46 protein-coding genes and 1 tRNA gene (2 of these 47 running past the window's edge) are annotated in these 57671 nt (G+C 62.1%); 21 read left to right on the top strand and 26 right to left on the bottom strand.

The features are described 5' to 3' along the window. From GRI69_RS12210 to GRI69_RS12200, 3 genes are all read left to right on the top strand, one after another. Positions 1 to 172, top strand: the 3' portion of a protein-coding gene (locus GRI69_RS12210) for a zinc-finger domain-containing protein (protein ID WP_160728556.1). 89 nt of this gene lie to the left of the window's left edge; only the last 172 of its 261 coding nucleotides appear in the window; its start codon lies beyond the left edge, outside the window; it ends in the stop codon at positions 170 to 172. Between the two features lie 39 nt (positions 173 to 211). Then, positions 212 to 1639 carry a metalloprotease TldD gene (gene tldD, locus GRI69_RS12205; RefSeq protein ID WP_160728555.1) on the top strand — a complete coding sequence of 476 codons (1428 nt, stop codon included), beginning with the start codon at positions 212 to 214 and terminating at the stop codon, positions 1637 to 1639. 72 nt (positions 1640 to 1711) lie between these two features. Continuing rightward, positions 1712 to 2122, top strand: a complete 411-nt coding sequence (locus GRI69_RS12200) for a hypothetical protein (RefSeq protein ID WP_237453090.1) — start codon at positions 1712 to 1714, stop codon at positions 2120 to 2122. A gap of 23 nt (positions 2123 to 2145) precedes the next feature. Here GRI69_RS12200 and GRI69_RS12195 read toward each other — a convergent pair whose 3' ends face one another. The 5 genes from GRI69_RS12195 to GRI69_RS12175 all read right to left on the bottom strand — a co-directional run bounded on the left by GRI69_RS12195 (position 2146) and on the right by GRI69_RS12175 (position 8838). Next, on the bottom strand, positions 2146 to 2931 hold the full coding sequence (locus GRI69_RS12195; protein ID WP_160728554.1) for a hypothetical protein: 786 nt from the start codon (positions 2929 to 2931) through the stop codon (positions 2146 to 2148). 62 nt (positions 2932 to 2993) lie between these two features. Next, positions 2994 to 3650, bottom strand: coding sequence for an endonuclease III domain-containing protein (locus tag GRI69_RS12190; protein WP_237453089.1), 657 nt, complete (start codon positions 3648 to 3650; stop codon positions 2994 to 2996). A gap of 58 nt (positions 3651 to 3708) precedes the next feature. Further along, complete coding sequence (guaA, locus tag GRI69_RS12185; protein WP_160728552.1) at positions 3709 to 5283, bottom strand: glutamine-hydrolyzing GMP synthase; 1575 nt, start codon at positions 5281 to 5283, stop codon at positions 3709 to 3711. 563 nt (positions 5284 to 5846) lie between these two features. Then, positions 5847 to 7409 carry a class I adenylate-forming enzyme family protein gene (locus tag GRI69_RS12180; protein ID WP_160728551.1) on the bottom strand — a complete coding sequence of 521 codons (1563 nt, stop codon included), beginning with the start codon at positions 7407 to 7409 and terminating at the stop codon, positions 5847 to 5849. 43 nt (positions 7410 to 7452) lie between these two features. Further along, complete coding sequence (locus tag GRI69_RS12175) at positions 7453 to 8838, bottom strand: L-serine ammonia-lyase (protein WP_160728550.1); 1386 nt, start codon at positions 8836 to 8838, stop codon at positions 7453 to 7455. A gap of 128 nt (positions 8839 to 8966) precedes the next feature. Here GRI69_RS12175 and gyrB point away from each other — a divergent pair, with 128 nt between their 5' ends. Together gyrB and GRI69_RS12165 are read left to right on the top strand one after the other, a co-directional pair. Beyond that, a complete protein-coding gene (gene gyrB, locus GRI69_RS12170) occupies positions 8967 to 11498 on the top strand; it encodes a DNA topoisomerase (ATP-hydrolyzing) subunit B (RefSeq protein ID WP_160728549.1) in 2532 nt (843 codons plus the stop codon). 22 nt (positions 11499 to 11520) lie between these two features. Further along, on the top strand, positions 11521 to 12588 hold the full coding sequence (locus GRI69_RS12165; protein WP_160728548.1) for an AI-2E family transporter: 1068 nt from the start codon (positions 11521 to 11523) through the stop codon (positions 12586 to 12588). Here the strand turns inward: GRI69_RS12165 and GRI69_RS12160 are convergent. From GRI69_RS12160 to GRI69_RS12145, 4 genes are all read right to left on the bottom strand, one after another. Then, positions 12585 to 13112 carry a hypothetical protein gene (locus tag GRI69_RS12160; RefSeq protein WP_160728547.1) on the bottom strand — a complete coding sequence of 176 codons (528 nt, stop codon included), beginning with the start codon at positions 13110 to 13112 and terminating at the stop codon, positions 12585 to 12587. The two genes, GRI69_RS12165 and GRI69_RS12160, sit on opposite strands and share 4 nt — an antisense overlap. 45 nt (positions 13113 to 13157) lie before the next feature. Next, entirely contained in the window at positions 13158 to 16298 is a 3141-nt protein-coding gene (gene putA / locus GRI69_RS12155; protein ID WP_160728546.1) for a bifunctional proline dehydrogenase/L-glutamate gamma-semialdehyde dehydrogenase PutA, read from the bottom strand. A 99-nt stretch (positions 16299 to 16397) separates the two neighbouring features. Then, the gene (gene glpD, locus GRI69_RS12150; RefSeq protein WP_160728545.1) at positions 16398 to 17885 is read right to left on the bottom strand and encodes a glycerol-3-phosphate dehydrogenase; all 1488 of its coding nucleotides are present in this window, start codon (positions 17883 to 17885) and stop codon (positions 16398 to 16400) included. Next, positions 17882 to 18754: a phosphorylase family protein gene (locus GRI69_RS12145; protein WP_160728544.1), complete on the bottom strand. Its 873-nt coding sequence runs from the start codon at positions 18752 to 18754 to the stop codon at positions 17882 to 17884. The genes glpD and GRI69_RS12145 overlap by 4 nt, the downstream gene beginning before the upstream one ends. A gap of 219 nt (positions 18755 to 18973) precedes the next feature. Between GRI69_RS12145 and GRI69_RS12140 the strand changes: the two genes are divergently transcribed. After that, positions 18974 to 21745: a phosphoenolpyruvate carboxylase gene (locus tag GRI69_RS12140; protein WP_160728543.1), complete on the top strand. Its 2772-nt coding sequence runs from the start codon at positions 18974 to 18976 to the stop codon at positions 21743 to 21745. Positions 21746 to 21748: 3 nt separating this feature from the next. Here the strand turns inward: GRI69_RS12140 and GRI69_RS12135 are convergent, their stop codons facing one another. Continuing rightward, entirely contained in the window at positions 21749 to 23314 is a 1566-nt protein-coding gene (locus tag GRI69_RS12135) for an FAD-binding oxidoreductase (RefSeq protein ID WP_160728542.1), read from the bottom strand. Between the two features lie 172 nt (positions 23315 to 23486). Between GRI69_RS12135 and GRI69_RS12130 the strand changes: the two genes are divergently transcribed. Further along, a complete protein-coding gene (locus GRI69_RS12130; RefSeq protein WP_160728541.1) occupies positions 23487 to 24848 on the top strand; it encodes a patatin-like phospholipase family protein in 1362 nt (453 codons plus the stop codon). 7 nt (positions 24849 to 24855) lie between these two features. On the opposite strand, the gene GRI69_RS12125 is transcribed toward GRI69_RS12130, so the two are convergent. From GRI69_RS12125 to GRI69_RS12110, 4 genes are all read right to left on the bottom strand, one after another. After that, on the bottom strand, positions 24856 to 26211 hold the full coding sequence (locus GRI69_RS12125; protein ID WP_160728540.1) for an NfrA family protein: 1356 nt from the start codon (positions 26209 to 26211) through the stop codon (positions 24856 to 24858). Next, on the bottom strand, positions 26204 to 28309 hold the full coding sequence (locus GRI69_RS12120; RefSeq protein WP_237453088.1) for a glycosyl transferase family protein: 2106 nt from the start codon (positions 28307 to 28309) through the stop codon (positions 26204 to 26206). Before GRI69_RS12120 ends, GRI69_RS12125 begins: the two co-directional genes overlap by 8 nt. Positions 28310 to 28443: 134 nt before the next feature. Further along, a tRNA-Leu gene (locus tag GRI69_RS12115) sits at positions 28444 to 28530 on the bottom strand. Between the two features lie 115 nt (positions 28531 to 28645). Further along, a complete protein-coding gene (locus tag GRI69_RS12110; protein ID WP_160728538.1) occupies positions 28646 to 29551 on the bottom strand; it encodes a zinc-ribbon domain-containing protein in 906 nt (301 codons plus the stop codon). 115 nt (positions 29552 to 29666) lie between these two features. Between GRI69_RS12110 and ftsE the strand changes: the two genes are divergently transcribed. From ftsE to GRI69_RS12090, 4 genes are read left to right on the top strand one after another with little or no spacing between them, the layout of a single operon-like run. Continuing rightward, on the top strand, positions 29667 to 30443 hold the full coding sequence (gene ftsE, locus GRI69_RS12105; RefSeq protein ID WP_160728537.1) for a cell division ATP-binding protein FtsE: 777 nt from the start codon (positions 29667 to 29669) through the stop codon (positions 30441 to 30443). Next, positions 30440 to 31372 carry a cell division protein FtsX gene (locus GRI69_RS12100; protein WP_160728536.1) on the top strand — a complete coding sequence of 311 codons (933 nt, stop codon included), beginning with the start codon at positions 30440 to 30442 and terminating at the stop codon, positions 31370 to 31372. Before ftsE ends, GRI69_RS12100 begins: the two co-directional genes overlap by 4 nt. Next, on the top strand, positions 31369 to 31920 hold the full coding sequence (locus tag GRI69_RS12095; RefSeq protein ID WP_160728535.1) for an ElyC/SanA/YdcF family protein: 552 nt from the start codon (positions 31369 to 31371) through the stop codon (positions 31918 to 31920). The genes GRI69_RS12100 and GRI69_RS12095 overlap by 4 nt, the downstream gene beginning before the upstream one ends. Continuing rightward, positions 31907 to 32584, top strand: a complete 678-nt coding sequence (locus GRI69_RS12090; RefSeq protein ID WP_419957073.1) for a lysophospholipid acyltransferase family protein — start codon at positions 31907 to 31909, stop codon at positions 32582 to 32584. Before GRI69_RS12095 ends, GRI69_RS12090 begins: the two co-directional genes overlap by 14 nt. On the opposite strand, the gene hisC is transcribed toward GRI69_RS12090, so the two are convergent. After that, the gene (hisC, locus tag GRI69_RS12085) at positions 32581 to 33678 is read right to left on the bottom strand and encodes a histidinol-phosphate transaminase (protein ID WP_160728533.1); all 1098 of its coding nucleotides are present in this window, start codon (positions 33676 to 33678) and stop codon (positions 32581 to 32583) included. The genes GRI69_RS12090 and hisC overlap by 4 nt on opposite strands. Positions 33679 to 33747: 69 nt before the next feature. Here hisC and metX point away from each other — a divergent pair, with 69 nt between their 5' ends. Then, positions 33748 to 34839 carry a homoserine O-acetyltransferase MetX gene (gene metX, locus GRI69_RS12080; RefSeq protein ID WP_160728532.1) on the top strand — a complete coding sequence of 364 codons (1092 nt, stop codon included), beginning with the start codon at positions 33748 to 33750 and terminating at the stop codon, positions 34837 to 34839. After that, positions 34836 to 35420 carry a methionine biosynthesis protein MetW gene (metW, locus tag GRI69_RS12075; protein ID WP_160728531.1) on the top strand — a complete coding sequence of 195 codons (585 nt, stop codon included), beginning with the start codon at positions 34836 to 34838 and terminating at the stop codon, positions 35418 to 35420. Before metX ends, metW begins: the two co-directional genes overlap by 4 nt. On the opposite strand, the gene GRI69_RS12070 is transcribed toward metW, so the two are convergent. The 4 genes from GRI69_RS12070 to GRI69_RS12055 form a co-directional block, all read right to left on the bottom strand. Continuing rightward, the gene (locus GRI69_RS12070) at positions 35410 to 36018 is read right to left on the bottom strand and encodes a DUF4126 domain-containing protein (RefSeq protein WP_160728530.1); all 609 of its coding nucleotides are present in this window, start codon (positions 36016 to 36018) and stop codon (positions 35410 to 35412) included. The two genes, metW and GRI69_RS12070, sit on opposite strands and share 11 nt — an antisense overlap. Before the next feature lie 36 nt (positions 36019 to 36054). After that, positions 36055 to 37008 carry a DUF5996 family protein gene (locus tag GRI69_RS12065; RefSeq protein WP_160728529.1) on the bottom strand — a complete coding sequence of 318 codons (954 nt, stop codon included), beginning with the start codon at positions 37006 to 37008 and terminating at the stop codon, positions 36055 to 36057. Between the two features lie 17 nt (positions 37009 to 37025). Next, a complete protein-coding gene (locus GRI69_RS12060) occupies positions 37026 to 38204 on the bottom strand; it encodes an acetyl-CoA C-acyltransferase (protein WP_160728528.1) in 1179 nt (392 codons plus the stop codon). A 61-nt stretch (positions 38205 to 38265) separates the two neighbouring features. After that, on the bottom strand, positions 38266 to 38715 hold the full coding sequence (locus GRI69_RS12055; RefSeq protein WP_160728527.1) for a MaoC family dehydratase: 450 nt from the start codon (positions 38713 to 38715) through the stop codon (positions 38266 to 38268). Between the two features lie 239 nt (positions 38716 to 38954). Between GRI69_RS12055 and GRI69_RS12050 the strand changes: the two genes are divergently transcribed. The 3 genes from GRI69_RS12050 (at position 38955) to GRI69_RS12040 (ending at position 46508) form a co-directional block, all read left to right on the top strand. Next, complete coding sequence (locus GRI69_RS12050; RefSeq protein ID WP_160728526.1) at positions 38955 to 40067, top strand: PspC-like choline-binding domain-containing protein; 1113 nt, start codon at positions 38955 to 38957, stop codon at positions 40065 to 40067. 218 nt (positions 40068 to 40285) lie between these two features. Beyond that, entirely contained in the window at positions 40286 to 44959 is a 4674-nt protein-coding gene (gene gltB / locus GRI69_RS12045) for a glutamate synthase large subunit (RefSeq protein ID WP_160728525.1), read from the top strand. Between the two features lie 112 nt (positions 44960 to 45071). Continuing rightward, positions 45072 to 46508, top strand: a complete 1437-nt coding sequence (locus tag GRI69_RS12040; protein ID WP_160728524.1) for a glutamate synthase subunit beta — start codon at positions 45072 to 45074, stop codon at positions 46506 to 46508. A 12-nt stretch (positions 46509 to 46520) separates the two neighbouring features. Here GRI69_RS12040 and GRI69_RS12035 read toward each other — a convergent pair whose 3' ends face one another. The 3 genes from GRI69_RS12035 to ung form a co-directional block, all read right to left on the bottom strand. After that, complete coding sequence (locus tag GRI69_RS12035) at positions 46521 to 46841, bottom strand: WYL domain-containing protein (protein WP_160728523.1); 321 nt, start codon at positions 46839 to 46841, stop codon at positions 46521 to 46523. Positions 46842 to 46935: 94 nt separating this feature from the next. Beyond that, complete coding sequence (locus tag GRI69_RS12030) at positions 46936 to 48723, bottom strand: acyltransferase family protein (protein ID WP_160728522.1); 1788 nt, start codon at positions 48721 to 48723, stop codon at positions 46936 to 46938. A gap of 96 nt (positions 48724 to 48819) precedes the next feature. After that, on the bottom strand, positions 48820 to 49500 hold the full coding sequence (gene ung, locus GRI69_RS12025; protein ID WP_160728586.1) for a uracil-DNA glycosylase: 681 nt from the start codon (positions 49498 to 49500) through the stop codon (positions 48820 to 48822). A 79-nt stretch (positions 49501 to 49579) separates the two neighbouring features. Here ung and GRI69_RS12020 point away from each other — a divergent pair, with 79 nt between their 5' ends. The 3 genes from GRI69_RS12020 to GRI69_RS12010 are packed head-to-tail and all read left to right on the top strand — an operon-like array spanning position 49580 to position 51445. Then, positions 49580 to 50203 carry a ribonuclease D gene (locus GRI69_RS12020; protein ID WP_160728521.1) on the top strand — a complete coding sequence of 208 codons (624 nt, stop codon included), beginning with the start codon at positions 49580 to 49582 and terminating at the stop codon, positions 50201 to 50203. Positions 50204 to 50222: 19 nt separating this feature from the next. Then, positions 50223 to 50891 carry an LPS export ABC transporter periplasmic protein LptC gene (gene lptC, locus GRI69_RS12015; RefSeq protein WP_160728520.1) on the top strand — a complete coding sequence of 223 codons (669 nt, stop codon included), beginning with the start codon at positions 50223 to 50225 and terminating at the stop codon, positions 50889 to 50891. After that, entirely contained in the window at positions 50891 to 51445 is a 555-nt protein-coding gene (locus GRI69_RS12010; RefSeq protein WP_160728519.1) for an LptA/OstA family protein, read from the top strand. Before lptC ends, GRI69_RS12010 begins: the two co-directional genes overlap by 1 nt. A gap of 6 nt (positions 51446 to 51451) precedes the next feature. On the opposite strand, the gene holA is transcribed toward GRI69_RS12010, so the two are convergent. From holA to GRI69_RS11990, 4 genes are read right to left on the bottom strand one after another with little or no spacing between them, the layout of a single operon-like run. Next, positions 51452 to 52495 carry a DNA polymerase III subunit delta gene (holA, locus tag GRI69_RS12005; protein ID WP_160728518.1) on the bottom strand — a complete coding sequence of 348 codons (1044 nt, stop codon included), beginning with the start codon at positions 52493 to 52495 and terminating at the stop codon, positions 51452 to 51454. After that, a complete protein-coding gene (gene lptE / locus GRI69_RS12000; protein ID WP_160728517.1) occupies positions 52492 to 52977 on the bottom strand; it encodes an LPS assembly lipoprotein LptE in 486 nt (161 codons plus the stop codon). The genes holA and lptE overlap by 4 nt, the downstream gene beginning before the upstream one ends. Next, positions 52977 to 55490 (bottom strand): leucine--tRNA ligase, encoded by a 2514-nt coding sequence (gene leuS / locus GRI69_RS11995; RefSeq protein WP_160728516.1) that lies wholly within the window; start codon positions 55488 to 55490, stop codon positions 52977 to 52979. Before leuS ends, lptE begins: the two co-directional genes overlap by 1 nt. 44 nt (positions 55491 to 55534) lie before the next feature. Next, positions 55535 to 55984 carry a DUF3576 domain-containing protein gene (locus tag GRI69_RS11990; RefSeq protein ID WP_160728515.1) on the bottom strand — a complete coding sequence of 150 codons (450 nt, stop codon included), beginning with the start codon at positions 55982 to 55984 and terminating at the stop codon, positions 55535 to 55537. A 314-nt stretch (positions 55985 to 56298) separates the two neighbouring features. Between GRI69_RS11990 and GRI69_RS11985 the strand changes: the two genes are divergently transcribed. Together GRI69_RS11985 and phbB are read left to right on the top strand one after the other, a co-directional pair. Beyond that, positions 56299 to 57063, top strand: a complete 765-nt coding sequence (locus GRI69_RS11985) for a hypothetical protein (protein ID WP_160728514.1) — start codon at positions 56299 to 56301, stop codon at positions 57061 to 57063. Positions 57064 to 57196: 133 nt separating this feature from the next. After that, positions 57197 to 57671 carry the 5' portion of an acetoacetyl-CoA reductase gene (gene phbB, locus GRI69_RS11980; RefSeq protein ID WP_160728513.1) on the top strand. The gene runs 251 nt beyond the window's last position, so 475 of the gene's 726 nt are visible here — the first part of the coding sequence; it begins with the start codon at positions 57197 to 57199; the stop codon falls past the right edge of the window.

Here is a 57671-nt window from a genome sequence, read left to right as displayed (position 1 = left end):
CAAGCCTGCTGCGCTGGGCCACCCCAAGGTCTATCTCCAGATCGACGAGCATGGCTATGTCGATTGCGGTTATTGCGATCGCCGCTTCGTACTCGAAGGGGGTCCTGCGGACGGGGTCGACCAGTCGCAGCTGATGGACATTTCCGAAGGCGGCGATCCGGGCCACCCCTAGCCCCTCGCCAATCGGTGCGGGCCTCCCTACATGGGGAGCATGACAGAACCGCTGACCGATCCTCTCGCGCTCGTATACGGAAACAAACTCTCGCCGGAAGAGGCGCAGTCGCTGACGCGGCAACTCCTGTCGTCCTGCGACGACGGCGAGCTCTACATGCAGTTCATCGCATCTGAAGCCTTCGGTTTCGATGATGGCAGGCTGAAAACCGCAGATTATTCCCGCGATTCGGGTTTCGGCCTGCGCGGGGTTTCGGGTGAAACCACCGGCTTTGCCCATGCGAACGAGATCAGCGCGGCCGCCATCCGCCGCGCGGGCGAAACGCTGCAATTGCTCGATGCGACCACCAGCCCGCTCGCCGCACCGCCCGAGCGGACCAACCGCCATCTCTACACCGACCTTTGCCCGCTCGACCTCGTCCCGTTCGAGGAGAAGGTCGCCCTGCTGGAAAAGATCGATGCCGTTGCGCGCGCCAGGGATCCCCGCGTCGCGCAGGTTTCAGCCAGCCTGCTGGCGAACTGGAGCGTTGTCGAGATCGTTCGGCCCGACGGGCATATCGCGCGCGACATCCGGCCGCTGGTTCGCCTCAACATCCAGGTCGTCGCCGAACAGAATGGTCGGCGCGAGACAGGGTTTTTCGGTCTTGGTGGGCGCTATCTCTATGACCGGCTGTTCGACGAGGGCGCATGGATGCGCGCGATCGACGAAGCGGTCAGGCAGGCACTGGTAAACCTCGAAAGCGTGGCTGCGCCTGCGGGCGAGAAGACCGTCCTGCTCGGCCCCGGCTGGCCCGGCGTCTTGCTTCACGAGGCGGTCGGCCACGGGCTCGAAGGTGATTTCAACCGCAAGGGTACGAGCGCCTTTTCGGGCCGTCTCGGAGAACGCGTCGCCGCGCCCGGCGTGACCGTGATCGACGACGGCAGCATGGCGGAAAGACGCGGTTCGCTGTCCATCGACGACGAAGGCACGCCGACGCGCGAGACGGTTCTGATCGAGGACGGCATCCTCAAGGGCTATATGCAGGACCGCCTCAACGCGCGGCTGATGGGTGTCGAGGCGACCGGGAACGGCCGCCGCGAAAACTACCAGCATGCGCCCATGCCGCGCATGACCAATACCTTCATGCAGAGCGGCACGGACGATCCCGAGGAATTGCTCAGCCGTGTCGAGGACGGCATCTACGCCACCAGTTTCGGCGGCGGGCAGGTGGACATTACCAGCGGCAAGTTCGTCTTCGCCTGCACCGAGGCTTACAAGGTGGAAAAGGGCAAGGTCGTCGCGCCGATCAAGGGCGCCACCCTGATCGGAGACGGTCCCAGCGTGCTCACCCGCGTCACGGGCATCGGCAACGACATGACACTGGACGAAGGCATCGGGATCTGCGGCAAGGGCGGGCAGAGCGTGCCCGCAGGCGTAGGCCAGCCGACATTGCTGATCGACGGCATCACTATTGGCGGCACGGGATAGCCGCCATTAACGCGAGTCAGCGTGCGTTCAGCGCATGTTTGATATATGTTCCGCCAAGTTAGGAGACTCGTCATGTTCAAACGCCTCGCACTCGCCACCGCCGCTCTCGGAATGCTGGCCGCTCCCGCTGTCCAGGCAGACGAAGCCGCAGAGATGACCCGCGGCGAACAGAAGCTGGCCAAGATGCTCGAAGGTCGAGTGGCCGGTGAGCCGCAGAACTGCATTCGCACCATCGGATCGAGGTCGCTGACCAGCATCGATGATACGGCTCTGGTCTACAGGGATGGCAAGACCGTATGGGTTAACTACACCCGGACCCCGGATGCCATCGATGATGGCGACTATCTCGTCATCAAGAAGTTCAGTGCTACATCGCTGTGCCGTACCGATCAGATACAGACCTACGACCGTGCCGGGGATTTCTTTTCCGGTGTGATCATGCTCGACGACTTCGTTCCCTATCGGATTGTCGAAGAGGGCTGAACGATAGAGCGGGTAGCCAGTTATCAACCCTTTGGCTTGAGTAGCTTTTCGGGTCGGATACGCTGGGCCTCACCGAACAAGCCGTAGGTCTTGTTGACGTAATTCGACACATCGATGATCGAGTCGAGATAGGTCTCGAGTTCGTCGGTCATTTCCTGTTCGACCAGCCGGACATGAGCGCCGGGATTTTCCGTCTCGAAATGGACGTAGAACCACGGATCGCCCCGTTTGAGCACCAGTGGCTTCGAAAGGTCGTACCACTCGAAGGCCCAGGCCAGAGGTCGGGGCCAGATATGGATCGGATACCTGCCGCCCATTGCCACGCCGGGCCGCCTTTCGGGGAACCAGTGGAGATAAGGTTCGGTCTGCACTACCCAGCATGGTTCGTCCGCGACGAACACATAGGGAGCCGTGAATTGCAGGATCGGCCGTTCGGGATCCCGCCATTCGGATTGCGGTTGCAACTGCAACAGATTGGCCCGACCCTGCGGTCTCATACCGGACTGGTCACCATCGGCATCCGTTAGCTGGAGTCGGCCCTGTGCATCGCGTACGAACGCCAAGGTGAGGTCCACGGGACAGGGAATGACGAAGTGTCGCCGGTCGAAATCGATAGCGGCCGGACAGGCCTGAATTGATTTGCCGCTTTTCGACTTGGGATCGGAGCGACTGAACGTCGTCGGCGGACTCCAGATCGCATCGCTTTTTGCGAACCGTACCGTCCAGCCAACGGTGACAGTGCGTTTCTTGCCGCGGCGCTCTGCTTCTGCACCGCCTGCGTCGGCGGCGAAATAGTCATCCCAACTCATTGCTTTCCTTTGCCTGTGTCGATCTGATTCCGCAACGTTGTGCGCGCCTTGAAGCACCCCTTTTAGCTATCACCGACACGCTCGAGGCCTGTACTGCAGAGTGACAGTGCGAGACAGTTCGAGCAATTTGGCGCGGCGGGGCGGCAAAATGTCTGCCCGAGCTTCTTAATAAGCAGGTGATGCTCGTCGAAATCTCCGCCGTTCCATTCACCCGGAATGGCAGGCATGATTGCGTCGAATGCACGATCGGTGCTGGCCTGCGGCGGAACTAGGCCCATGCGTTGCAGAATGCGCCTATGGTGTCCATCCAGCACGATTGCACGGCGGTTCAGGGTCGAGGCATTCATGACCCCCGCTGCAATTTTGCGTCCGACGCCGGGAAGTCGTTCAAGCCAGCGCATTGCCTCCAGCGTTTCCATCTCCGCAAGATGCGAAAGGTCGACCGCATCGCGAAGCTCGATGAGCCGGGCCAGACTGCCTTTGAGACGTTCTGCGGCGATATTGGGGTAAGTCTGGGTGTAGAGTTCGTTCTGCAGTTCCTCCAGCGGAGCATCCGCCACCGGCTCCCACGAGCCATAGCGTTTGAGTAACCGGTCGGTCGCCGCGTTCGAGATTTCTGACTTCGTCCGCGCGCCGATCACACCTTGCACCAGCACCCATTCCGGTCGTCGCCATTCCACCGCCGCGCGCTCGATCCGCCCGAAGCGCTGAACAAGCAAAGCTTGTAAGCGCCGTAAAGTTTCGGAGCGCGGATCGGGTTCCAGAGCTAGTTGCAAATCACTCCCACTCGATGGTGCCAGGCGGCTTCGACGTATAGTCGTAGACGACGCGGTTGATGCCCTTCACCTCGTTGATGATGCGCGTTGCCACGCGGCTGAGGAAGCCGGCATCGAAAGGATAGATGTCGGCGGTCATGCCGTCGGTGCTGGTCACTGCGCGCAGGCCGCAGACGCTGTCATAGGTTCGTCCATCCCCCATCACGCCGACTGTCTTGACTGGAAGCAAGACGGCAAACGCCTGCCAGATCGCGTCGTAGAGCCCGGCGTTGCGGATTTCCTCGAGGTAGATCGCATCGGCCTTGCGCAGGATATCGCAGCGCTCCTTGGTCACTTCGCCCGGGATGCGGATGGCAAGGCCCGGTCCGGGAAAGGGGTGACGGCCGACGAAAATCTCCGGCAGCCCCAGTTCGCGGCCCAGCTCGCGCACCTCATCCTTGAACAGCTCGCGCAAGGGTTCGACCAGTTCCATGTTCATGCGTTCGGGGAGACCGCCGACGTTGTGGTGGCTCTTGATCGTCACGGAAGGGCCGCCGGTGAAGCTGACGCTTTCGATTACGTCGGGATAGAGCGTCCCTTGCGCCAAGAAGTCCGCCCCGCCGATCTTTCGCGCCTCATCCTCGAACAGGTCGATGAAGGCTCCGCCGATGAACTTGCGTTTCTTTTCAGGGTCGGTCTGGCCTGCGAGGCCGGAAAGGAACATCTCCTCCGCATTCACATGGACCAGCGGGATGTTGTAGTGGTCGCGGAACAAGGTGACGACCTGCTCAGCCTCGTTCATCCGCATGAGGCCGTGGTCGACGAATACGCACGTCAGTTGCTCACCGATTGCTTCGTGGATGAGCACCGCGGCCACTGCACTGTCTACCCCGCCGGACAGGCCGCAGATGACCTTCCCGTTGCCCACCTGCGCGCGGATTTCCTCGATCTTGGTCTTGCGGAACTCAGCCATGGTCCAGTCGCCCGCGAGCCCGCAAACGTGACGCACGAAATTGGCGAGCAGCTTGCCGCCGTCCGGAGTGTGGACCACCTCCGGATGGAACTGGGTGCCGTAATAGCGCCGTTCGTCGTCGGCGATCAGCGCAAAGGGCGCACCGGGGCTGGTGGCGACGATACGAAACCCGTCGGCGATGCGGGTGACCTTGTCGCCATGGCTCATCCAGACCTGATGCGTTTCACCGGGCTTCCACAGACCGTCGAAAAGAACGCATTCCTCGGTCACATCGCAGAAGGCGCGTCCGAACTCGCCGCCTTCGCCGGTTTCGTGACCCGGGCGAACTTCGCCGCCGAGCTGCTGAGTCATGACCTGCTGGCCGTAGCAGATACCGAGGATCGGAACCTTGCTTTCGAAGATCACATCCGGCGCACGCGGACTGTCGCGATCGGGAACGCTGGCAGGGCTGCCCGAGAGAATGACCCCCTTTGGCTTGAGGCGATGGAATGCCTCCTCGGCCTGCGTGAAGGGAGCGATTTCCGAATAGACACCTGCCTCGCGCACACGGCGCGCGATGAGCTGGGTGACCTGGCTGCCGAAATCGACGATGAGGATGGAATCGGGAAGGTGGGATGCGTCCATGCGCGGCGGTTAGGACGCGGGCTTGATGCTGTCCAGAGAGCGCAAAATCACGAACGACATAACGATTGCGCAAAACGCAACACTTCCTGACGTTTTCTCACTTTTGTTCACAAGACGGTAACATTATTTCGCAGCCCACACCCGGCGCGGAGATGTCCCTCCTACAGGTCTTCGCCCGGGAACGAGATGGCGGCAGTCCCTTCCCAAGAGTTGCTGTCGTCGCCTTCCTCTCGGCGAGCGAGCCGGTCCACAGTGGTCCACTCGCGGCTCCTAGCGCGAGCGCCGCTTGTCCGAGAGGTGATATGGCAGCGAGTAGAGACGCGGCCGCCCACACATCTCCTCTCCCCCTCCCCCCCGTGTCGGCGCCGCGTCTCGAATTGCACCCCAGCCTTGGCGTAACTTTCGCAAAGTTACGCACTTATTGTCTTGCGCAAGAACAGAAAGAAATAACTCATGGCTTCGATCACCGCGCGCTTCGCCGTACTGATTTTTGCAACGGGCCTCTCGAGCGTAATCCTTTCGCCTGTCTACATCTGACGGCGAAATCTGTTTTCGGGAGAGCCCTAAAAGGCGTCCGTATCCCATAGCCGCGCAGCCTCTTCGCGAAGTTCGCTCTTGAGCAGCTTCCCGATATGGCTGCGCGGCATTTCTGTTTTCGGATGCAGCGCGGACAGTCGCTGCGGCTTGCCCAGCCGGGCATTCACTGCCTCGCGTATGACCACCACGTCCCGAGCACCTTCGGACAGTCTCACGAAACCCACCGGCGTCTCGCCCCACTTTCGCGAAGGAACGCCGATCACGGCAGCTTCCACCACGTCCGGCTCTTCGAGCAGCGCATTCTCAAGATCGACGGGATAGATGTTGAACCCGCCGGAAATGATCATGTCCTTCGCACGCCCGACCAGTTCGACGAAACCGTCTGCGTCGACGCGTCCGATGTCACCCATGCGCTGCCAGATCTCATCGGTGGCCGGGTCGGTCCAATAGCCTTCTTCGGTCTGCTCCGGGCGGTTCTTGTAGCCGCTCATCATGGCCTGGCTGCGTCCGATGAGGTTGCCCGGAGTGCCGACAGGAACTTCGCGGCCATCGTCGTCCAGTACCTTCAACTCGCTTCCGGGCGCGGGTCGGCCCACCGTATGCAGCTTGTCGGGAAACTTGTGGGCTTCGAGGAGACAGACCACGCCGCCCTCGGTCATCGAATAGATTTCGATCAGCGCGCCGGGCATGCGGCGCAGAACCTCGCGCTTCAGATCGGCCGAGAAAGGCGCTGAAGTACAATATTTCAGCTTGAGCGTGGAGAGGTCGAACTCGCCGAACTTCGGCTCATCCATCAGCCGCTGGTACTGCACCGGGACCAGCATGGTGATCGTCGTGCGGTCGGTTTGCACGCTCTCGAGCCAGCGCAGACGATCGAACTTGCCCATCACACGCACCATGCCGCCGGCCAGCAGGGCAGGCAGAAAAGCGACCATGGTGGTATTCGAATAGAGCGGGGTGGATGCGAGGCTGCGAACCTCCAGCCCATTGTCGATCCAGCTCGCCGCGGTCGATGCGAACTGCCGCCAGCGCATTTGGTGAGAATGGACAATGCCCTTGGGCGTACCGGTCGTGCCCGAGGAATATATGATGTTGAAAGGGTCTGCCGGTTGGTGGTCGACTAGCGGCGCGCGGCTACCTAGCGGCGCCATCCAGTCCTCGAGTTCTTCATCCAGAATGACACGGGTGAGACCCGGGAAGCATCCTTCTCCGAGTTCCGCCAATTTCGCGCGATCGATGAAGATATGCCCCGCCCCGGAATCCTCGGCCATGGCGGAAAGCTGTTCGGCACTGGCGCTGGTCGTCAGGGGGGCGGCTACACCGCCAGCGCGAATGGCCGCAAGAAACACGAGCGCATAGCCAATGCTCGAAGCGCCAAGTATCGCGGCCGCCTGTCCGCGCTGGAGCCCGGTCTCTGTCAGTCGCGCCGCGATCCGCTCGACCCGGTCGCCGAATTCCTGCCAGCCCAGTTCGCCATTCTCGTCGACCAGCGCGGGCGCGTGACCCAATCTCGCTGCATTGCCGCTGATGATATCCGGAAAAGACCCGAAGGGCTGCTCTAGCGCGGAACGAAGCGATTTATCTCCCATGTCGCCACCCTATCGGAGCGCGCGACACTGTCGAGTGGCTATCTCAGCACTCGATCACGTTCACCGCGAGCCCGCCCTGGCTGGTTTCCTTGTACTTGTTGCTCATGTCGAGGCCCGTTTGCCGCATGGTCTCGATGACCTGGTCGAGACTGACCAAGGTTTCCGCGCCGGTTCGATGAAGCGCAAGCCGCGCCGCGTTCACCGCCTTGACCGCACCGATGGCATTTCGCTCGATACAGGGCACCTGCACCAGTCCGCCCACCGGATCGCAAGTGAGGCCAAGGTTGTGCTCCATCCCGATTTCGGCTGCCGAGGCGATTTGTACCGGCGATGCGCCCCACAGGGCCGCCAGACCGCCCGCTGCCATCGAACAGGCCACGCCGACTTCACCCTGGCACCCCATTTCGGCCCCGGAGATGCTGGCGCGCTGCTTGTATAGCAGGCCGATTGCGCCCGCCGTGAGCAGGAAGGTCCGGCGACTGTCCCGGCAAGGTTGCTCGTCGGCGGTCTGGCAATAGAAACGAATCACGGAAGGAATGATGCCGGCCGCGCCGTTGGTAGGTGCGGTGACCACACGCCCGCCCGCCGCATTCTCTTCGTTTACGGCCATCGCGAAACAGTTCAGCCAATCGAACAACTGCTCACGTTCGTTCGATTGCGGATTGGCGGACAGCTTGTCCCACAGGTCGGGTGCGCGCCTTTCGACCTTGAGCCCGCCCGGCAGAATGCCGCGCTGCGTCAATCCGCGGTCGATGCATTGATCCATCGCCTTGGCGACACGGTCGATGCCCTCCATGGTCTTCTCGCGTGAGCGGAACGCGTCCTCATTCGCAAGCATGAGCTCGGCGATCGACAGATGAGTCGATTTGCAGGCTGCCAGCAGTTCTGCTGCGGACCCGAAATCATGCGGCACTTGTGTGCCGGTGTTGATGCGGTCGTCCTTCGGTTTGCGCTTCAGCTGCGCTTCGGAAGCTACGAAACCGCCACCGGTGGAGAAATAGGTCCGCTCTGCCAGAACCTTTCCTTCTCCGTCGAACGCCGTCAGTTTCATCCCGTTGGGATGTAGGTCGGGCAAGATATGTCCGGCAAGGTCGATATCGGCTGCAGGATCGAAGGCGATTTCGCGTTTGCCGCCGAGCGCAAGCCGCTTGTCTTGGCGCAGATCGGCCAGCGCCTGCGCAGCCTCGTCCGGGCAAGTCGTGTCGGGAGCGAAACCGATGAGGCCGAGCATCGTGGCATCGACCGTTCCGTGGCCGACCCCGGTAAGCGCGAGAGAACCCTGCAACTCCGCCGCCACCCGCGCCGCTCGCCCGAGCTTCCCGCTCTTTTCGAGCGCGCGGACGAAGGTGCGTGCGATGCGCATCGGCCCGACGGTGTGTGAGGAAGAAGGACCGATCCCGATCCGGAAGATGTCGAGCACTGATAGCATGACTGCGTGATGCGCCTTGCCCGCCCCGAAATCAACCGGTTGCAGGTGAAACCGGTCTTTCGATTGTCTGTGGGTAAATCGGGGCCGAAAACTTTGGATTTCCGCCCTTGCGCGCCTATATGATGGGCATGGACGAGAACATACCAGAACCGGGCGAAAACGCCCCGAAAAAGAACGGTTACGGCGCAGATTCGATCAAGGTGCTGAAGGGCCTCGATGCGGTCCGGAAGCGGCCTGGCATGTACATCGGTGATACCGACGATGGATCGGGCCTGCACCACATGGTGTTCGAAGTGTCCGACAATGCCATCGACGAGGCGCTGGCGGGTCATTGCGACCTCGTGCTGATCGAGCTCAATCCTGACGGATCGGTGAGCGTCGAGGACAACGGCCGCGGCATCCCGGTGGACATGCACAAGGGTGAAGGCGTGTCGGCCGCCGAGGTCATCATGACTCAGCTTCACGCGGGCGGTAAGTTCGAGAATACGAGCGATGACAATGCCTACAAGGTATCGGGCGGCCTCCACGGCGTGGGCGTTTCGGTGGTCAACGCGCTGTCGGAATGGCTCGAACTGGTAATCTGGCGTGACGGCAAGGAACACTGGATGCGCTTCGAGCATGGCGATGCGGTGGAAAGCCTGCGGATCGTGGGCGATGCCCCGCCCGTTGCTTCCAATGGCGATGAGGACGGCCTGAAAAAGGGAACGCGCGTCACCTTCAAGGCATCGGAAGACACGTTCAAGAACGTGATCGAATACGATTTCGAAAAGCTCGAGCACCGCTATCGCGAACTCGCCTTTCTCAATTCCGGCGTGCGCATCCTCCTGCGCGACAAGCGACACGAAGAACCGCTCGAACACGATCTGTTTTACGAGGGCGGCATCGCAGCCTTCGTCAAATATCTCGACCGCAACAAGCAGGCCCTCGTTGCGGAGCCGATCTCGGTCAGCGCGGAGAAGGACGGCATCGGCATCGACGTCGCGCTCGAATGGAACGATTCCTATTACGAGAACGTGCTTTGCTTCACCAACAATATCCCGCAGCGGGATGGGGGTACGCACCTTGCTGCATTCCGTGCCGCATTGACCCGCACTCTCAACAATTACGCGACTTCTTCGGGTCTGATGAAGAAGGAAAAGGTCAGCCTTTCGGGCGAGGATATGCGCGAAGGCCTGACCGCAATCGTGTCGGTGAAGCTACCCGATCCCAAGTTCGGTTCGCAGACCAAGGACAAGCTCGTCTCCTCGGAGGTCCGCCAGCCGCTTGAATCGCTCATGGGCGAAAAGATGAGCGAATGGCTGGAAGAAAATCCCAGCGATGCGAAGCAGATCATCCAGAAGGTGATCGATGCCGCCGCCGCACGCGAAGCGGCCCGCCGCGCGCGCGAGATGAGCCGCAAGGGTGCCATGAGCATCGCCTCGCTGCCCGGGAAACTTTCCGACTGCCGCGAACGCGACGCGACCAAGGCCGAACTCTTTCTGGTCGAGGGTGACTCGGCAGGCGGCTCTGCCAAGAACGGGCGCGACAGCCAGTATCAGGCGATCCTGCCACTGAAGGGCAAGATCCTGAACGTGGAGCGGGCGCGCTTCGACCGGATCATTTCATCCAAGGAAGTGGGCACGCTGATCCAGGCCATGGGCACCGGCCTGCGTGACGAATTCAACCTGGAAAAACTGCGCTACCACAAGATTGTCATCATGACCGACGCCGACGTCGATGGCGCGCATATCCGCACGTTGCTGCTCACCTTCTTCCATCGTCAGATGCCCGAGATCGTGAAGGCCGGTCACCTCTTCATCGCACAGCCGCCACTCTACAAGGTCGTGCGCGGAAAGTCGGAGGTCTATCTGAAAGACCAGCCCGCATTCGACCGCTATCTAATCGAAGCGGGCCTCAATGGCCGAATTCTCGAAACTGCGGGTGGGCCGCGCGCTTCGGGAGAACTGGCCGCACTGGTCCAGGACGCACTGCGGGTTCGCAACCACATGAACTTCGTGCCGCGCAAGTATAATGCACCGATCGTCGAGGCGATGGCTCTGGCCGGTGCGCTCGATCCCGAAGGGGGCGACAGGCAGGCCGCATTGGCGATAGCTGCCGCGCACCTGCAAATGGGCGATACCGAGGCGCGCTGGTCAGCCGAGATCGGGGAGGACGGCCAGGTCCGGTTCCGCCGCGTGTGGCGGGGTGTAACCGACGTTCACGAAATCGAGGGCAAGTTCCTCGACAGCGCCGAGGCGCGCAAGCTGCACCGTGTGGCTCAGGAGAATGCCGATGTCTACACATCTCCCGTTCGCCTGATCCGTGGCAGCGAGGAAGATGCCGAGGACCTGGTCGATGCCGAAGATGTCGAGGACACCGAAAGCCCTGCGCCGGTGGCGGGTGACGATGCATTGATCCTGCCGACGCAGCTGGTCGATGCGGTCATGGCCGCAGGGCGCAAGGGCCTGAAGGTCAGCCGTTTCAAGGGGCTGGGCGAAATGGACGCGGAACAGCTGTGGGAGACCACCCTCGACCCGGAAAATCGGGCACTGCTTCAGGTGAAGGTCGAGGATGCCGACGTGACCGACGAAATCTTCACGCGTCTCATGGGCGATATCGTCGAACCGCGCCGCGAATTCATTCAGGCTAACGCGCTCAACGTCGCCAACCTCGACGTCTGATCTCCACAAAAAGGGGGTGGCCATGGACAGCAAGACACCGAACCGGCTCGAACAGGGCGGTTTCTTGCTCTTCCTCGCGCTCGTCTCCTTCGCGCTCCTAATCGTCGTCCTGCCGTTCTTCCAGCCGCTGCTCTGGGCGGTGCTGGCAGCGATCTTGTTCCAGCCGCTCTATCTGTGGTTCCTCACCAGACGGCGAGGGCACGAAACCCAATCGGCTTTGCTGACGCTTGTCGTCATCCTTCTGGCCGTGGTCCTGCCCGCCATGTGGATCGGCTCGGCGGTCGTCGATGAAGCCGCGCAGCTTTTCCTCGCCTTCCGCGAGGGCGAGATTGATGTGGCGATGTATTTCAGTCAGGTTTTCAGCGCCCTTCCGGCCAACATCCAGGCTTCGCTCGACAGCGCCGGGTTCGGCAATCTCGGCGAGGTCCAGGAACGCGCCACCGCGTTTGTCCAGGCGAGTCTCGGGATGATCGCGCAGCAGGCTCTCGCGATCGGCGGGAGCGTCTTCGGCTTTGTGCTGGGCTTCGCCATCGCGCTTTACGTCGGGTTCTTCCTCTTGCGGGACGGGCGAGCTGTGGCGAAAAATGTGCTGGCCGCGCTGCCATTCGAACGTTCCATTGCAGATCGTCTGGCAGAGCGATTTCTCGTGTTGGTCCGCGCCACCATCAAGGGTTCGGTCGTGGTGGGCTTGGTACAGGGCGCCTTGGGTGCGATCACTTTCTGGATCGTCGGGGTCCCCTCGGTTCTTTTGCTGGGTGTGATAATGGCAATCGCTTCGCTTCTTCCGGCCGTAGGCCCTGCGATCGTCTGGGTGCCAGCCGCCATTTACCTGCTGGCAACCGGCGCAGTCTGGCAAGGCGTCGTGGTGATCGTCTCCGGCGTAGCCGTCATCGGAATGATCGACAACGTGCTGCGCCCGATCCTCGTCGGCCGTGATACGGGTATTCCGGACTGGCTGATCCTCGTCACCACGCTCGGGGGTATCGCCTTGTTCGGCCTGTCGGGTATCGTGATTGGTCCACTGGTTGCGGGACTGTTCCTCGCTTCGTGGAGTATTCTGGGCGAGCAGCGCACAGCTACCAACGTCTAGTCGACCTGCTGCGCTCCGAGTTCGGGATTCAATCGGGTAATGTGATTGAGCCAGCTCTTGGGCTTGCGAAGCAGCTTGTCCGGATAACTTATGTCGAGGCCCATGATCCTGCCGATTTCGCCGACGAAATGAATGCAATTGCGGGTCTCGAGATCATAGTATTCCCCCGGGGCGTCCCGCCAAGCTTCCACCAGAGCGCGGACCTTCCGATATTGGCCGTCAGTCATGGTGAGCGTGAAGTGGCGGTTGGTCTTTCGCAGCCACTTCTCTTCTTCGACAAGAATCATGTGTTCGACAGGCCCACTCAGGACCGCAAGCGATGCGCTCTTCGCCGAGAAACCGAAGTTTTCCCTCACTTCAGTCCCGTCATCCAGAGTGCCTTCCATCGACACGAAGGTGTGCGGATATCGTCCAGCAAGCACCGAACCGTTGAAGGAATGGAAGGTGATGTCGACTGCGGCGGCCGCCAGCGAAGACCATCCCAGCGCGAGCAGCAGTAATGCCGTGCGGAAAATGCGAACCATGGGCGGCCTTAAAGCAGCCGCGCCATGGATTCGCAATCACTTGGCTTATCCGCTCGCGAGAAGCGTTGCGTTGCCGCCTGCAGCAGTGGTATCGATGCAAACCACGCGTTCGGTGGCGAAGCGGGCCACATAGTTGGGGCCGCCAGCCTTCGGGCCAGTTCCCGACAGCCCTTCGCCGCCGAAGGGTTGGCTCTCGACCACCGCGCCGATCTGGTTGCGGTTTACGTAGAAGTTGCCAACCCGGGCACGGGCCTCGATGTACGCGCGCACGTCGTCGTTGCGGCTGTGAAGGCCCAGCGTCAGACCGTAGCCTGTAGCGTTGATCTCCTCCATCACACGGTCGATTTCCGAAGCGCGGTATTTCACCACATGTAGGATCGGGCCGAAGTTCTCGCGCTTCAGGTCGAGGATCGAGTCCAGTTCGATGATCGTGGGTGCAACATAGCAGCCCTTGGAAGCTCCGCGATGCAACCGGCGCCGCCAGACCTGTGCACCGCCCGTTTTGCGGCGAGCGATATGGCGTTCGAGCGCGGCCTTGGCATCGGGGTCGATAACCGGACCGACATCGGTGTGGAGTTCTTCCGGGTTGCCGAGAGTCAGGGCCTCGAATGCGCCGCGGATCATCCCCAGCATCTCGTCATAGACGTCTTCCTGGATGTGCAGCACGCGCAGCGCCGAACAGCGTTGACCGGCGCTCTGGAATGCCGAAGCGACGACATCGCGCGTGACCTGCTCCGGCAGGGCGGTCGAATCCACGATCATCGCATTCTGTCCGCCGGTTTCGGCGATCAGCGTTGCGATGGGTCCGTCGCGCGAAGCTAGGCCGCGGTTGATTGCCTGTGCGGTCTGGGTCGAACCCGTGAACGCTACTCCGGCAAGGCGGGGGTCGGACGTGATGAATTCGCCGACCTCGCCTGCTCCGGGCAATAGCTGGAACGCGGCTTCTGGAATTCCGGCCTGGTGGCACAGGTCGACCGCAAGAGCGGCAATCAGCGGTGTCTGCTCCGCGGGTTTGGCAACAACGGTATTGCCCGCTGCCAGCGCAGCTGCGGGCGTTCCGATGAAAATGGCGAGCGGGAAGTTCCACGGCGATATGCAGGCGAACGTACCGCGGCCGTTCAGCGTCAAGCGGTTTTCCTCGCCCGTCGGACCGGGCAGGGGCGTAGAACCAGTAAACAAACGCCGCGCCTCGGTGGCATAGAAGCGCAGGAAATCCACCGCTTCGCGCAATTCGAGCACGGCATCCTGCAGCGTCTTGCCGGCTTCACGCTGGCAGAGCGAGAGGAACTCGTCAGTATGTTCCTCGAACAGGTCTGCCGCTGCTTCGAGCAACAGAGCGCGCTTTTCGCCGCCCAAGGAATTCCAGCCCGGCTGGATCGCTTCGGCGCGCGTGATCGCTTCCTCGACCTCGAAATCGAGCGCGTCGCGGCGCGTGCCGACCTCGGCAGAAAGATCATGCGGTTTGTTGATCGGCGCGACTTCGCCCTCAGCGGAGGACATGAAGGTCGGCTCTGCCCGCCAATGCTTGCTGTCGAGTTTCTTCAGCCTTTCAATCAGCGGCTCGCGGACCAGCGGATCGGACAGGTCGATGCCTGCGGAATTCCGGCGGTTCGGGAAGATATCGGTTGGCAGTGGAATTGCTGGATTCCGGTAAGGCTTGAGCCCGCGCATGTCCTTTATTGGGCAAGTAACCAGCTCTTCCACGGGGACCGCCGCATCGGCCATGCGATTGACGAAGCTGGAATTCGCACCGTTTTCAAGGAGGCGACGAACGAGATAGGCCAGAAGGTCCTTGTGCGTCCCCGTTGGCGCATAGATGCGCACGTTGGTCTTGCGATTGCCTTCTTCTTGGGCAAGCGCGCCGTAAATGTCCTCGCCCATGCCGTGGAGCCGCTGGAATTCGAATTCCTTGCTCCCCGCCAGCGCTTTGACCGCACCGATCGTATAGGCGTTATGCGTAGCGAATGCTGGGTAGATGACATCATTGCAAGCAAGCAGCTTTTCAGCGCAGGCGAGATAGCTGACATCGGTGCCGAGCTTGCGCGTGAATACCGGAAAATCGGAGAACCCGCCGACCTGGCTGAGCTTGATCTCGGTATCCCAATATGCGCCCTTCACCAACCGGACAAAGAACTTGCGGTCATATTTGCGGGCAAGCCGCGCAGTCCAGTCGCAGAGGGGAAGTCCGCGCTTCTGGTAGGCCTGGATGGCGAGGCCGAAGCCCTCCCACCGGCTGCCGTCCGACCGCTTGAACAGGCTGTCATCGCGTACCAGCGCCTCGATGATGTCCATCGACAGCTCCAGCCGGTCGGCTTCTTCAGCGTCAATCGTGAAATGGATATTGGCATCGCGTGCCTTGGTGGCGAGGTGGCGCACGATTGGAAGCAAATCTGCAACGGCCTCGTCGGCGTGCAGAAAGCTGTATTTCGGATGCAGGGCAGACAGTTTCACCGAGATACCCGGCGAGGTCGATACCTTGCCCGATGCTTCGCGCACCAGCCGGTCGATCGCCTTCTCGTAATTGGCAGCATACCGGTCGGCATCGGCATAAGTCATGGCGGCTTCGCCCAGCATGTCGAAACTGTGGGTGAGGCCTTTTGCCCGTTCGGGGGAGGCGCGCTTCAGTGATTCGTCGATAGTGCGGCCATAGACGAACTGTCCGCCTAGGATGCGCATCGCCTGCAGGGTCGCCGTGCGGATGACAGGTTCACCCAGCCGGTTGACCGCCCGCTTGAGCGTTGAACCCATGCCCTTCTGCGCTTCTTCCGGGCGCTCCAGCACTTCGCCGGTCAGCATCAGCGAGAAAGTCGCCGCATTGACGAAGGTGGAAGAGCTTTCGCCCATATGCTCGGACCAGTCGATATCGCCGATCTTGTCGCGGATCAGCGCATCGGCTGTGGCCGCATCGGGTACGCGCAGCAGTGCCTCGGCAAGGCACATCAGGGCCACGCCCTCTTCGGTCGCAAGGCCATATTGGTGAAGGAAAGCATCGATACCGCTGGCTTTGCGGCGGCGCGCGCCTTCGATCAGCTTGGATGCCAAAGCTGCCGCTTCAGCATGTTTCGCCTCCGCCGGGGCGGCCTGTTCCATACGCTGCGCGACGCAGTCGTTTTCCTCGGCGCGATAATCCTCACGCAAGGTCTGGCGAGAGATCGGGGAAAGGCGGACAGGATCGTGCAGGGCCATGCGACTCCGGTGAATCAGAGGGTGGATTAATCAGGCCAATTGGACCCGACGCGATGCCCTTTCAAGCTTTGTGACAAGCCATTGTTCCGAGAGAGTAATTTAACGTCTCTCGGCGAACCATCGCGCCACGGACTCGGTAGCCTCATCCGGCAGGTGCATTCCGAGCTTGCTGCGCCGCCACAAGACGTCATCCGCAGTCCGTGCGAATTCGTGTGCTGCGAGATATTCTAGCTCCGCCTCGTAGAGGTCACCGCCGAAGTGTTCTCCTAGCTCTTCCAAAGCGGTCGCGGTGCCTACTACAGTGTCGATCCGCGTTCCGTAGGCACGCCCGAGCCGGAGCAGCATTTCGGGCGGTATCCACATGTGCCGTTCCCCAGCGTCCCACAGGAAGCGTGCGAAATCGGCATTGGCGATGTCTCCGCCCGGCAAGTGAGCGTCGACGGTCCAAGATTCGCCCGGAATGCTGATATGCTGCGAAAGCTTGGCCAGCGCATGTTCGGCCAGCTTTCGATACGTAGTGATCTTGCCGCCATAGACGGACAGAATGGGCGCGCCGCCCGCAGCCTCGACTTCGAAGACATAGTCGCGCGTGACCGTGGAATTGCTCGCCGCCTTGTCCTCGTAGAGCGGGCGAACACCGGCATAGGTATGGACGATGTCCTCTTCAGTGACGCCGCTTCTAAGATATTGCGTCACCGCCTCACGCAGATAGGCGCGTTCATCGGCAGTAATCTGGACCTGATCCAGATTGCCTTCATAGAGGAGGTCGGTCGTCCCGATCAGCGTATAGTCCCGCTCATAGGGTATGGCGAAGACAATGCGCTTGTCGTCCTGCTGGAAGATATAGGCATGATCGCCCGGATAGGCGCGTGGGACGATGATGTGGCTACCCTTCACCAGCCGCAGATGCGCCGGAGTGCCTTGTCCCAGCGCAGCCCTCGCAACCCGGTCCACCCAAGGCCCGGCGGCGTTCACGATAGCCTTAGCCACGACCGTCCTCTCGCCGCTCTCTCCATTAAGGGTCGCCAGCCAGTGGTTACCGTGCCGTGCGAGACCTGTGCATTCGGTGCGCGTCGAGATGATTGCCCCGCGCGCCTTGGCGTCCATCGCGGTCAGAACGACCAGCCGCGCATCCTCTACCCAGCAATCCGAATATTCGAAGCCCGCCACGAGCCGGTCCTGCAGGATCGCACGATGCGGCGCGGTGCGCAGATCGACCTTGCGCGACTTCGGCAGGCGCTTGCGGCCTCCCAGGCGATCATACAGCGCAAGGCCTGCCTGCAGCATCCATCTCGGCCGCATCGAGGGTTCGTGCGGAAGGACGAAGCGCAGCGGCCAGATGATATGCGGCGCGTTGGCGAGCAGAACTTCGCGTTCGCGCAGGGATTCTCCAACCAAACGAAATTCGAACTGTTCTAGGTAGCGCAGGCCGCCATGCACGAGCTTGGTGCTGGCGGAGGACGTGTGGGATGCAAGATCGTCTTTCTCGACCAGTTCAACACTAAGCCCGCGCCCTGCGGCATCGCGGGCAATTCCCGCGCCGTTGATGCCGCCGCCGATGACGAGAAGATCAAGCGGCTCGTTCATCCCGCGCGGAACAGGCGTCCGGCAACCGCATCAAGCTTGGCCATCAGTTCGCGGTCGTGCTTGTCGGGTGCGGTAATGACGCTGTCGTCGAGCGCGCGATCGATCGGCGAAGGCGTCCGCTTTTTCGGCAGGCCCTTGCAGAATTTCTCCACGGTCGCCGCAGCCAGGTCGGCATTCTTGCCCATCTGTTCGATGATGTCGCTCACGTCGACCGCCGTTTCGCCGTCACGCCAGCTGTCCCAGTCGGTTACCATGGCCAACATGGCGTAGGGCAGCTCTGCTTCCCGTGCGAGCTTGGCTTCGGGCATGCCGGTCATGCCGATGACTTCGGCGCCCCAATGGCGATAAAGCCGACTCTCGGCGCGGGTCGAGAACTGCGGCCCTTCCATCGCAAGATAGGTCGCGCCAATCGTTACTTGTCCGCCGGCTTTCTCCACCGCCTTGGCGGCGTGCTTCGATAAACGCTCACATACCGGGTCGCCCATCGAGACATGGGCCACGAAGCCGCTGTCGAAGAAGCTGGACGGCCGGCCCTTGGTATTGTCGATGAATTGGTCGACGCAGACGAATCGGCCGGGCGGCAGGTCTTCGGAAAGCGAACCGACCGCGCTGATGGCAAGGATATCGGTGCAGCCTGCGCGCTTCAGCGCATCGATGTTGGAGCGCGCATCGACCCGGCCCGGAATGATCGGATGGCCGCGGCCGTGGCGCGGCAGAAAGCGGACGCGGACATGTCCGATCTTTCCGCACAGGATCTTGTCCGATGGTTTGCCCCAGGGCGAGCCGACCTCGATCCACTGCTTTTCCTGCAAAGCCTCGATTGCATAGAGGCCCGATCCCCCGAGGATGCCGATCGTCCAGTCACTCATGTATTCGCCTTTCGCTTCCCCGTCGCAGTCATGTGCATAGCTTGTCACCACACGGTTGGCGGTCTCGGTTAATGGTCGGTGAGGGGTGGAGAATTGGCGGCGACAAGTAAAGTGGCCGTTGCGCAAACCTATTCATGCTGCAGCGCAACGTGGCAGGTTGACTCAGCGGGCACTTTCGCGCGCAGTCTCCGTATTGGAGAGAAAGGGGAGTTTTCACACGTGCCTGACCTGCAACCGCTGACCTTTGCCACTCTCACCGATGCCCTACGGCAGTTGCACAAGCGGACGCGGGAAACGCCGCTGTTCAATCCGGTTTTCCAGCTGGCCCACGATCTGTCGCGGGCGCTCGAGTCTGGCGAAATCTCGCTCACCGATTTTTCCAGCCTTATCGATGAACTGGAGACGAAATCCCTGGAGTCGCGAGCGGACCGGCTACGCAGTCTCGTCACTCCCCAGAAAACCGCAGTTCGTTTGTCGGATTTCTGCTCCGAAACCGGTGGCTTTGAAGAGTTCCGCAAACAGTGGTCGCACCCGCAACTCCATGTCGTCTTCACTGCGCACCCGACGTTCCTGCTCTGCCCCGCACAAAGTGACGTAGTGGCGGAAGCCGCCGGTGGTGGAGGCGGAGTCAGCCGCACAGACACCACCCGCCCCGAAATCACGCTGGAGTACGAGCATGGCCGGGCCATGTCCGCTCTGGCCCACGCCCAGGATGCCCGCGATGCGATCAATGCGAGCCTACTGGAGTGTGCGGCAGGCGAATGGCCGGATCGCTGGCGCGAGCTGGAACCGCTTCCTTTCCGGTTCGCCAGCTGGGTGGGCTACGACATGGATGGCCGGACCGATATCAAATGGTACACCTCGATCGCTTTCCGGCTTGCGGAAAAAGCGCAGCGACTGGAACGTTATGCGGACCAGTTGGCCAAAATCGATGCGAACCATCACCTGCTGGAACCATTGCGCGCTTCGCAGCGACGCACCGCTGCGAGCGCCGAAGAATTTTCCGGCGACCTGTCCGATCACGCAGACCTGTCGGCGGCGTCCAACCGCCTGACCGACAATGACGAGCGGCTGCTAAGCCTTGCACCGATCATATCGCAGCTGGAGGAGGAGGCGCTCTCTGTCCCGCAGGACAAGGCAGTAGCTCTGAAGACACTGGCGGCTGCCATGCGGGCCGATGGGCTTGGCATGGGCCACATCCATTTTCGCGTGAACGCCAAGCAACTGCACAATGCGATTCGCTCCCGCATTCCCGGTGGGGCCAGTCTGGATCTTGGGAGTCAGGGCGGATTGGCAGCACTGCGCGACCTGGTGCGCAAAGCTGAGCCGCTGACGGCGAATTTCGCCTCCCTCGCGGTCGAGAGTTCTACTGCGGTTCGCCAGTTTCTCGCCATGGCGCAGATACTGAAGCACATCGACGGCGATGCGCCGATCCGGATGCTCGTGGCAGAATGCGAACAGCCTGCCACGGTGCTCGCTGCCCTTTATTTTGCCAAGCTGTTCGGCATCGAGGAAAAGGTCGATGTCTCGCCGCTGTTCGAAACCGAGACGGCGCTGGAGCACGGCGGTCGTTTCCTCGATGCGCTGCTAGGGGAAGAGGCATTTCAGGACTACGCCCGCAAGCGCGGACGCATCGCCATCCAGACGGGGTTCTCGGATGCCGGACGCTTCGTCGGACAAATCCCCGCGAGTCTCGCGATCGAGCGCTTACAGGGCCGTCTGGCCGATGCCATGTCCACCAACAGCCTGACCGATGTCGCTGCGTTGGTATTCAACACGCATGGCGAAGGCATGGGACGCGGTGCGCATCCGGCGAGCTTCAAGGATCGGCTCGAATGGCCGATGAGTCCTTGGGCGAGGCGCCGCTTTGCCCGTGCGGGTATCCAACTCGAACCCGAAGCGAGTTTTCAGGGCGGAGACGGATATCTCTTTTTCTCGACACCCGAACTTGCACGCGCGACCCTTTCGACGATTGCCGAGCTCGCGCCTGCCGATACCGATCCGGACGCACCGACCGACCCCTTCTACCGCCGCACGGACCTGAGCCTCGATTTCTATCGCGCGATCAAGGATCATCAGCAGGACCACCTTGCCAGCCGCACTTACAGCCGCGCCGTAACCGCTTTCGGGCTCGGCCTGCTGAACTCCACGGGAAGCCGTGTCTCGCGGCGCCAATCCGACCTGTCCGCCGATCGCGAAATGAGCTTGCGCCAGATCCGCGCGATCCCCCACAACGCCATCCTCCAACAACTGGGCTATCCCGTGAACATCATCGCCGGTGTCGGGAGCGCGGCGGAGGGCAATTACGACGATATCGCGCAACTGCTGAAGGAAAGCCCCCGGGGCCGGCAGATCATGCGCTTGGTGCGTGCGTCCAATGCGCTTGCCAGCATCAAAACGGTTGCCGCCTATGGAGAACTGTTCAATTCGGCTTACTGGGCAAGCCGCCCTTATCGGGGAACCGAAGAGCACCTGTCGCGGGCGTGCGAATCCTTGGCCGAATACCTGATTCAGGATGATCGCAACGGCGTCTTCCGCCGTCTTGCTTCACGGCTGCGGGTCGATGCACTCAAGCTTCACCGGCTCTTCGAACTGGTGCCCGACGAAGAGCCCCATCCCGAGCGCGAGCAGGTTCGGCGCATGATCGGCGTACTCCAGGCGCTACGTCTGGCGTTGCTGCAGCACATGTTCCTGAAAGCGGTGTCCGTTCCGCCATTCAGCCGAGCCAACGACATCAGCCGGCGCGACGTGCTGGAGATGGTCTTCACCCTCCGGGTGGATGAAGCTCTGGCGCAGATGCGCCGCGCGTTTCCCGCCAGCTATCCGGTTACCGAGGATTTCGCCATGCATGAAAAGGCCCAGTATCCGCGAACTGGCAGCGATAGTTACGACGCTATCCGGCGGGATTTCATCGATCCGATCGAGGATGCAGATGGCCTCAACCTGCGGATTTCAACCGCCATCGCGAACCTCTTTGGGGCTCACGGTTAGCTGCTACTCGCTCTGCAACCCCCATTGCTCCAAAGCGGGGGAGATGAAGGTCTTGGTATGGTCTCCGAGTAGCGCCTTGCGAGTCTTTCGATAACTCTCAACTGCTGCCTCGCCAAATTGCGCACGGATAGCCTTGGCACCCATCTGCGCGTCCTTGCCCCAGTGCATCGAAAACGGAATGCCTGCCTTGTCGAACAGCTGTTGCAGCAGTGCCGCGGCAGCAGGTGCATCGGTGCCGAGGATGAAGTTCTTCGGCAACCCGTCGATATTGATGATCGCATTGTCCTCGAACCTCAGGAAACCCATCGTTGCTGGGCTCTTCTTCGCAAAACGGACCGTGTAGACGAAGTCCTTGCTAAAGCACCGGACGTTGTCCTGACCGCACGACATTTCCTGCGCGATCCGCATCGCTTCTGCCAGCCGTTCGCGCGGCACAGCGAACGCCGCGTTATAGACATCGACCCGAAAGCCCATGAGCACACGCGGGTGCCATTCAGCAGTCAGCTGCGAAAGCGTGCGCGGCACATCGCGATCGTCGCAGGAGGCGTTCTCGCGGAAATCCTCGATAACGAGGCTCGGTACATCGATTAGGTCGCGAATACGCCCTTCAATGTCTTCGGCTGGTAGCGGGTTGTCGGTCACCAGCACCGATTGCGGAATTTTTATCAGACCCTTAGCCGCTTCGCGTGCGATCACATCGAGAGTGGTGGCTTCGATCTGCGACCCGAAAACTTCGGGCTTCCGTTCGGTATCGATACCGAGCCAGATCGTCTCGCAGACCTCGTGATCTTCACCGCCGAATGGATCGAAGGTCAATTCGTAATAATGGGGCGTGCGGTCCGTTGCGATTTCGCCGATCGCAGCCGCGAAATCGCCGCGTTCGATCTGGTCGAACCATTCGGCGGGTAGGACACGGGTGCGTCTGACCAAGCCGCAATAGTACTCGTCCACGACCTCTATCAGGTAGGCGGATACAAAGCCCATTCCGCCCAAGTGAACACGCGCATCGGAGAACTGCGCCGGCTCGCCGATGCTTGCAAACTGCGTCACCCATTCTTCGCGCAGCACCGGCTTCTCCGGATCGCTGAGCCAAATTGCCTCGTTCCGGCCGGTGGACAGCACAACTCCGCGCACGTGGGTCTCTGCGCCCGTCTCTGAAATTGTCGACCCGTGCGAACCCGTGCCAACCAAACCGGCAATCGACTGTCCCTTGTGCGAGCCGCAGGTGCGCAATGAGAGGTCGCGTCCGGCTGCATGAAGGTAGTCCATCAGCTGGTGAATCCTGGTGCCGCCGGTAACCAGAAAGTAGCGGTGGCGGCCTACAACATGTGGGAGGAACGCCTCTTCCGGAATTTCCCAGATGCCTTCGTCGCGTCCGGTTTTCACATGTGTCGAGAGGTTGGGAAAGAGATCGCTCTGCGACCAGCCCGAACCGGTTACACACAGCTCGCGGTCCTTGCCGTATTGGTCTGCAATAAATTCGCCAAGTACGCTGCGGCGGCGGCGCATGGTCTCGACCACCTCCCCGCTGTCTTCGACCACTTCGGCAATGCGTCGGTGAAACTTCATCAGCGAACGATGCTCGTTCCTCCAAGGTCCCCCAAACTCGCGTTCGATCCTCGTCGCCATCGTTCCCTGCCCCACTGTTGATCATCTTGATATTGCGACCTCTCCAATATCCCTCCCATCCGGCAAGGCTATAGGCTAGAAACGACGGGTATGATTTTCCGGGGGGAAGAAGATGCTTTACGTCATCCTGACGGCGCTTGCGACATTACTGGTTGTCGGTCTGGCACTGTGGTTCCTGCGCAAACGGCTCAACTGGGGGCCGCAGTCGATCCATTCGCCGCATTTCGCGCATCACATCCACAAACCTCGAGCCAGCAAGTTCATCGCCGACATCCAACGCGATGCAGCGATCGACCATTTCGGTCCGCGCAAGGACCCTATGGCATGGGAACTACGCAAGATGGTCGCCCGCAAAGCTGCTTTCGGCGACGATACTCTGGTCAAGGCACTCCCCGGCGATGCGGGGGACACGCCCACCGAAAAAGTACTGATGCTGTCGGGCGGCGGTCAATGGGGTGCCTATGGCGCTGGTCTTTTCAAGGCGCTGCACGATGCCAGCCCCGACGCACTCGCCATGAAGAACGTGAAAGTCATTACCGGAATTTCGACCGGTTCGCTGCAAACGCTCCTGCTGATGGTGGCGCTCGATGGCAATGCCAGAAAGGAGACGCGCCAATATGCGATCAAGAGGTTGGAATGGGGCTATTCCCCGCGGCACGAGAGCGAGGTGGTCGATAATCGCGGCATGGCCCAGATGTTGCTTCGCGGCGCGCAGGCAGGCACCGGCCCACTGCGTAAACGCATCCGCGATGCGATCTATGAAAATTGCGATGCGACCATAATCGAGGCGATCCGGGACAGCTCGATCGAAGGGTATATTGGTTTCGTCGAAGCCAATTGCGGCCACTTCCATTATGCCGACGTGCGCGAACTGGTTCGGACAGCACCCGATAATGAGGCGGCGGTGGAAGCGCTGACCGCCGCGGCGATGGCCTCTTCCGCAATGCCCGTCTTCCACCAGCAACTTCGCGTCACTGGCCTCGAACAGGGGGACCGCTCGCTATATGACGGCGGCGTGCGCCGCTCCGTTTTCTTCGAGCGCGCAGTCGAGGAGATGCACGAGGAGATCAAGAAACGGGCGGGTCACCCGGCAGATGCGAATCCATCAGGAAAGGAACAGGCGAGGGTCACGCCCGACTTCTTCGTCGTCCGCAACGGGCCTACGGTGCGCACCCCGGCCCCCCATCTCGATGGAAGCGACGACCCGCTCGGAAATGGTAAGCGCGGGTATGATCTTTTGGTCAATGAAAGCGAAATCGGGGCGATCGCAAACCTGCGGCTTCTCAATCCACATGGCACTATCTGGGTAACTACGGCCGATGGCTGGGACTGCTTCGATTGCCAGTGCCCAGATGCCGATTGCAGCAAGGGTGACGAGATGTTCAAACCGGGATTTATGACGTGCCTGCGCGATCTCGGACGACACAAGGCCACTCGTGAGGATGGTCCGTGGTGGGAGTTGAGCAAACTCTAGCGCGCGCTCATCGGCCCACAGTGATAGTCGCGAGCACCCCTGTGGCGCGGCGGTCGCCCACGATGCGCTGCCGAGCCTGCACATCGAAATCGATGAAGCCGCGCCATGCCACAGTGTCGGTCTCGTCGAACCAGTGACGCATGGTTAGGCCTGCGCCTGCGCCAAACGCCCCTTCTTCTTGGCGTCCGGTATCGAGGTCGGCGCGGACCACGAGGTACGGAGTTATCACGTTCGAGCGGTCACCCAGCGCGAAGGATCTCCCAACACGGCCTTCTACTATTCCGAAAGCGACGTCATTCTCGATCAGATAGGACAGGTCACCGTAGTAATGTGCATAGGTCCACTGGCTTCGGCCCACCTCAGGCTCTAATCCCTGACCTCCCGAAATCGCACCGCGCAACGACCAATCGTCGATCGCATCGCTATCGAGCCCGATCAGCTTGCTTGCCTCGACATTGAAGTTGAGGCTGGAAAAGGGCTTGTACCGCGCTCCGACCCAACCTTGCGTGGCATTGCCGATGACGGCATCGTCACCGAGAAATTCGGAATGATAGACGCGGGCGAAAACGCTGAAGGGCTTGCCGTTTCGCCAGCCGCCGATCCGGCGGGAGATTTCCGCACCGAATTGCAGCGCGCGTTCGTCATCGAGCGGGGCGGCGCTCAGCCCGGACGGTCGACCGGCTGTGCTGAAGCTCCCCTGCGCGATAAACGACCAATCGCGCTCCAGCTCGCGGATTTCGCGGCGGATATTCTCGCGCTCGACTGGAGACAGGCGCGATTCTTCGCTTTCATCTATCGCGAGACCTGCTTGGAAGAAGCGAACCGCGCGGCTGTCGAGCCCGCTACGCTTGGCGCTGTAACCGGCGTCCAACGCGCTCTGCCGCGTGAAATCGGCGTAGAGCGCCTCGTTGTTCAGTATTTCCTGTGCAGCTTCATCGTCGCGAGCCGCGATCGCGACCATCGCCCAATCAAGCGATGCGCGAGTGGCCAATGACGGATCGCCCATCGCCTCCCGCAAGACTGAGCGCGCCTCGGCGTGCAAATCCGCATAGACAAGGTTAAGCGTCTGGGCGCGGCGGAAATAGCTGCGGCGCTCCGCATCCGGGTCTTCCTCCGCTGCACGGGAAAAAGCTGCAGCTGCGTCTTTGAACCGGCGATTCTCTGAACGCGCTTCCGCGAGCAGCGCCCACCAAACCGGGTTATCCGGGTCTTGAGCGAGCGCAGCCTCTGCACCTTGTTCCGCAGCTACATAGCGACCGGCCTCGAAATCGCGGAAGGGTTGCTGAGGGTCGCCCCCTTCTTGGGCGCTAACCTGAATTGGCACGGCAAACGCAAGAAGGAGACCGTATGACAGGCTACGCATTGACGAGTTCCTTTCGCGCATCTGCGCGTTTTGCTTCTACAAGTTCATTTCTGATGGCCGTCATCTCATCGAAGATTTGCTGCGAAATGACCTTCCTGGCCACGAGGTACTCGCCGATACTGCCATGCCTTGCCACATCGTAGCTTTCGAGAGCGCGACGCAATTCTCGGCGCTTGAGTATCTTCCTTTCGATCAGGAGCTCGTGAAGGCGCGGCAGGGTAAGGATCGGAACATCCCAGTGCGGCTGCTCCACCAGCGCACCGAGGAAGCGCCTAATCTGGGCGTCCGGAACGATATGCTGGCGGAATGGTCTACCCAAGCGGGTCCGCATCCATTCTGCCTCGGACGCCGGAAGCGGGCTCGAAACGGCGAGCATGACATCGCCCTTCTTTCCCTTGCCGAAAGGAAGCACGTGGAGCCGTGACATCACCTCTTCGTCTAGCAGATCGAGATTCTCGCGCACCATCTCCAAACTGATGGTAGCCGTCGGGAGGTTCGCCTGAGTAGCGACAGCTTCCAACAATGTCTGCTCGTCGATCGCTCCGTGGCAGACGAGCAGATCCCCGAGCATGCCACCATTCATTTTCTGGTCGATAAGGGCCTTTTCGATAGCGGGGGGCGTGACCACTTCCCACGACAAGAGGATTTCCCCAAGTCGGCGCTTTTCCGTGCCAAGCCATTCGTCCGTCGGGAAGCGGTGCATGGTCTTGTCCCAGGCGATCGACTTTCCACTGAACTTGCTGCCGATAAAAACTCGGATTGCGCGTATCGACGCAGCAAAATTGATGAGGCTCAGCACAAATACGCGAGGGATAGACATGAAGGCATGGCCCCAGCCGTAGATTCTCTCGACGAAGAAGAGCCGTTGCAGAATTCGCGCGCCCAGCGCGAACAGATTGAACCACAAGAGAGAAAGTACGAACCACTGTCCCGAGAACAGAGGGATGAAGTCGCCGCCCGACGCCTTCGACCAGACGTTCAGCCCCAGATAAGTCAGAACCAGAACATAAGCGACTATGGCGAGAGTGGGGGTGACGAGAGCCTTGCGGTCGCGGAACAGGAAATAGTTCGAGATTCCTGACTTGCTCCATCCCAGTTGCGCCCAGCCCTGCAGCGCAATTCCGAGTATCCAGCGTGCCTTTTGTCGATAGCTGGTCTTGAAGGTATTAGGGAAATGTTCGCGCACGCATAATGGCATCGAGAAGGTTACCATGCGTTCGGGGCCGACGCCGAAAAGCGCGCCACGACGCGTGCGGAACTCGACGGGATAAAGAGCAATGATCGCGCTCATGTCCCTCTCGGACAGCCGATTCCCGATGTCATAGTCCTCTGTCAACGTAGCGGTGTTGAAAGGGTCGCCATCCTCCATCAGCGCCTTGATCGCCCGGCGGGAAAAACACGTTCCGACACCAGCAGAAGGAACGGTTTTCGCCAAGCGCTGACGCACGACGAGATCCTTGGCATGCCATTCGGCAAACTCGTCCATGTAGGTTCCGGCAACAAGATCGCGATATCGCTGTTCCAGGCTCACCACAGGCAGTTGGATCATGTCCTTCGCAGGGAGCAGGTAATTGAAGAGGTGAAGTTCCAGCGGATGGAGTACATCTTCGCTGTCGTGCAGTACCAGCCCCGCGAAAGGTTCGCCCACCTCCTCTTCCAGATGCAGGATGTCCGATACGATGTGGTTGAGGCAGTCTGCCTTGCACGTCGGGCCATCGTGCGGCACGCGCACGTGGCGTACCTGCTTGTACCGCCGTGCAACCTTTTCCGCTTCGGCGATAGTTTCAGAATCATTGGCATAAGTACCGATGAAGATCGTATAATTGCGGTAAGCGAGCGTATTAACTGCGCTTTCCACCATGCTCGCGATGACGTCGAATTCCTTCCACGCAGGAAGCATTATCGCGATAGGCTGTTCTGGCTTGTCTACCAGCAGTTCGGCAGCAACCGCACCCGGGCCGGATTGACCGAAGATCCTGCGCTTCAGCTTCATCGCCCAGAACACGGCGTCGACGAACAAGTCGTCCAGCGATGACAGCGCAATCAGAACTGCAACGACGAGCGCAGTCCATTGCAAAATTGCAACAAAGCAATCCATAGGTAATCGACCCGCGCGCCCTTTGTAATTGATGGTATCTTAGGCGAAACTTTTCGAAACCAACAACTGAATTCAGCGCAAAGCGAAATGCGCTGAAGTGTGGGTTTGGAATGTGGATGCTAGTTTGGGACTGTTGGTGCGGTCGAGAAGACTCGAACTTCCACGGCCTTGCGGCCACAACGACCTCAACGTTGCGCGTCTACCAGTTCCGCCACGACCGCACACAGTCTGCATCGGGAGCGAATCTCGCGAACGAGGCCACCTGCTCCCGCCGGTAGGAGCGCGCCCCTAGCAGCGCCTTTGCAGGGCGGCAAGCACCTATTTTAGGGGTCGCGCCTAGAGCGGCGCCCAACCGACATCGGCATAGACCGCACCGCGTGGAACATCGGTGCGCGCTTCGTCGATTGCTATGGTCTCGCCTGGCGCCAGCGTCGGTTGCGGCGGCTGAACCACCCAGCTGTATATCTGATCTTCGCGCTCATTGAGCATGACGATGAGCACCGGCGGCAGACGGCGAGGCTCACGCGCATTGTTGGTCACTTCGATCCGCGCGGTGAACATCCACGTCTTGTTCTCAAGTTCGCGCCACCGCTGCGCTTCTGGCGGGAACGAAAGCGACAGGTCGGGCTGCGCTTCACCGAAAAGGGGCTTGTCTACCGGCCACCAGTCGGGCGTTCCATAGCGCGACATGGCGAAGATAGCACCTGCTGCCAGCAACGCGAAAATCGCAGCGGCCCACGTCCAGAGCTTGAGGGTGTTGCGTCGCGGACCAAAGGGGGGCGACCGATCGAAGCGCGAAACAAGATCGTCTTCGTGCACTTCCCCTTCGTGCTCGGGCTCGGCTTCGATACCGTTTTCGGCCCTTTCCGAGAAAGAAGGCGGCGGAGTCTCGTCAAAATCCGGAGTACGGTGACGCGAAGTGGCGTTCTCCGCCCTTGTTTCGACAGCAGCATCCCCTGCCGCTCGCTGCGGCGCGTCGGGCTGCCTTTCTGTGCGTTCCGCTCCTGGCATTTGCGGGGCAGCAGGCTGGGCTCTGGCGGAAGTCGGAGCGTTGTCCCTTTCTCGGGCGGCAATCGGCGCTGCGGGGTTCGCTTTCACGCTCCCTGCGACTTCTTCTGCGCTGGCACCCTCCTGGAACCACGAGTGCTTGCATTTGGCACAGCGCACAGTCCGGCCATCGACGCCGATAGCGTTGTCGGGCACGACATAGCGGGTGCTGCAGGCCGGACATGCAATAATCATGGTGAACCGAGGCTCTATAGAGAGCGGCGAATCACGACAAGCGGCGTAGCTGTGCGCGAAAGCCCCAAACGGCTTTTTTCCACATCGAAGGCCCGTTATAGGCGCAAATTGTACCATGGCGGCATCAATTCCCCCCCAAAGCGACAGCGAATTGCGCAATAGCCGGGCGCAAGAGAGCGAAATCGTGCAGTTCGACAACGTCGGATTGCGTTATGGCACCGACCGCGAGGTGCTTTCGAATATTTCGTTCACGCTGTTCTCGAGCCGTTTCTATTTCCTCACCGGTGCCAGCGGCGCGGGTAAGACTTCACTGCTGAAGCTGCTCTATCTTGCGCAGCGCCCGTCACGTGGCGGGATCAGGATGTTCGGCCGAGACGTCATCACCTTGCCGCGCGACAAATTGCCCGCTTTCCGGCGGCGCATGGGAGTAGTGTTCCAGGATTTTCGCCTCGTCGATCACCTTTCGGCGTTCGACAACGTCGCGCTCCCTTTGCGTGTTTCCGGGGTGCGCGAGGCGGATTTGCGTGAACCGGTGGCGGACATGCTCGACTGGGTCGGCCTTGCGCATCGCGCAGAAGCCCGGCCAGCGACGCTTTCAGGCGGCGAGCAGCAGCGCGTTGCCATCGCACGCGCAGTGATCGGCCGGCCCGAAATCCTCATCGCCGACGAGCCTACCGGGAATGTCGATCCGGAAATGGCCGTCAAGCTTATGCGCTTGTTCGAGGCACTCAATCGCCTGGGCACTACAGTCGTCGTGGCAACGCATGACGTGCAGCTTCTCCGCAAGGTACCTGAGAGCCTGATCATGCGGCTTTCCAAGGGAATTCTGGCCGATCCGACCGGAGCACTGCGCTATCCCCCGCGGCGGGAAGCCAGAGGAGAAGCCGGGTGAAGCGGCCCCCGGCAATCGACAGAGCGGTCGATCGCGGCCTTGCGCCTTTTCGCGGCAGGCGGGCGGCAGGACTTCTCCCGCAAACGCGTCTCGGCGGGCCGATGCCTTGGGTTATCGCCATCATGGTAGCGCTGACCGTAGTCGCCGCGGGCGGCGCACTGTCCTTGTCGAACATGGTTTCGACAGCGCAAGGCGATCTGTCGGGCAATGCGACGGTGCAGATCGTCGAACCGGACGCGGAGCAGCGTGCTGCACAAACCGAATCCGTCCTGAGCGTTCTGGCCCAGGACCGGGCAGTCGCCGGATTCAGAGCCGTACCCGAAGAAGAGATTGCCGAATTGCTCGAGCCCTGGCTGGGTGCTGGGCAGACGTCGGAGGCGATCCCACTGCCTGCAATAATCGATGTCGATATGCGGGAGGGCGCCGAAGATGAAGATTACCAGCGTCTGCGCATGACAATGCGGGACGTTGCATCCGACGCGAGGATCGACGCCCAGTCCGAATGGCTCGCACCGGTTCTGTCGGCGTTGTCGGCTCTCAAATGGATCGCATTCGTGCTGATCGCGATGCTTGCCGTAGTGGCGGTAGCGGCCGTTTGGCTCGCGTCCCGAAACGCTCTTGGCGGCAATCGCGATACGGTCGAAATCGTCCATTTGCTCGGCGGTAGCGATGACCAGATTGCGCGCATCTTCCAGCGCTCGGTCCTTATCGATGCCTCGTTGGGAGGACTTGTCGGGTTTCTTGCCGGAATCCTGATCATATCCATCTTGGCAGCCCAATTCACAGCGCTGCAATCCGGTATGGTGGCAGGAGGGTCACTGTTGGCAATCGACTGGTTCATGATCGTCCTCGTCCCGCTTTGCGCGGTGGGAATTGCCGTCTACACGGCGCGAATGACTGTGCTTTCATCGTTGCGGAAATCTCTGTGATCCTACGCCTGATCGCTGCGCTATTCCTGATATACGCGTTTGGCTTTCTCGCCTTTGCGGTGACCCTGCCTGCGCCTGCTCCTCAAAGTAAAACCGACGCGGTAATCGTTCTGACCGGCGGAGCCGGCCGGATCGCGCGTGGCCTCGAAGTGGTCGAGCAAGGCCTGGCGGAAGAGATGTTTGTGTCCGGCGTGGATCCCGAGGTCAAACCGGCAGAGTTCGCCAAGGAATTCGAGGTTCCCAATCGCACGATGGATTGCTGCGTGACGCTAGGCTTCCTCGCTGTCGATACTCGCAGCAATGCTGGTGAAGTGGCGCAGTGGATGAAAGAGAAAGAGTTCGATTCCGCACGGCTGGTGACCACGGATTGGCACATGGCGCGGGCTTATTCGGAAGTCGCGGGCTCGCTCCCGGTCGGAACCGACATCGTGAGGGATGCCGTCGCCTCCAATCCGAACCTCGCTACGCTGTTCCTTGAATACAACAAGCTGCTGGCATCCGAAGTATCCCAGGGTTTACCGGACGGAACGGATGATGCTGCTTCGTAACCTGCTGTTCTATCCGGCGTTCTATCTTGGCTCGATCCTCATTACGTCGGCCTCGCTGATCTCCGCCCCGTTTTCCGTGCCGGCTTTCCGACGGAGGGTTCGCAATTGGGCACAATGGCAGCGCTGGTGCCTGAGGCACATCGTCGGCATAAAGCTGGTGATCGAGGGCAAACCACATGACGAGCCGGTGCTTTATGCGATCAAGCACGAGAGCTTCTTCGAGGCGATCGACGCGCCGGCGCTGCTCGACTGCCCTTCGGTCTTTGCCAAACGAGAGCTGTTCTCCATCCCCGGTTGGGGCCGAGCAGCCTTGGCCTACGGTCTGATCCCCGTGGCGCGCGAACAAGGTGCCAAGGCGTTGATGAACATGATCCGCAGCGCAAGAAGAATGATCGCGGACGGAAGGCCGCTGGTTATTTTTCCCGAAGGCACGCGCATTCCGCACGGCGAGAGCCGACCTCTGCAAGCCGGGTTTGCAGGCCTCTACAAAATGCTTGCACTGCCAGTGGTGCCGGTAGCAGTGAACAGCGGTCCACTGTACCAGCGCGGGCTCAAGACGCCTGGGACGATAACTTACAAATTCGGCGAACCGATCCCACCCGGTCTACCGCGCGAAGAGATCGAGGCACGCGTCATTCGCGAGATCAACGCGCTCAACCCCTAGCCATCTTCTGCGGCCTTGCGGAGGATATTGGAGATTTCGGTCATCTGCTCTCGGTTGCCGATGGTGATGCGGAGGCCGTGTGGCAGGCCTTGGCCGGGCAGGTGACGGACGGCATACCCGCCTCCTGCCAATGCCCTGAGGGCCTGTTCGGCGGTCAGCCTACCCTCGAACAATATGAGCAGGAAGTTCGCCTTACTCGGAACGACCCGGAGGCCATGATTGCCAAGCGCCGCTATCGCTTCGGCAAAGCGGGCGCGCTCGCGATTGTTTGCCGCGCGCGATTCTGCAACGAAGGCCTGATCGCCAAGCGCCGCGATCGCAGCTCTCTGACCCGAAGTGGTCACATTGAAAGGGCCGCGAATACGGTTGAGGGCATCAACCAGATGGGGGGCACCGGTCGCCCACCCGATCCGCTCACCCGCCAGCCCGTAGATTTTCGAAAAGGTCCGGGTGACGAGAACGTTTTCATGTGCCGCGGCCAACGCCATACCGCCGTCGTCTTCGGCTTCTTCCAGATATTCGCCATAAGCCTGGTCGATCACGAGAAGCACCTCTTGCGGCAATCCCGCATGCAGCCGCTCGATTTCGCCCCGTGGGAGATACGTGCCGGTCGGATTGTTCGGGTTGGCGAGAAAGACGACGCGCGTGGATTCGGTCACTGCGCCAAGCAGCGCGTCCACATCGGTGGCGTAATCGACATCGGGCGCTTCGACCGGCGTTGCCCCGCAGCGACGCGCGGCAATCTCGTAGACGACGAAGGAAAATCGCGCATAGAGCACCTCGTCACCCGGCCCGGCAAAAGCCTGCGCGGCAAGGTTGAGCAATTCGTCTGAGCCCGTTCCGCAAACGATCCGCGCCGAGTTGATCCCGTGGACTTCGCCGATCTTGGTCCGAAGCGTTGTGGCATCGGGATCGGGATAGCGAGCGGGTCCTGCAGGCTCTGCCAGAGCCGCAAGCGCAGCCTCGCTGCATCCCAGGGGGTTCTCGTTTGCCGATAGCTTGATCAGCTCGCGCCCGTCTGCTCCCTTGCTCTTGCCGGGGACATAGGCGTGGATCTTCTCGATCCAGGGTTTCATGGTGGGTTTGTCTGCCATTGCGGCTTCGGCGCATGAAAGAAAAACCGCCCTTCGACAAGCGCCTGCCGCACGTCTAGAGGCGAAACCATGGCCGGGACATCCTTCACGCTGGAACTGCTCCAACCGCTCGCCCTCGATGGCGGGGGCGAACTGGCGTCTCCGCAAATCGCCTATGAAACCTATGGCGAGCTCAACGAAGACCGCTCCAACGCCATATTGCTCTGCCATGCTCTGACCGGCGACCAGTATGTCGCTTCACCGCATCCGGTCACCGGGAAGCCCGGCTGGTGGGAGCGGATGGTCGGCCCCGGCAAGCCTATCGACACCGACCGGTATCATGTCGTCTGCGCGAACGTGATCGGCAGTTGCATGGGCTCGAGCGGGCCTGCGAGCGAGGCAAGCGACGGCAAGCCCTATGCAATGCGTTTTCCCGTCATCACCATTCGCGACATGGTGCGCGCGCTGGTGGCCTTGCTCGACGAGCTCGGTATTGAGCAGCTTCACGCCGTGGTCGGCGGGTCCATGGGCGGTATGCAGGCCTTGAGCCTCGCCGCGAACTGGCGCGAACGTGCCGCGAGGGTGCTGGTCGTCGCCTCGACCAGCCGCCATTCGGCGCAGAATATCGCCTTCCACGAATTGGGGCGGCAAGCGATCATGGCCGACCCCAACTGGCGGCAGGGCGATTATTACGATGCTGCCGAGCAACCGGACGCGGGTCTCGCCGTGGCGCGCATTGCGGCGCATATTACCTATCTCTCCGAAGAGGCGCTGACCGGGAAATTCGGGCGGAACCTGCAGGACCGTGAAGCCAAGAGCTTCGGCTTCGATGCCGATTTCCAGGTGGAGAGCTACCTGCGTTATCAGGGCAGCGGCTTCACACGGCGCTTTGATGCGAACAGCTATCTCTACATCACCCGCGCGATGGATTATTTCGACCTTGCGGAGGAGCATGGCGGAAAGCTTGCCGATGCCTTTGCCGGCACCAGCGCGCGTTTCTGCCTCGTGAGCTTCGATAGCGACTGGCTTTATCCCACCAGCGAAAGCCGCCATGTGGTGCGCGCGCTCAATGCAGCAGGTGCGGCGGTCAGCTTCGTCGAGCTTTCCGCTCCGCACGGCCACGACAGTTTCCTGCTCGACGTGCCCGCGCTTGACCGGGTGGTGAAAGGCTTCATCGAATGAGCCTGCGCCCCGATCTCACTGCCATCGCCGAAGCCATCGAGCCGGGGACACGCGTGCTCGATATCGGGTGCGGCGACGGGGCGCTGCTGGCCGAGCTGCGCGATCGCAAGCAAGTCGATGCGCGCGGGATGGAAATCGACGGTGCTTGCGTCGAGCGCTGCGTGGCGCAGGGCCTTTCGGTGGTTCAGGGCGACGCCAATCGCGAACTCGCCGACTACCCCGACAAGGGGTTCGATTACGCGGTGCTCAGCCAGACGCTGCAGACCGCCACGCGGCCCGACCTCATGCTCGACGAATTGCTGCGGGTCGGGCGGCAGGCTTTCGTCAGCTTTCCCAATTTCGCGCATTGGCGCACGCGGGCGGCACTGATGTGGGGCGGGCGGATGCCGGTGACGCGGGCGATTCCGGTAAGCTGGTACGAGACGCCCAACATCCACCACGTGACGGTAACGGACTTTCGCGAACTGGCGCGCGAGAAAGGCGCGAAGATCGAACGCGAATGGTTCTTCTCTGGCGGCTCGCCGGTGACCGGCGGAAGCAACTGGCGCGCGGAATTCGCCGTCTTCCAGCTCAGCCGTTAGGGGGCGTTCCGGCCGGCCTGCGCGCGAACAATCTGCGCATCACCTTTCGCGCCAGCCAGATCAGCCAGACGACCAGCGCGAGCAGAACCAGCGCGACGCCGCCGGCGACATAAGGGTATTCATAAGCCACATAAAGCAGCCCTGCCGTCACTACGTCTTCCGCGGTGGAGACTGCGACATTGCTGACCGGTTCGGGACTGGCATTGACCACTCCCCGCGCGCCCGCCTTGCCCGCATGTGCGGTCAGCGCCGCACCGCCGCCGAGCAGGAAAGCGACCACCTGGGTCGCCGGGTCCGACGGATCGACGATGGCGAGCGCCAGCAGCGCGCCGCCCACGGGGCGCACAAAGGTATGGACCGCGTCCCAGGCGCTATCGAGCCACATCACCTTGTCGGCAAAGAATTCGGCAATAGCCGCGATGGCGGCAATGCCCATCACCCATGGATTGGCCAGCGCATCGAGACTCTGGAGATGTTCGGGCAGAGGCAGCGCACCGAGCCGCATCGCCAGACCGGTGGCAAAGATACTGAGATACAGCCGCCAGCCTGCCAGCAGGCTTACGCTGCCTGCGATACCGATGATCTCCATCACACCCATTGCGCGATCCTGCGCGCAACACGCAGCGGTGGCAAGTCAGCCCTTGCGGCGGGCCTCGACATCATAGGGCTTTCCGAACGCGCCAAGGGGCACTTCAAGGCTTGTGCGAGGCCAATCGCCGCAGTCGGCCACTGCGGCATAAGTACTCTTGAGAAAGGCCATTAGCTCCTGTTCGGGATCGGTGCTGGTCCGCACCTGCTCATAGGGCAGGACGAATTCGCCGAGCTCGCCCTGCCAATAGCTTCCCGCAGGTTCCACCGTAATATCCGCAAGGCCATCTGGCGTCGGATAACCATAGGCATAGAAGGCGGCCTGATCGACGCCGCCACCGCCGAACCAGAAGCCCGCGCTGGCGACCTCGTGGCTATAGGCTTCGCGGGTCACAGCATCGGGCAGGTTGGGAAAACCGCCCGGGTGCAGCGGTGCCTCGCGGCCGGAAAAGCGGGTTACGGCCAGATCGAGGCTGCCCCAAAAGAGGTGGCTGGGACTCGATTTGCCGACGAAACCAGTCCGGAAGCGCTCGAAGACGCGGTTGGCATCCGAGAGAGCGCGGTGAATGCGCGCGAGAACCGCAGGGTCCCATGTCCTTTCGCCTTTATCCTCGCGAAAGGGAACGGCGGTTTCGACCTCGTTGGGGCTGCCCCCAACCGAGGCTCCGACATCGGCCCGGGCGAGCAGCGAGGAAAGCTGGCCGAAGAAATGCGCAACACTCTGTCCGGTCACATCGAAGCCGTCGACGAAGCCACTCGATGTCTTGACCGTCACCTTGCTTGAAAGGCAGTCGAACAGCACTTCCGCCTCGCCGCTGGCCGTCAATACCGGGTAGCTACGGAATCCGCGTGGCACCACACGCAGCGCGAGATGCCAGCTGTGGTTGCACCATGGCAAGGCGCGGGTCGGGAGTTTGCCCACGACCTGCAGGTAGGCGTGGAGACTCTCGATGACCGGGCGATCGGCCTCGTAGTCGAGTTTGGGCCATCGCTCGGTCATCGCAAGTTCCTTTCGGTCTAGAATATCTCGAAGAGGCCGGCTGCGCCCATGCCGCCGCCGACACACATGGTGACGACGCCGTATTTCGCGCCGCGGCGCTTGCCTTCGAGCAGGACGTGGCCGGTGCAGCGTGCACCGGTCATGCCGTAAGGGTGGCCGATCGAGATCGAGCCGCCGGAGACGTTGAGCTTGTCATTGTCGATGCCAAGCTTGTCGCGGCAGTAAAGCACCTGCACCGCGAAGGCTTCGTTCAGTTCCCAGATGCCGATATCGTCGACATTGAGATCGAAGCGCTTGAGCAGCTTGGGAATGGCGAAGATCGGGCCGATGCCCATTTCATCGGGCTCGGTCCCGGCAACCGCCATGCCGACATAGCGGCCGAGCGGCTCGAGGCCCTTCTGCTCGGCGACCTTGGCTTCCATCAGCACACTGGCCGAAGAACCATCCGACAGCTGCGAGGCGTTGCCTGCGGTGATGGTGGTGCCTTCGCCCATTACCGGCTTCAGGCTCTGGAGGCCTTCGAGCGTGGTCGAGGGGCGGTTGCCCTCGTCCTTAGCGATGGTGATGTCGACATCCGAGATTTCGCCGGTTTCCTTGTCCTGCACCTTGTGGGCGGTGGAAACGGCAACGATCTCGTCGTCGAAGCGGCCATCTTCCTGCGCTTGCGCAGTGCGCTGCTGGCTCTGGAGGGCGTATTCGTCCTGCGCGTCGCGGCTGATGCCGTAGCGCTGGGCGACCGTTTCCGCCGTCTGCAGCATGGGCATATAGATCGCGCCGTGCATCTGCATCAGCTCGGGATCGGGCATGACGCGCATTTCCTTGGTCTGCACGAGGCTGATCGATTCCTGACCACCAGCGGCAACCACGTCCATCCGGTCGGTGATGATCTGCTTGGCAGCGGTGGCGATGCTCATCAGGCCCGAAGAGCACTGGCGGTCGATAGTCATGCCGCTGGTGCCGATGGGGCAACCGGCGCGCAGCGCGACCTGGCGGGCGAGGTTGCCAGCCTGCGTGCCCTGCTGGAGCGCGGCGCCCCACAGCACGTCGTCGACCTCCGCGGCTTCGATGCCGGCGCGCTCGATTGCGGGCTTCAGCGAATAGGCGCCGAGCGTCGGGCCCTTGGTGTCGTTGAACCCGCCCTTGTAGGCGCGGCCGATGGCGGTGCGGGCGGTGGAAACGATGACTGCGTCACGCATGGTCATTCCTTAATTCTTGTCTGGTGTTGAACGTCTGTTCCTCCGGGGGAGGAGAAGAGAATCAGACGAAATACATGGTCATCCATTCACAGATCAGCGCGGGTTTGTCCTCGCCTTCGATCTCGATGGTGATTTCCATGGTCTGTTGCCACTGACCGGGGCGCTTCTCGGTCATTTCGAGCAGCTTCCAATGACCGCGAATTTTCTTGCCCGAACGGACCGGGTTGATGAAACGCGTCTTGTTGCCGCCGTAGTTGACCGCCATCTTGATCCCGTCGACCCGCGGAACATCGCTGTTTGCGGTGAGATAGGGGATCATCGACAGGGTCAGGAAGCCGTGGGCGATGGTGCCGCCGAAGGGCGTCATCTTGGCAGCTTCCTCGTTGATATGGATGAACTGATGGTCGCCGGTGGCGTCGGCAAACTGGTTGATGCGCTCTTGGCTCATCTCAACCCATTCGCTGGTTCCGACCTGTTCGCCGACCTTGGCTGCTACGTCCTGGGGGGTCATGCCTAGCTCTCCTTCAAAACACCTGAATGCGCGACTCCGTGAGCGCGCTTGCGGGCGGACTCATGGCGCATGGAACAGGGGCGCGCAACCGCCCGGAATATGCCGTTACGGCATCGCGGTCCCCTGCGAATGCGCAATTGCATAGCGCACGCGGAACAGGCATCGTTAGCGCGAAGTTAACCAAGCGGCCCTAGCGCGGACGGCGTGAAAGACATGGGTTCGAGGCAAACAGGAACCGAATGAGCGATCATCATGGCAATACCGGCCTGCTGGGCCGGGCATGGTTCAAGCCGCTGGTAGGGGCGTGGTTCGCACTGCTGCTGGGCGGCGGGATGTGGCTGATGCCGCCGCATGTCCATGCGCTGATCGCCCGAAGCATCGGGCTTGCGCAGCTGCACCCGATGTTCGCGCCGCCCGTGAGCGGTGCCGGGGTGGCGGTGCTTTGTATTTCCGTTGCGCTGTTCGGCCTGCTGCTTGGCATCGCAGTGGCGGGGCGGATTGCCTCGGCTGCTGCGCCCCGCGCCTTTGCACCGGGATTCGAATTTCTCGAAGACAGCGCCTGGCGGGACGAAGCCGAGCTACCCACAGACGGCTTGGAAGAACCGCGCCGCCGGCGGGTATTTTCGGCCCGCGATGATATTGGCGAGGAAGGCATCGCGATGCGCGCACCGACCGAGGAAGCCAGCTACGAGAACGAATATTCTCTCGACGACGTTCCCCCGGCCGGTCCGGCCGAGGAATTCGAAGCGGTCTATGCGGAGATGGAGGGTGACAGCGCCATCGCTGACGAGGATGTGGAGGAGGTTGGTGGGTCCAGGGAGGACGAGACTGGCGGCTATGCCGTGTTCGAAACCGAAGACGTTGAAATTGCCGAAGACGCCGAGTTCGAGCACGTGCCGGAATTCGATCCGGCGCCCGAAGTCGAACCGATCCAACAGGAACACGCCGAAGACGGCGCCGATCCGGACACTACGAGGGAGACCCCGGCGATGGGCGACATGAGCCTCGAAGGTTTGCTGGACCGCCTCGAGGGTGCGCTGGAACAGCACAAGCGAATGGTGGCGGAGAGCGAGGAAGCGGCGGAGCGACCCGCCCCGCAGCCGATCCCGATAACGCGCGGGCTTCCTGCCGAGGAAGATTGCCTCGAGGACCAGGATTTACCCCAGGCTTCCGACGACGATCCGGTCATCGCTTTCCTCCGCCGCGAAGCCAGCCGCCGGATGCCCGAAGCGCATGCGGACCTTGATGCGCCGGAAGAAGGCAGCGAAACCGGCGATGCTGCGCCGACCGATGCGCAGGCCGCGCTGCGAAGTGCGCTCGAACGGCTGGGCCAGGTCAACCGGCGCGATTAGGCCGCGATTCGCAATGCTGCAACGCAGCAGAAACCGGCAAATCTTGCCCCCAGTGAAATTTTCCTAAACCCTGACGCGGTTGCAAAACCGCTTTGTTGCCTGCAAAAGGAAGCCTCGCGACATTTTGGCGGGCGCCCGTGCGGCGCTGCACAATTTCCGCGCTTCCACTCCGGCCAGAAGGGCCGCGGGGGGCGCGGGCAAGGAGGACGCTTCGGCGAATGCAGGTTCTGGCTCATCATAACCCCGGTGAAGGCCCTCTTCCGCAGGGCCTCTACGATCCGCGCAACGAGCACGATGCCTGCGGCGTCGGCATGGTCGCGCATATCAAGGGGCAGAAGAGCCACTCGATCGTAACACAAGCCCTTGAAATACTTGCCAATCTCGACCATCGCGGCGCGGTCGGTGCCGATCCGCTGCTGGGCGACGGCGCGGGTATCCTGCTGCAGATCCCGGACCCGCTGATCCGCAAATGGGCCGAAAAGAAAGGGCACGACCTGCCCGCACCGGGCGATTACGCGGTCGCCATGTGTTTCATGCCGCAGGTGAATGAAGCGCTTGATTTCGTCGAGAAGCAGCTCGAACGCTTCGTGGCCAAAGAAGGCCAGCGGGTCGTCGGCTGGCGCGACGTGCCGACCACGCTGGACGGGCTGGGCGATGCCGTTGTGGCGTCGATGCCGGTCATCCGCCAATGCGTGATAGCTCGCGGCCAGAACTGCCCCGACCAGGACGCTTTCGAGCGCAAGCTGGTGGTCATCCGCAAGCAGACGCTGAACCCGCTCGCCGCGCTGGAGGCCAAGCACGACATCCCCGGCCTGAGCCAGGCCTATATCCCGAGCTTCTCCAGCCGCACCGTGGTCTACAAGGGGCTGCTGCTGGCGAACCAGGTCGGCAGCTTCTACGACGATTTGCGCGATCCCGATTGCGTCAGCGCACTGGGCCTCGTCCACCAGCGTTTCAGCACCAACACCTTCCCCAGCTGGCGGCTGGCGCACCCCTATCGCTTCATGGCGCATAATGGCGAGATCAACACGGTTCGCGGAAACGTGAACTGGATGGAGGCCCGCCGCCGCACGATGGAAAGCGAGCTGCTGGGCGCGGATCTCGACAAGATGTGGCCGTTGATCCCGCACGGCCAGTCGGACACCGCCTGCCTCGACAATGCGCTCGAGCTGCTGGTGACCGGCGGTTACAGCTTGGCGCATTCGATGATGATGCTCATGCCCGAGGCATGGGCCAAAAACGAGCTGATGGATCCCGCGCGCCGCGCGTTCTACGAATACCACGCCGCGCTGATGGAGCCGTGGGACGGGCCCGCCGCAGTCTGCTTTACCGATGGCCGCCAGATCGGCGCCTGTCTCGACCGTAACGGCCTGCGCCCTGCACGCTGGTGCACGACCAAGGACGATCTCGTCGTCCTTGCCTCGGAAAGCGGCGTGCTGCCGTTCGCGGAGGAAGACATCACCCGCAAATGGCGTCTCCAGCCGGGCAAGATGCTGCTGATCGACCTCGAGGAAGGGCGCATCGTCACCGACGAGGAGCTGAAGACCGACCTCGCCGCTGCCGAGCCTTACGAGGCATGGCTCGAAAAGGCGCAGTACAAGCTCGCCGATCTCGATCATATCGAACCCGACCTGTCCGAAATTGCGAAGAGCGAAATCGCGCTGCTGAACCGCCAGCAGGCCTTCGGTTACACGCAGGAAGACATTCAGCGCTTCCTCGAACCGATGGCCGCGAATGGGGAAGACCCGATCGGATCGATGGGCACCGACACGCCCATCGCCGTGCTCTCCAAGCGCAGCCGCCTGCTCTACGATTATTTCAAGCAGAACTTCGCGCAGGTGACCAATCCGCCGATCGACCCGATCCGCGAAGAGCTGGTGATGAGCCTGCTGTCGATGATCGGCCCGCGCCCGAACCTGCTGGGCCGCGACGGGGGCACGCACAAGCGGCTGGAAGTTTCGCAGCCGATCCTCACCAACACCGATCTTGCCAAGATCCGTTCGGTCGAGGTGGCACTGGACGGCGCCTTCCGCACCGCGACCATCGACATCACCTGGGACGCAAGCACCGGGGCCGACGGGTTGGCCATGGCGCTGAAGGAAATGTGCTGGGCGGCGACCGAAGCAGTGCTGGGCGATGCCAATATCCTGATCCTGTCCGACCGCGGACAGGGGCCGGACAGGATCGCCATGCCCGCGCTGCTGGCCACGGCGGCGGTCCATCACCAGCTGGTGCGGCAGGGCCTGCGGATGCAGACCGGACTGGTCATCGAAACCGGCGAGGCGCGCGAAGTGCACCATTTCTGCGCGCTGGCGGGTTACGGCGCGGAAGGGATCAACCCCTATCTCGCCTTCGAGACGCTGGAGGATTTGCGCAGCCGCAAGCTGCCCGATCTCGATCCCGACGCGGTCCAGAAGAATTTCGTCAAGGCGGTCGGCAAGGGCATCCTCAAGGTCATGTCCAAGATGGGCATATCGACCTACCAGTCCTATTGCGGCGCGCAGATATTCGACGCGGTCGGCCTGTCGAGCGCCTTCGTCGACGCCTATTTTGCCGGCACTGCGACCACCATCGAAGGCATCGGCCTGAAGGAAGTGGCCGAGGAAACCGTTCGCCGCCACGCGCAGGCATTCGGTGACAGCCCGCTCTACAAGGGCATGCTCGATGTGGGCGGCATCTACCAGTACCGCATCCGCGGCGAGGACCATGCCTGGACGCCGCAGAATATCGCCAACCTCCAGCACGCAGTGCGGAGCAGCGATCCGACGAATTACGAGGAATTCGCAGCCTCGATCAACGAGCAGTCCGAACGCCTGCTGACCATTCGCGGGCTGATGGAACTGCAAAAGGCCGAGCGTCCGCTCGATCTCGACGAGGTCGAAACGGCTGCCGAAATCGTCAAGCGCTTCAGCACCGGTGCGATGAGCTTCGGTTCCATCAGCCACGAGGCGCATTCCACGCTCGCCATCGCGATGAACCGCATGGGCGGCCGTTCGAACACGGGCGAAGGCGGCGAGGAGCCCGAGCGTTTCCGCCCGCTGGAAAACGGCGATTCGATGCGCAGCCGGATCAAGCAGGTGGCCAGCGGGCGCTTCGGCGTGACGGCGGAATATCTCGTCAATTCGGACGATATCCAGATCAAGATGGCGCAGGGCGCGAAGCCCGGCGAAGGCGGCCAGTTGCCCGGCCACAAGGTCGACAAGCGGATCGGCAAGGTGCGCCATTCGACCCCGGGCGTGGGCCTGATCTCGCCCCCGCCGCACCACGACATTTATTCGATCGAGGATCTGGCGCAGCTGATCCACGACCTCAAGAACGTCCAGCCCGAGGCCCGCATTTCGGTGAAGCTGGTCAGCGAAGTGGGCGTGGGTACGGTCGCCGCAGGCGTGTCCAAGTCCAAGGCCGATCATATCACCATCTCGGGCTATGAAGGCGGCACGGGCGCGAGCCCGCTGACCAGCCTGACCCATGCCGGCAGCCCGTGGGAAATAGGCCTTGCCGAGACGCAGCAGACCTTGCTGCTCAACGACCTGCGCAGCCGCATCGCGGTGCAGGTCGACGGCGGGCTGCGCACCGGGCGCGACGTCGCCATTGGCGCCTTGCTGGGCGCCGACGAATTCGGATTTGCCACCGCCCCGCTGATCGCCGCGGGCTGCATCATGATGCGCAAATGCCACCTCAACACCTGCCCGGTCGGCGTGGCGACGCAGGACCCGGTGCTGCGCAAGCGCTTCACCGGCACGCCCGAACACGTGATAAATTACTTCTTCTTCGTGGCCGAGGAGCTGCGGGCAATCATGGCCGAAATGGGCTTCCGCACGGTGGAGGAAATGGTCGGCCGCGTGGACAAGATCGACATGCGCCGCGTGCGCCGCCACTGGAAGGCGCATGGCGTCGACTTGACGCGCATCCTGCATGCCGTGCCGGTCGAAGAGGGCCAGTCGCTCCATCACACCGAGACCCAGGACCACGGCCTTGCCGCGGCGATGGACGTCGAACTGATCGAGGCCTGCAAGCCCGCCATCGAAAGCGGGCAGGCGGTCCAGATAACCCGCACCATCCGCAATGTGAACCGCACGGTCGGCACCATGCTGTCGGGCCGGATTGCAGAGGCTTACGGCCATCACGGCCTGCCGCAGGACACGATCCGGATCGACCTGACCGGAGTTGCCGGACAAAGCTTCGGTGCATGGCTCGCCCACGGCGTGACAATGAGCCTGATCGGCGATGCCAACGACTATGTCGGCAAGGGCCTTTCGGGCGGGCGCATTGCGGTGAAGCCGCCGCAGGGCGCACCGCGCGAGCCGACCGAGAACATCATCGTCGGCAACACGGTGCTTTACGGCGCGATTGCGGGCGAAGCCTATTTCGCCGGGGTGGCGGGCGAACGTTTTGCCGTGCGCAATTCGGGCGCGGTCGCCGTGGTCGAAGGCACGGGCGACCATCCGTGCGAATACATGACCGGCGGCGTGGTCTGCGTGCTCGGCAAGACGGGCCGCAACTTCGGCGCAGGCATGAGCGGCGGTATCGCCTATGTCTATGATCCGGACGGCGCATTCACCCGCCTCGTCAACCATGCCCAGGTCGATGTGGCGGACGTGAAACCGGGCGACGGGGACGGCGCGGAGAAAAGCTGGGGCAAGCCGCAGCAGCGCGCCGTCAACGTCGACAATCCCGGCATGGGCGATCCGCTCTACCACGATGCCGAGCGGCTCAAGCTGCTGGTGGAACGCCACCTGCTCCACACCGGATCGGCGCGGGCGAAGGCGCTGCTGGACAACTGGACAAACGAACTGAAGAACTTCCGCAAGGTCATGCCGCGCGACTATGCGCGCGCGCTCAAGCTGCTCGAGGCCGAGCGTGAGGAAGCAGCGATGGAGGCTGCGGAATGAGGATCAACTTACCGTCATTCCCGCACAGGCGGGAATCCAGCTGCAACAGATGCGGCTCCGCCCTGGATCCCCGCCTTCGCGGGGATGAAGATTTTTGTTTGGGAGTTAGCTGATGGGCAAGGAAACCGGCTTTCTCGAATATGAGCGCGAGGAGCGCTCTTACGTTGCACCGGAAGAGCGGCTGAAGACCTACAAGGAATTCACCCTTCCGCAGGGCGACGACGTGCTGAAGAAGCAGGCCGCGCGCTGCATGAACTGCGGCATTCCCTACTGCCACAACGGCTGTCCGGTGAACAACATCATCCCGGACTGGAACCACCTGGTCTACGAAGACGACTGGAGGAACGCGCTCGAGGTCCTCCATTCGACCAACAATTTCCCCGAATTCACCGGCCGCATCTGCCCCGCCCCTTGCGAGGCGGCCTGCACGCTCAACATCGTCGATGCGCCGGTGACGATCAAAAGCATCGAATGCGCGATCATCGATCGCGGCTTCCGCGAAGGCTGGGTCAAGCCCGAAGTGCCGGAGAAGCAGACCGGCAAGTCGGTCGCGGTGATCGGCAGCGGCCCCGCCGGCCTTGCCGCCGCGCAGCAGCTGGCGCGCGCGGGCCATGCGGTGACCGTGTTCGAAAAGTCCGACCGGATCGGCGGGCTGCTGCGTTACGGCATTCCCGACTTCAAGATGGAAAAGCATCTCATCAACCGCCGCGCGGTGCAGATGGAAGCCGAGGGCGTGCAGTTCCGCACCTCCAGCGAAGTCGGCGTGGAAGTCAGCTTCACCGCGCTGCAGGAGAATTTCGATGCCATCGTGCTGGCGGGCGGCGCGGAGGAGGCGCGCATGCTCGACATTCCGGGCGCGGAGCTTCCCGGCGTGCGCTTTGCGATGGAATTCCTGACCCAGCAGAACAAGCGCAATGCGGGCGACGACGAAGTGCGCGCCGCCCCGCGCGGTTCACTCACTGCGACCGGCAAGCACGTGATCGTGATCGGCGGCGGTGACACCGGCAGCGACTGCGTGGGCACCAGCAACCGGCAGGGCGCGGCCAGCGTCACCCAGCTGGAAATCATGCCCAAGCCACCTGAAAAGGAAGATAAGGCGCTGACCTGGCCCGACTGGCCGCTGAAGCTGCGCACCTCCTCCAGCCACGAGGAAGGCGTGGACCGCGACTGGGCCGTGCTGACCAAGCGCGTGGTCGAAGACGGCGGCGCTGTCGCCGGGCTGGAATGCGTGAAGGTGGAGTGGAAGGACGGCCGCATGGTCGACGTCGAGGGGAGCGAGTTCACGCTCAAGGCCGATCTCATCCTCCTCGCCATGGGCTTCACCGGCCCCAAGCGCCGCGGGCTGCTCGACCGGGCAGGCGTGGAGCTGGACACCCGCGGCAATGTGAAGGCCGACACCAGCCGCTATGCCACCAGCGAACCGCATGTCTACGCCTGCGGCGACATGCGGCGCGGGCAGAGCCTGGTGGTCTGGGCCATCCGCGAGGGCCGTCAGTGCGCCCGCGCGGTAGACGAAGCGCTGATGGGCGTCAGCGAACTGCCGAGGTAGGGCGGCGCCCGGTCAGTCGAGCGCGACGATGACCTGATCGCCTTCGCGCGCAGGCCCGCAGGCCTCCGCAGGAAGCGGCTCGAACCGCTCGTCGGTCAGCGCGAGGTCGGACAGGCCGTCGAGCTTGAAATAGCCCAGGCTCGGCTCCTCGTCGACGCGGCGGTTCTTCTTCGGGTTCACCGCCCCCAGGTAGAGCGCATCATTGCGCAGGACGATCTGGTGCGGCGCAAGCGTCAGCTCGGCGGCATTATAGATCGCGCGGATCATCAGCCGCTCGCTCATCGCCTGCCCGACGACGGCCTGGGCGGTCTCGAAGGAATTTTCATGCTGCATTGCAACAAAAATGCCGATCCGGCGGTCAAATGCAACTGGAAACGTTCACAGTCATATTTACCGAGCAGAATCGGGACCTTCCCGGAAGGCAAAGTCAGCGGTCGCCGGCGAATATCGCTTCGTAGAGACGGAGCTGGAGGGCTGCAGGCAGGCGTTCGTTGAGATGATTCTCGTCGCGCATGACAAGCTTCCCGTCGATCACCACGCGGCATTTCCGCTCGTCGCAGAAGGCCCCGTGGGTCCCGAGCGTGGGAAGACCGGCAGATAGTACGGCATTCCAGCTGTCGCTCTTCCTGCTCGCCACGCCTTCGAGCGGAATGCCCTTTGCGATGGGATAGGCACAATCCTCGAACATCAGGTCCGAATTCTGCCGCAGGTAACAGGAGACCGGCTCGAAATGATAGCTCGGCACCTCTTGGACGAACTTGAATCGATCGTCGGACAGGCGCGTCACGCCTTCGATCAGTTCGGCTGTCCGCTCCTTCTCGTAGATCTCATGCCGGTAGGCGAGATAGACCCGGTCGGCGGCGAGCGCATCGGCGGCTTCGGACAGCCGCTGCAGTTTGGTCGCGCCGTCCTCCACCGGCATCGCGAACTGCAAGACCCGCGTCTCGGGCTCGCCCCGTTCCATGAGGGTCAAGAAGTGCCGCGAATGCGAATCGCCCGCGAAGATCACAGTCCTGCTAAACGGTCCGCCGCGTCCGCAGCGGGTTTGGAAGGTCAGTCCGGCCGCTTCGAGGCTGCACGCGGTCGTCCCGTCATCGCGCATGTTCTCCAGCGCGGAATAGGCGCTCATTTCGGGCGGAACGCGCGAAGAGAACCCGCTGGTCGCCGCCCCTGCCGCTCCGATAGCGAGCACCAGCGCGCTCCCGCCGATCAGGAATGCCGGTCGGCGGAACGCACGGCGTCGCTCGATGAGGTAGTAGGACAGCACCGAAGCGACCAGCGTGGCCGCAGTGAGGACCAGCATCTCCGAGACGTTGAGACGGAAATTGCGCAGATACACCTTCTCGAAAACGATCAGCGGCCAATGCCACAGATAGACGGAGTAGCTGATGTCCCCGAGCCATACGGCCGGCCGGCGAACCAGAGCGGGCAGCGGAACAGTCTGCCGAAGCATGAGGATCGGGAGACCAGCGGCGGCAATCGCAAAGACCGAAAGCGACGGATAACGGCTAGCTGCGAGATTGCCGCCCCAAACCAAGGCCAGGAGCGCCAGCGCCGCGCCGCAAATGGTTGCGGCAGCGGCTCCGCCCACCTGCCAGCCCCGCGCACTGACGTAGAACGCGACGAAAAACAGGAAGATGCGCGGGAAGGGATTGAAGTAATTCACCCCCTCCCCTTCGACCGCGAGAAATCCGAGGAAGATCGCTGCGGACAGCAGGGCGAGCGCCAGGGCCGTGCGCGCGATCCGGTCACGATTCTTCTGGAGAAGCAGGACGATGGACACGGCCACGTAGCACATGAATTCGTTGCCGAGCGACCAGGTGTGAAGCAGCGCCTGGCTTTCGGTGTTCTGGTCGAAATATCCGGCGTTGAAATAGAAATAGAGATTGCTGGCGGAGAAGATCGCGGAAATCGCCGACCAAGAGAGGCCATCGTATTCCAGCGGGATCAGAAAGAGGTAGCCCACCGCAAAGGTAAACAGACAGACCACGATCAGCGCCGGGTAGATCCGTTCGATCCGCGCCACGATGAAGGAACGCGCGTCGTATTTGGGCAAGATGACTGGCATCAAAAAGCCGGAGATCAGAAAAAACAGGTCGACGCCGAGATAGCCGAAAGAGAACGCCGAGACTTCGAGATGGAAGAGCAGGACGAGCACCACCGCGACAGCCCGCAGCAGCTGGATGTTTTCGTTATAGCCTGCTCGACCGGTCATGCGTCCCCTCGATCTGGGCGCCCCCTATCCACACAAGTCACTTTGCTCAAACAGAAACTCGCCTTGTCCAGCAGCGGCTGGCCGGAGCGTTGCAACTCACAAGAACCAGTCGATTGCGCCGCGACCTCGGGAATCGAGGAAATCATTGGTCCGGCTGAAAGGCTTCGATCCGAAGAAGCCGCGGTGGGCCGACAGCGGGCTGGGATGCGGGCTTTCGATGACGAGATGCGGCCCGCTGCGAAGGTTCGATATGCGCTTCGCTTTCGCCTGCGCGTGGTTGCCCCAGAGGATGAAGACCGAGGGAACAGACCGATCCGCGACCGCTTCGATGCAGGCGTCGGTTACCGCGTCCCAGCCGCGCCCCGCATGGCTGCCCGCCTGCCCCGCCTCGACGGTCAGCGTGTTGTTGAGCAGCAGCACGCCCTGCCTCGCCCAGTTCGACAGATCGCCATGTTTGGGGCGGGCGATACCGCAATCGGTTTCCAGTTCCTTGTAGATGTTCGCCAGGCTCGGCGGCGGACGCACACCTTGCGGGACGGAAAAGCTGAGGCCCATCGCCTGACCCGGGCCGTGGTAAGGATCCTGCCCGAGGATCACGACCTTCACCCTGTCGAGCGGGGTCAGGTCGAGCGCCATCAGCCGGCAGCCGCGCGGCGGGTAGACGGTCTTTCCCGCCGCTTCCTCTGCGCGCAGCCAGCCGCCCAGCCGGCGCGCTTCTTCGGCCTCCAGCACGGGGTCCAGAACCGGCTTCCAGCTTTCGGGGACGCTTTCACGCATCATCCCATCCTGCCCGCGCACGGCGCGGCGGGCCAGTCCGCCCTTTCCTACAATCCCCAATCCATCTAAGGCGCAGGGCATGGCAGTTCATTTCCACGAAGAAGACCTTCCCGCAGGCTTACTCGCCGATGGCCCGGTGGCCGTCGATACCGAGACCATGGGCCTCGTCACCATCCGCGACCGGCTGTGCCTGTTGCAGATCAGCGACGGCAACGGCGACGAACACCTCGTCCGCTTCGGTCCCGATAGCGATTACGACGCGCCCAATCTCAAGGCGGTCCTCGCCGATCCGGAGCGGCTGAAGCTGTTCCATTTTGCCCGCTTCGACCTTGCGGCGATCGAATATTACCTCGGCGTCACTGCGGCGCCCTGCTATTGCACCAAGATCGCCAGCAAGCTGATCCGTACCTACACCGATCGGCACGGCCTCAAGAACCTGGTCGAGGAACTGCTCGGCGAAAACATGTCCAAGGTCCAGCAAAGCTCCGACTGGGGCGGCCCCGAACTGAACGAGGCGCAGCGCGACTATGCGGCCTCCGACGTGCGCTATCTCCACCGCATGAAGGAAGAACTCGACCGCCGGCTCGAACGCGAAGGCCGGATGGAACTGGCGCAGGCCTGCTTCGATTTCCTTCCCGCCCGGGCGCATCTCGATATTCTCGGTTGGCAGGATCACGATATCTTCAGCCACGCGTCAGCCTGAGGGGAGCAGGTAAGCCGTGATGGCATTTCGCAAGCGCAGGATCGAAACGCAGGAGGCGCAGCAGCTACGCTCGCGCCGCCAGCATTTTGCTGCGCCCGGCGGAAGCCACGACCGGCTGGTGCGCTTCCTCGTCCGAGCGCTTCCGATGGGCGTCGGCGTACTGGCCGCAATGATGATCATCACGCCGCTTTCCCCGCGCGGGGAGATCAGCTTCCTGCTCGACCGCAACGAAGTGGCTGTCATCCAGGAACGGCTGCGCGTCGACAATGCGCTCTACCGCGGACAGGACGCCAGGGGGCGCCCCTTCTCGTTGACCGCAGACGAAGCTGTCCAGAGATCGAGCGTCGAGGGAATCGTCCGGATGGACGAAATAATCGCCCGCATGTTGATGACCGAAGGGCCGGCGCGGGTCGTGGCACCTGGCGGCCAGTACGATATCAATAAAGAAGTGATCGCCGTGGACGGGACCATGCGCATGCAGGCCGCCGACGGTTACCGCATGCGCGCCAGCGGTGTCTCGCTCGACCTCAACAACAAAACGCTTGAGGGCGCAGGCGGTGTCGAGGGAGCGATTCCCGCGGGCACTTTCAGCGCCAACAGGCTCGATGCCGATCTGGCCGAACGCCGGATAACCCTTTCGGGAAATGCGCGGCTGCGCATGGAGCCCGGAAAACTGAGGATGCCCTGATGAAGAGCCATTTTCCCACCATGGCCAAGAGCGCGGCCGCAGGCTTCGCGCTGACGCTGGCGGCGCTTGCCGGAATGCAGCTGTCCGCGCAGGCCATCGCAGGGCACAATTCCAACGCCCCTGTATCCTACGCCGCCGACCGGATCGAATTGCAGGACCGGCAGAACCGCGTGGTCCTTTCGGGCAACGTCCAGATCACGCAGGCGGGACTGAACCTCAACGCTGCGCGTACCATTGTGAACTATTCCGACACGGGCAGCCTCAGCATTCAGCGCATCATGGCGACCGGCGGAGTCAACGTCACCCGCGGCAACGAACGCGCGCGAGGCGATACGGCGGTCTATGATTTCAATCGCCGGATCATCACTATGGCCGGCAACGTGCGGCTCAATCGCGGCGGCGATACGCTCAATGGCGGGCGGCTCGTGATCGATCTGGCCAGCGGCGTCACCAGCGTCGACGGGCAGGCGAGCGGTTCTTCGGGCGTTACCGGAACGGGATCGACGTCGTCGAACGGCCGCGTCACCGGCACCTTCTCCGTCCCGGAAAACTAGGCTGGCTTAACGCCGCCCCGCCCCGGCGACGCGGGCAATGCCGGTGAGGCCCTGGGCCAGCAGCAATTCGGAAGACTGGCTGTTCGTCAGCAATTCGCGGTGCAATTCGGTCAGCCGCAGGGTCAGCCGGTCGAGCTTGGGACCGCGCCAGCGCTGCACCTGCTCTGCGATGTCGCGCTCTTCCTTCCAGAAGATGCCGAGCCGCGCTTTTTCGCCCTTGTCGAGATCCTGATAGCGGCGATTGCCCAGCGCTGCCGAGATGCGGGCAAGCTGGGCCGCCCGCCGTTCCACCGCCAGCAAAGTACCGACCGGGTTGAGCCCGATCTGTTTCATCCGCGCGATTTCGGTCGCCACCTTGGGGCCCTGCCCCGCCATTACCGCATTGACCAGCGAGGCGAAGCCTTCCTCCTCGCTCGCCGCGCCGATGGCATCGAGGTGTTCCATATTCGCGGGCCTCGGCGATTGCGGGCTGGCGTCGAGATAGGTCGCCAGCTTTGTAACCTCGCTCTGTGCCAGCCGCACGTCCAGATTGGCGCCGCGCGCGATCCGTTCCGCCACCGCACCATCGAGTTTGACGCCCGCCGCATCGCCCATGCTCCGCACCGTCTGGGTGACCGAGCGCAGGTCCGGCGGATAGAACATCGCGACGAGCGCATCCTTGCGCTTTTCCAGCAGCTTGGCTGTGCGCGACTTGTCGGTGGCCGAAGTAGCGACAATGATTACCGGGCAGGCCTCGCCCGCGCCCATGTCGCCGGTTTCTACGAGCGTCTTGAGCGCTTCATGTGCCTCGTCACCCGCCACGCGGCACCAGATGTGGCGGCTATCGCCAAAGAGCGAGTTGGAGCGGGCTTCGTCACCGAGTTTCGCGGGATCCGAGCGAAGTTCGGCGCCGGAGATCTCGATCCTCTCGCCGGGCTCGGGGAGCATCGCGACAAGCTCGTTCGCAGCAGCGCTTGCCCCGGCCTCGTCCTGTCCGCAGAAGAAGAATATCGTGCAGCTTTCCGCTGCATTCCCGGCCTTGGCGGCAAAGTCGCGGCTGGTGAGCTTCACCGGTCCCGAAGCGTCAGCGCGACGCGGGTGACGATACGGTCGGCGATTTCACGCGACAGGTTTTCGAGCGCGGTATTTTCCGCGGCGATGGTCGCATATTCGCTGGATACGACATCGATTCCGGCATCTGCGCCCTCGGTCGCGTCGAGCAGGATTTCGCCGGTCGCAGCATCCACGAGCTGGTAGCGTGCACGCAAGGTGCGTCGTTCGCGGCTGACGGTATCGTCGGCCAGCACGGCAAGTCCTTCGAGGCTATCGTCCAGGCGCACGTCGAGCCGGTAGCGGAAGTCGGATACGCCTGCTGCGCCCAGCTTGTCGCTCAGGGCATTGCGGACCAGCCAGCCCGCCTTGCCCTGGATCGGCGGAACGTCGACCGCCGCAAGGCCTTGCGCGACTGCGCCGCTGCCGCCCCCCGCATACATGGGGGACAGCGAACAGGCAGGCAGTGCCAGCGCGACGGAAAGGGCGAGGAATATCCGCATTAGGTGACGATATTCACCAATCTGTCCGGCACGACAATGACCTTGCGGATTTCTGCACCGTCGATCGAACGCTGGACGTTCTCGGAGGCGAGAGCCATCGATTCGAGATCCTCCTTCGAGGCTCCCTTGGGTGCGGTGAGCGTATCGCGCAGCTTGCCCTTGTGCTGGACGGCGATGGTGACCTCGTCCTCGACCAGCAGTGCCGGATCGACTGCGGGCCATGCGGCATCTGCGACCAATCCGGTCTCGCCGAGCCTGGCCCAGGCTTCCTCTGCAAGGTGCGGCATCATCGGCGCGGCCAGCTGGACAAGCGTCCGGATGGCATGGCTGCGGCTGGCGGATGGTGCGGCCTTTTCGACCGCACCGGTCAGTTCGTAAATCCGCGCGACCGCCTTGTTGAAGCCGAGCGCCTCGATATCCTCGGCCACGGCGGCAATGGTCTGGTGGGTCCTGCGCGCCAGTGCCTTGTCCTCACCCTGCGCGCCGGCGTCATAGGCCGCGAACAGGCGCCACAATCGGTGAACAAAGCGGCTGCAGCCTTCAATTCCTGCTTCCGACCAAGGCAAATCGCGCTCGGGCGGGCTGTCGGACAGCATGAACCAGCGCACTGCATCGGCACCATAAGTGTCGATGATGGTGTCGGGGTCGACAACGTTCTTCTTCGATTTCGACATCTTGATGACGCGGCCGATCTCGACCTCGCCGCCATCGGCGCTCAGCAAGGCACGGTTTGCCTCGCGGCTGATCTCGTCGGGCGCGTAATAGACGGTCTTCCCGCCTTCCTTGCGGCTATAAGTCTCGTGCGTCACCATGCCCTGCGTAAACAGCGAGGCGAAGGGCTCGGTCACCTCGATCTGCCCCATATGCGCCAACGCGCGGGTCCAGAAGCGGGCGTAGAGCAGGTGCAGGATCGCGTGTTCGATGCCGCCGATATACTGCTCGACCGGCAGCCACTTGGCGATTTCGTCCTTGTCGAAGGGCTTGTCCGCAGGCTGGCTGGCGAAGCGCAGGAAGTACCACGAGCTGTCGACGAAGGTGTCGAGCGTATCGGTTTCGCGCTCTGCTCTGCCGCCGCATTTCGGACAGTCGACATGCTTCCATGTCGGGTGGCGCAGCAGCGGGTTGCCGGGCGTCTTGAAATCGACGTCCTCGGGGAGCGTGATCGGCAGGCTGTCCTTGGAGGCAGGCACGACGCCGCAGCTCTCGCAATGGATGAAGGGGATCGGCGTGCCCCAGTAACGCTGGCGCGAAACGCCCCAGTCGCGCAGGCGCCAGACTGTCTTGCCCTGGCCCCGGCCCTGTTGCTCGATCCGCTTGATGATCTCGCGCTTAGCATCCTCGACGTCCATGCCGTCGAGGAAGTCGGAATTGACGATCACGCCTTCGCCCGCCTCGGCCTCGCCTTCGAAAGGCTTGCCCGCCTCACCTATGCTGGCAGCGACAACGCGTGGTATGGGCAGGCCGTATTTCGTCGCGAATTCGAAGTCGCGCTGGTCGTGACCCGGCACCGCCATGATCGCGCCGGTGCCATAATCCATGAGCACGAAATTCGCGATGAAGACCGGCAGATCGGCCCCGGTGAAGGGGTGTTTCGCGGTCAGGCCGGTGTCGAAGCCGAGCTTCTCGGCGGTTTCAAGTTCGGCAGCGGTGGTGCCGCCTTTCTTGCACAGGGCGATGAAGTCGCGCGCGGCATCGCTGTCCAGCGACTGCGCCACCGGATGATCCGCCGCCACCGCGACGAAGCTCGCGCCGAAAATCGTGTCGGGGCGCGTGGTGTAGACCGGCAGTTTCTCGCCATTGGAAAGGTCGAAGCTGAACTCCAGCCCCTTGGACTTGCCGATCCAGTTTTCCTGCATCAGCCGGACCTTGTCGGGCCAGTTCTCGAGATTGCCCAAACCTTCGAGCAGTTCTTCCGCGAAGTCGGTGATCTTGAGGAACCACTGGTTGAGCTTGCGCTTCTCGACCTCTGCGCCGCTGCGCCAGCCCTTGCCGTCGATCACCTGTTCGTTGGCGAGCACAGTCATGTCGACCGGGTCCCAGTTGACCTCGCTTTCCTTGCGATAGACGAGACCCGCTTCGTAAAGGTCGATGAAGAGTGCCTGCTCGTGGCCGTAATAGTCGGGCTCGCAGGTCGCCAGTTCGCGGCTCCAGTCGAGCGCGAAGCCGAGGCGTTTGAGCTGCGCCTTCATGTGTTCGATATTGGCGCGAGTCCAGCCGCCGGGATGGACGCCCTTTTCCATCGCCGCATTTTCCGCCGGCATGCCGAAGGCGTCCCAGCCCATCGGGTGGAGGACTTCGTACCCGGTCGCCTTCTTGTAGCGCGCCAGCACATCGCCCATCGTGTAATTGCGCACGTGGCCGATGTGGATGCGCCCCGACGGATAGGGGAACATCTCGAGCACGTAGCTCTTGGGCTTTGCGGAATTGCTGTCGGCGCGGAAGGTCTGTGCCTGGTCCCAGGCAGCCTGCCAGCGTGCGTCGGCCTGCGCCGGATCGAAACGGGTATCACTCATGTGGACGCCTGTAAGGATTTCAGGCGCGAATGGAACCCGCTAGCTTAGCCTGCAATCGCCTGGCGGCGCAGTTCGCGTGCCTTGGTCAGGATGATGTCTTCCAGCTTCTGGACCGTGGCGGCCTGAACCGGCGCATCGACCCAGCTTCCGGCCTGGTTGACCTGCCGGCTGGCAGCGACGCGCAGCGCATCGGCACGAAGGTCGGTATCGAGGATCGAAATGGTCATCTTGACCCGCTCGCCCGGATTGCTCGGATTGGCGTACCAGTCGGTAACGATCACGCCGCCAGCCGAATCCGCCTGCAGCAGCGGCGCGAAGCTAACCGCTTCGAGCGACGCGCGCCAGAGATAGGAATTCACGCCGATCGTCGAAACTTCAGCCGCAGCAAGATCTGCCTGCGGACGGTCGTTGCTCGAGCATGCCGCGAGGCCGATGCTGGCCACGCCGAGGATGGCGATGGCGGCGGGGCGGCGGAAGCTACGGTGTGCGGTCATGAACGGTCCTCGGATCGGGTAGTAACGTTGCGGCTCTATAAAGACTGCGCGGATGGGAGCAAGCATTGGCTTTCCCTCCATCCTTCAGGTCTGGTATAGACGCCCTTCGTGCGTGAACGCGTCCTTAATCGAGGGCCGCCCTGTGTGACTCGCGCAACACCCTTGTGCCGTATTGAACCGGTCCTGTGGAAAAGCTGGCCAAGGCCGGGGCGAAGCCTTACATTACTGATGTTTCCGGAGTCGTTCGGGAACGGTTAAGCGGAAAGCGCCTTATGATGGTGACCTCCGCGAGCTTGGGGAAATAGAGGCGTTCGATGGCTATTGCGAAGAACAGCAGGAGTAAGGGACGGTTTGCGCCGGCCATGCTTGCTGTCGCAGGCCTTGCGCTGGTTGTCCCGGCCGCAGGATTTGCCGTCACATCTTCGGAAAGCCTGCCCGCTTCCAATTCGATCGAGTTTCTGCCTTTCACTCCAGCCGGAGCGGATCCGGAACTGGCACAGAAAGTGGCTCGGATCATCGGGGAAGACGCCCTTCGTTTCACCCCGGCCAGCAAACCGGCACCGCAACGTGATCGCACAATCAATTTCGCCGTCCGCGTGAACGAGGCAGCAGTCCGTACCCTTTCGGGTCAGGGCGGCTTGGAATCGTTCACCCGCGGCGGGTCCGAGCAGGCTGGATTGCCCGTTGCGCCCACCCGGTACAATCTGGGCATCGCGCGCGGTTACCAGAGCTTCGCCCAGCCGACGCGGAGCGTTTCCGCTGCTGCCGTCGCCGAAGGTCTGAAAGACATTTCGATGCCCGACCTGTCCAAGTTCGACGGACGGGATGACGAGAACGAGGACAGCCGCTTCCAGTCGCGCATTGCACTTCAGCAGGAAGGCCGTACCGGCAGCGCGCCGCGCACCCTCGAAGGGGCCGGCACTCAGCGTGTCGACGTCGGCGGTTCCTATCGTCTGAGCCGCAATCTCGACGTTACTGCCGGGGTTCGCCTTTCGCAGGATCGCGACCGGCTTGGTCCCCTGACCGATGGCATGGAAGACGAGAAGGCGGTTTACGTAGGTACGCAAATCCGCTTCTGATTCGCCCTTTCGCGCAAACTCTTCTGACGTAATATGATTGAATGACCCGGCCCCGTGGCGGTTTGTCTTTACGCTACTGCATTTGCGTGCGTAGAACCGGCCTTAACGCTACGGAACTGCTGGGAGAGAATTCATGGGACGTGTTGCCATCGTGACCGGGGGCACGCGCGGAATCGGCCGCGCCATCTGCGAAAGGCTGCGCGATGAGCGCGATTGCACGGTCGTGGCCAATTACGCAGGCAATGACGAAGCGGCGAAGAAATTCACCGACGAAACCGGCCTGCCCACCGTAAAATTCGACGTGGGCGATTTCGATGCCGTGCAGGATGGTTGCCGGCAGGTCGAGGAAGCGCATGGCCCGATCGAGATCGTGGTCAACAACGCCGGGATCACGCGCGACGGCACGCTCCTGAAAATGAGTTACGAGGACTGGGACGCAGTCATGCGCACCAACCTTGGTGGCTGCTTCAACATGGCCAAGGCGACTTTCGCCGGAATGAAAGAACGCGGCTGGGGCCGGATCGTCAACATCGGCTCGATCAACGGTCAGGCGGGCCAGTATGGCCAGGTCAACTATGCCGCTGCAAAGAGCGGCATCCACGGCTTCA

This window comes from Qipengyuania vulgaris, from assembly GCF_009827325.1.
GTDB classification, from domain to species: domain Bacteria; phylum Pseudomonadota; class Alphaproteobacteria; order Sphingomonadales; family Sphingomonadaceae; genus Qipengyuania; species Qipengyuania vulgaris.
This window is presented reverse-complemented; position numbering and strand designations above follow the sequence as displayed.

Bases quoted from the DNA above. Each gene is read 5' to 3' on its own strand.
- tldD (WP_160728555.1), top strand. From the start codon at position 212: ATGACAGAACCGCTGACCGATCCTCTCGCGCTCGTATACGGAAACAAA.
- GRI69_RS12200 (WP_237453090.1), top strand. From the start codon at position 1,712: ATGTTCAAACGCCTCGCACTCGCCACCGCCGCTCTCGGAATGCTGGCC.
- GRI69_RS12195 (WP_160728554.1), bottom strand. From the start codon at position 2,931: ATGAGTTGGGATGACTATTTCGCCGCCGACGCAGGCGGTGCAGAAGCA.
- guaA (WP_160728552.1), bottom strand. From the start codon at position 5,283: ATGGACGCATCCCACCTTCCCGATTCCATCCTCATCGTCGATTTCGGC.
- GRI69_RS12180 (WP_160728551.1), bottom strand. From the start codon at position 7,409: ATGGGAGATAAATCGCTTCGTTCCGCGCTAGAGCAGCCCTTCGGGTCT.
- GRI69_RS12175 (WP_160728550.1), bottom strand. From the start codon at position 8,838: ATGCTATCAGTGCTCGACATCTTCCGGATCGGGATCGGTCCTTCTTCC.
- gyrB (WP_160728549.1), top strand. From the start codon at position 8,967: ATGGACGAGAACATACCAGAACCGGGCGAAAACGCCCCGAAAAAGAAC.
- GRI69_RS12165 (WP_160728548.1), top strand. From the start codon at position 11,521: ATGGACAGCAAGACACCGAACCGGCTCGAACAGGGCGGTTTCTTGCTC.
- GRI69_RS12160 (WP_160728547.1), bottom strand. From the start codon at position 13,112: ATGGTTCGCATTTTCCGCACGGCATTACTGCTGCTCGCGCTGGGATGG.
- putA (WP_160728546.1), bottom strand. From the start codon at position 16,298: ATGGCCCTGCACGATCCTGTCCGCCTTTCCCCGATCTCTCGCCAGACC.
- glpD (WP_160728545.1), bottom strand. From the start codon at position 17,885: ATGAACGAGCCGCTTGATCTTCTCGTCATCGGCGGCGGCATCAACGGC.
- GRI69_RS12145 (WP_160728544.1), bottom strand. From the start codon at position 18,754: ATGAGTGACTGGACGATCGGCATCCTCGGGGGATCGGGCCTCTATGCA.
- GRI69_RS12135 (WP_160728542.1), bottom strand. From the start codon at position 23,314: ATGAAGTTTCACCGACGCATTGCCGAAGTGGTCGAAGACAGCGGGGAG.
- GRI69_RS12130 (WP_160728541.1), top strand. From the start codon at position 23,487: ATGCTTTACGTCATCCTGACGGCGCTTGCGACATTACTGGTTGTCGGT.
- GRI69_RS12125 (WP_160728540.1), bottom strand. From the start codon at position 26,211: ATGCGTAGCCTGTCATACGGTCTCCTTCTTGCGTTTGCCGTGCCAATT.
- GRI69_RS12120 (WP_237453088.1), bottom strand. From the start codon at position 28,309: ATGGATTGCTTTGTTGCAATTTTGCAATGGACTGCGCTCGTCGTTGCA.
- GRI69_RS12110 (WP_160728538.1), bottom strand. From the start codon at position 29,551: ATGATTATTGCATGTCCGGCCTGCAGCACCCGCTATGTCGTGCCCGAC.
- ftsE (WP_160728537.1), top strand. From the start codon at position 29,667: ATGGCGGCATCAATTCCCCCCCAAAGCGACAGCGAATTGCGCAATAGC.
- GRI69_RS12090 (WP_419957073.1), top strand. From the start codon at position 31,907: ATGCTGCTTCGTAACCTGCTGTTCTATCCGGCGTTCTATCTTGGCTCG.
- hisC (WP_160728533.1), bottom strand. From the start codon at position 33,678: ATGGCAGACAAACCCACCATGAAACCCTGGATCGAGAAGATCCACGCC.
- metX (WP_160728532.1), top strand. From the start codon at position 33,748: ATGGCCGGGACATCCTTCACGCTGGAACTGCTCCAACCGCTCGCCCTC.
- metW (WP_160728531.1), top strand. From the start codon at position 34,836: ATGAGCCTGCGCCCCGATCTCACTGCCATCGCCGAAGCCATCGAGCCG.
- GRI69_RS12070 (WP_160728530.1), bottom strand. From the start codon at position 36,018: ATGGGTGTGATGGAGATCATCGGTATCGCAGGCAGCGTAAGCCTGCTG.
- GRI69_RS12065 (WP_160728529.1), bottom strand. From the start codon at position 37,008: ATGACCGAGCGATGGCCCAAACTCGACTACGAGGCCGATCGCCCGGTC.
- GRI69_RS12060 (WP_160728528.1), bottom strand. From the start codon at position 38,204: ATGCGTGACGCAGTCATCGTTTCCACCGCCCGCACCGCCATCGGCCGC.
- GRI69_RS12055 (WP_160728527.1), bottom strand. From the start codon at position 38,715: ATGACCCCCCAGGACGTAGCAGCCAAGGTCGGCGAACAGGTCGGAACC.
- GRI69_RS12050 (WP_160728526.1), top strand. From the start codon at position 38,955: ATGAGCGATCATCATGGCAATACCGGCCTGCTGGGCCGGGCATGGTTC.
- gltB (WP_160728525.1), top strand. From the start codon at position 40,286: ATGCAGGTTCTGGCTCATCATAACCCCGGTGAAGGCCCTCTTCCGCAG.
- GRI69_RS12040 (WP_160728524.1), top strand. From the start codon at position 45,072: ATGGGCAAGGAAACCGGCTTTCTCGAATATGAGCGCGAGGAGCGCTCT.
- GRI69_RS12035 (WP_160728523.1), bottom strand. From the start codon at position 46,841: ATGCAGCATGAAAATTCCTTCGAGACCGCCCAGGCCGTCGTCGGGCAG.
- GRI69_RS12030 (WP_160728522.1), bottom strand. From the start codon at position 48,723: ATGACCGGTCGAGCAGGCTATAACGAAAACATCCAGCTGCTGCGGGCT.
- ung (WP_160728586.1), bottom strand. From the start codon at position 49,500: ATGCGTGAAAGCGTCCCCGAAAGCTGGAAGCCGGTTCTGGACCCCGTG.
- GRI69_RS12020 (WP_160728521.1), top strand. From the start codon at position 49,580: ATGGCAGTTCATTTCCACGAAGAAGACCTTCCCGCAGGCTTACTCGCC.
- lptC (WP_160728520.1), top strand. From the start codon at position 50,223: ATGGCATTTCGCAAGCGCAGGATCGAAACGCAGGAGGCGCAGCAGCTA.
- GRI69_RS12010 (WP_160728519.1), top strand. From the start codon at position 50,891: ATGAAGAGCCATTTTCCCACCATGGCCAAGAGCGCGGCCGCAGGCTTC.
- lptE (WP_160728517.1), bottom strand. From the start codon at position 52,977: ATGCGGATATTCCTCGCCCTTTCCGTCGCGCTGGCACTGCCTGCCTGT.
- leuS (WP_160728516.1), bottom strand. From the start codon at position 55,490: ATGAGTGATACCCGTTTCGATCCGGCGCAGGCCGACGCACGCTGGCAG.
- GRI69_RS11990 (WP_160728515.1), bottom strand. From the start codon at position 55,984: ATGACCGCACACCGTAGCTTCCGCCGCCCCGCCGCCATCGCCATCCTC.
- GRI69_RS11985 (WP_160728514.1), top strand. From the start codon at position 56,299: ATGGCTATTGCGAAGAACAGCAGGAGTAAGGGACGGTTTGCGCCGGCC.